Consider the following 57,516-nt stretch of genomic DNA (forward strand, 5'->3'; position numbering starts at 1 on the left):
CTCGTCGATACCCAGAGACGGCCCCAGCGTGCTTCGAAGCGGCATCGATATGACGAACTGCGCGCTCTCGCCGCGCTCGAGACCGGCACTGACCGTCTCGAAGTCACCCACGTTGTCGTATTGCTGCCGACCGGGCACGAGAGACGCACGAAGCTCCTCGGACCGGTCGATCGCTTCGGCGCTCTGCATGCGCACGGCCACCTCGTCGACGCGTCGATCACCGGTGTTGGTCACGGTGGCTCGGACTGTGACGAACGGTTCACTGGTGGTGGTGACCGTGCTCGGCGCAACGGTGTCGATCGCCAATGACAGGAATTCATCACCCTGAGACGTCTGCGGAAGCTCGGACTCGGCGGACTCCGAATCGGTCTCGCCCGCGGTGTCTTCCTGCGCGGTGTTTTCCTGCGAACTGAGATCCTGGGCCGATGCCATACCAGGGGCGAACGCCACCAGGAGTGCGGTCGATGCGACTGCGGTGATCGTGGAGAGCCGCACTCTCACTCCCGGCCGTCAGGCGATTCGGGATCCGATTCGCTCGCGCCGCTGGCGTTCTTCCCAGCCTCGCTCATGTCCTCGATCAACTGACCTGCGATGGCAGCAAGCTTGCGCTCGTCGGCATAGGCCAACCGCGACGGGAGTTCGCTGAGCGGAACCCAGGCCACCTCGGTGACCTCGACGTCCTCGTCGGACAGCTCGCCGCCGAGGAAACGAAGAAGATAGTGGTGAACGGTCTTGTGTACTCGCCGACCCTCGGTGACGAACCAGTAGTCGATGCTGCCCAACGATGCGAGCACCGTGCCGCGGATGCCCGTTTCCTCGGCGACCTCACGCATAGCCGTCTGCTCGGCCGTTTCACCCTGCTCGATGTGACCCTTCGGCAGCGACCACAGGAGTCGGCCGCGACGGTCCGTGCGCCCGATCAGTGCAGCGCACCGCATCGCCGGTGGGCCGTCGAGACCGTCGACGACCAGGCCTCCAGCGGAGGTCTCGCGGACGGTGCGCAGCCGTGGCTTATCGCCGTCGACACGTGCATTCCGCCGCCGCGGATTGCGGCGGCTCCTGTTTGCACGTTCGCCAGCAGACACCCGATCCATACTAGATGGAAAGACCGTGCGTTCCCCGCATCTAGATCGTGGGTCATTCCGCAGGCTCCACTCCCGGCATCTGGATCGTGGGTCATTCCGCAGGCTCCACTCCCGGCATCTGGATCGTGGGTCATTCCGGAGACGGGCATCGGCGTTCGATCTTGCCCTCCCACTAGGCTCTATCGACGTGGCCGACAAGATTTCAGCAGCTGGACAGTCCGAGAAGTCGGAAGAACGACGGGCGAGACTGTTGGCGGCTGCTGCGGTCACCCTCAACGAACTCTCTCCCATCTTGACGCCGTTGGCCGGCCGGTTCGCGGCCGCAGGTCACGAGCTCTACCTCGTCGGCGGCAGCGTGCGCGACGCCGTGCTGGGTCGACTGGGGACGGACTTGGATTTCACCACCGACGCGCGGCCCGAGATCGTTCAGCAGTTGCTGTCGGGTTGGGCCGACAATCAGTGGGACACCGGAATCGCGTTCGGCACGATCAGCGCGGCCAAGGGCGATCAGGTCATCGAGATCACCACTTTTCGTACCGACTCGTACGACCAGGTCTCGCGCAATCCCGAGGTTCTGTACGGCACCTCGCTCGAAGAAGATCTGATTCGCCGTGACTTCACGGTCAATGCCATGGCTGTTCGCCTCGGCGCAGACGGAGCGCAGGAGTTCGTCGACCCGCTCGGCGGCATGGATGCACTCCTCGAGGGGCTGCTGGACACGCCCTCGGCGCCGGAAAAATCCTTCGGAGACGATCCGCTGAGGATGTTGCGCGCCGCTCGCTTCGTCTCCCAGCTTGGTTTCTCGCTGATCCCGCGGGTTTACACGGCGATCACCGAGATGGCGGGTCAGATCGAGCGGATCACCGCCGAGCGCGTGCAGGTGGAACTCGATAAGCTGATTCTCGGCGATTTCCCGGTCGAGGGGATCGACGTCATGTGCGAGACCGGTCTTGCCGGCTACGTGCTGCCCGAGGTGCCGGCGATGAAGCTCGAGATCGACGAGCACCATCAGCACAAGGACGTGTACTGGCATTCGCTGACCGTGCTCGTGCAGGCGATCGATCTCGAGGACGGCGATCCAGATCTCGTATTACGTTGGGCTGCACTGCTTCACGACATCGGTAAACCCGATACCCGAAAGCACGAGCCCGGCGGTGGCGTCAGCTTCCACCATCATGAGGTGGTCGGGGCGAAGATGGTCCGCAAGCGTTTGCGTGCGTTGAAGTACTCCAAGCGGATGGTCGACGACATTTCGCACCTGGTCTTCTTGCACCTGCGCTTCCACGGATACGGCAAGGGGCAGTGGACCGATTCGGCGGTGCGCCGCTATGTCACCGACGCAGGCGAGCTGCTGCCCAAGTTGCACAAACTCGTTCGAGCCGACAGCACCACGCGCAACAAGCGTCGCGCCGCCGCACTGCAAGCCACGTACGACGACCTCGAACAGCGGATAGCCGTGCTGGCCGAACAGGAGGATCTCGCCCGGGTGCGGCCCGATCTCGACGGCAACGCGATCATGGAGTTGCTCGGGATCGAGGCCGGTCCCGATGTCGGCAAGGCGTGGAAGTTCCTCAAGGAGCTCCGCCTCGATCGCGGTCCCCTCCCCCGCGAGGAAGCGGAAAAGGCGCTCCTCGAATGGTGGTCGGGCGCTCCGCGCACGTGAGCGGAAATACATAGCCCGACACGTATTTCCGCTCACATGCGCGAAGCGCCCAGGAGGCCGAGGACGTAGACGAAGCCACCGGCATAGACCACGGCATGCGCGGAGGTTTCGTCGGCCAGGTTGGCTGTCGTCGGCCCGATCACGAAGGCGGCCACAGCGAGGGCGGCGACGAAGAAGATGTTGAACACGGTGTCCTGGAGGGCGAACACGCGGCCGCGGTGGTCGTCGTCGATCTCCGTCTGCATCGAGGCGTCGCCGGTGAGTTTGATGGTTTGACCGGCGATTCCCAGCAGAAACGCACCGATGAGCAGGCTGTTCTGTGTCAGGGTCGCGACGAAGGTCACTTGCACGATTGCGGCGCCGATCAACCCCACCACGATGGTGCGTATGCGGCCCAGCCTCGGCAGCACGAACGGCGTCAGGAGTGCAGCAACGAGCATTCCTGCGGCGGTCGCGCCAACGGCGATGCCGAATCCTGCGAGCCCGCCGGACGGTGAACTGGAAGTGGTCTCCCGCAGAATCAGCACCATGACGAGGGTGTCGATACCGAATGCGATGCGGTGGGCACCGATGCCGGTCATCGCGGCGGTCACGGTGGGCGAGTTCCATACGGCTACGGCGCCCGATCTCAGTCCCGTCGCGATGACGATGAGTGTTTTCGTTGCCTGTCGGTCCTCGGCCAAGGTGGCGGGTCCGAGGGAGTGTCGGCGGAAACCGGCTGCAGCGATGGCGCCGACGATCGAGCCGGACGCCGATGCGGCGACGGCGATTCCCGATCCGAGGTCGCCGGCGCCGACGTAGCCGATGATTGCCACGGCTGCCCCCGCTCCCGCGGCGGCGAATCCGGAGCCGATGGTCGCGAGCAGCGAGTTCATGGGAACGAGCCAAGCGGTTCGAACGACGTGGGGCAGTGAAGCCGAGACACCTGCGAGTACGAATCTGCTCAATCCGACGGTGGTCAGTGCCAGCAGCAGCAGCGGCGTTTCTCCCCCGCCCGAGAGAAGCACCGCAGCGGTGACGCCGATCAGTAGCAGGCGGATCACGTTCGCCCACAGAATCACGGCGCGTCGGTCCCACCGGTCGAGCATGGCGCCTGCAAACGGCCCGATCACCGAGTACGGCACGAGCAGCACGGCGAATCCGGCTGCGATGGCGGCTGGGCTCGACTCCCGTTCTGGATTGAACAGGATCGCGCCGCTCAGGGCGGCCTGAAAGAGGCCGTCCCCGAACTGGCCGGCGAATCGTACGGTGGTGAGCCTGCCTGCCCCCGGGGAATTGCGTAGCCGGGTCCGGAAGGTCTCGTCGCTCACTTACGGCACTGTAGCCGCGGCCAGTCAGGGGGTCTGCGTCAGCTCCGCGGCCTTCCACCATGCGATGGTCGCTGCGGCGCCCTCGGTGAGGGGAGTCGGCGTCGACCCTAGTATTTCTTGGCTGCGAGCGCTGTCGAGGACGAACGGGTACTGGAACTGGTACAGGGTGTCACCGAGTTCTTTGAGTTGACCGGGGAAGAGTGCGAGCGTTCGCATCAACCAGGCGGGAACCGTTCCCACCTTGGGCATTTCCACGCCGGCAGCGCTGGCGAACAGTTGGATCATCTCGCGTTGTGAGACGGCCGGCGCTGTGGGTGCGTGGAGCAGGGTATTCCAGAGCGCTGGTGTGCCCGCGGCCGTGATCATGGCGGCGGCGAGATCGGGAACGTAGGTGAACGAGTGTGGGATGTCGGCGTTCGCGATCACTCGAATAGGCTTGCGAGCGAGTACGTTCGCCACTACGCGCTCGCCCATGTGCGAGGTCTTCACGCGGGGGCCGTAGAAGTCCGAAGCAGCCACGCTCACCGTGGGATTGACATGCGCGTCACGGGCGGCGAGCAGTTCGGTGCGCACGCCGAGTTTCCGGTGGGTCGCGGTTCGGGGAGAGTCCTCGCGGATGGGACCGGGGACGCGCCCGTAGGAATAGAGGCTTTCGGGGAACGCGACGACGGCGCCGTTCGCGGCGTCGAGTACGTGCTGTTCCATCGTGGGAAGCTCTGCGCGCCAGGCCTTGTCGGTGTATGCAACATGGGTGCAGTTGAAGATCGCAGCAGCGTCGTCGAATGCGGCATGGAGACCACCGGCAGAGATGTCGACGCGTCGCCGTTCGATTGCGGGGTGGTCGGGTCCGGCTCCCGAGCGGGTCAGGATACGCACCGAATGCCCCCGTGCAACAAGTTGTTCGGCGACCGACCAGCCGACCGGTCCGGCTCCGATGACTACGTGTGTCTGGTTCATGGCTTCTCCTCGACGGAAAGTGTGAGCACTGCTCTCTGTAGTTCGAGTGTGCGCCGTTGCGGGCAAGAAAACAAGAGCGATGCTCTCGAAATTGGTCGGCAGAACCTATAGCCAATACGCAATGTAGTACATATGCTACAAACCATCAGGCACCCACAACAGTAGGGAACTCGATGAAAACTGCAGGGGATGTCGTCATCGACGTCGACGGATTACGGATGCGATACGGAACCACGGACGTCCTGACGGGCGTCACCTTTCGCGCACACCAGGGCGAAGTGCTGGTCATGCTGGGCCCGAACGGTGCGGGAAAATCGACCACCCTCGAGATCCTCGAAGGATTCCGCATGCGATCCGCGGGACAGGTCCACGTCCTCGGCATCGACCCAGCAGACGGCGATGAGGCCTGGAGAGCGCGGATAGGCGTCGTGCTGCAGTCGTGGCGAGACCACGGGAAGTGGAAAGTCCGAGAGCTATTGGACTACCTCGGTTCCTTCTACGCTCCCTACGGTACCCAGGCGAGTCCGCGCCCCTGGGTGATAACCGATCTTCTCGACGTGGTCGGCCTGACCGACCAAGCGGACACGAAAATCAAGTCCCTCTCCGGCGGGCAGCGGCGCCGAATGGATGTTGCCATCGGCATCGTCGGCCGGCCCGAGCTGCTGTTCCTGGACGAACCCACCGCGGGCTTCGACCCCGATGCGCGTCGCGAATTCCACGATCTGGTCCATCGACTGGCCGATCTCGAAGGCACCACCATCATGGTCACCACCCACGACCTGGACGAGGCCGAGAAACTGGCCGACCGCACGATCATCCTGGCCGGGGGACGTATCATCGCCGACGGCTCGCCGGAGCAACTCGCGCGCATGATGCCTACGGACTCCGAGGTCCGATGGAGTGTCGACGGCCAGCGGTCGGTACACAGCACCACCGCGTCCGTTGAGTTCGTGCACGATCTGTACGTCCAGTACGGCAATCGGGTCACCGAGCTCGAGGTTCGGCGCTCGTCCCTCGAAGACACCTACATGAGGCTCGTTCATCAAGCCGGGTCCGCGGATTCGGATATCACCACACTCGAGGAGGTTCGGCGATGAACCCGACAACTGTCGCGGTACGAGCCGGCATCCGCCGGACCGGAATCGAAGTGCGGCAACAGTTCACCGACATCCAGGGGCTTCTCAACCTGTTTCTGTTCCCGCCCTGGTCATGGTTGCGCTGTTCTTCATGCGTAACGGCACATTCGAGTCCAGTGGCTTCGTGCTGGCCTCCTTGGCCCTGCCCGGTGTGTTGGGCACCATCATCTTCTTCAACGGGCTTTACGGCATCGGCGAAAGCCTCGTCCTGGACTGCGAGGACGGAACATTGTTGCGGGCCAAAGCGACTCCGAACGGAATGATCGGCTATTTCATCGGCAGGATCGGTGCCAGTGCCGCAGCCGTTGCCGTTCAGGTGCTGGCCATTCTCGTCACCGGCTGGTTCATCGTCGGAGGAGTTGCCCTCGACAGCTTCTCTGCATGGTCAACCCTGCTCTGGGTACTTGTTCTCGGTCTCCTCTCGGCGCTGTCCATCGGGGCCGTTCTGGGTGCAACCGTCGGGACCGCCCGTGGCCTGTTCTTCGTCACCATGCCGCTCATGGGGGTCATCGCGATATCTGGAATCTTCTACCCGATCACCGCCCTACCAGGTTGGTTGCAGGGCATCGCGCAAGTGCTCCCCTGCTACTGGCTCGGCCTGGGACTGCGCTCCGCGCTGCTACCCGCCGACGCTGTGGCCATCGAAATCGGCCAGTCCTGGCGACACATGGAGACCCTCGGCGTCCTCGGTGCGTGGGCTGTCGCCGGGCTGGTGCTGGCACCGATAGTGTTGCGACGCATGGCCCGGAATGAGTCCGGTAGCAAGATGGACGAACGACGAGACAAGGCTTTGCAGCGTGCCTACTGAAGTGATCTACAACCGCATCGCGATGCTCCGCGCCGAGCGCGGGATCTCGAGGCGAGAACTCGCAGAGGCGCTCGGGGTGCATTACCAAACCGTCGGCTACCTCGAGCGGGGTGAGTACAGCCCCAGCCTGCACCTCGCGCTGCGGATCGCCGCGTACTTCGAGGTATCCGTCGAAGTGATCTTCTCCACGGACCCCTTCGCTCGACTGGGGTCCAAGGACTCCACGGCCTGAGATCATCGGCGACGTTTAGTGTGGCACTCATGGCGACCACTCCGCGTGAACGTGCCCGGGCGCAGACGCTGGCCGATATCACCCGTATCGGCCGGGATCATCTCGCTGCCGACGGCGCCGCCGCGCTGTCGCTGCGCGCCGTCGCACGCGACCTCGGCGTCGTATCCTCGGCCGTCTACCGATACGTCAAGAGTCGGGACGAGCTGCTGACCCTTCTCGTGGTCGACGCTTACAACGAACTGGGTGATGCCGTTGACGCTGCAGTCGAGGACGCGGACGGGACCGTCGAGAAGTTCCGTGCTCTCGGCCGGACCGTCCGCGCCTGGGGTCTGCGGGAACCTGCGCGGTATGCACTGCTGTTCGGTAGCCCGGTCCCCGGCTACCACGCACCGGCAGAGCAGACGACCGGACCGGGCACACGGGTGATCGTCACCCTCGTCTCCCTCTTCGACGCGGCATATCGTGCGGGCAGCCTCATCGAACGTGCCGCAGATGTCCCGTTGTCCGGGTTGCAGTCCGACTTCGCCGAGGTTCGCCGGGGCCTGGGCACCGACATTCCCGACGAGACCATCGCTCGCGGGGTACTGGTGTGGGTCTCGTTGTTCGGCGCGGTGAGCTTCGATGTCTTCGATCAGTACGGGCGCACCACTTTCGGCGACAGGGACCAATTGTTCGAGTATCAGCTGGCACGCCTGGTCGAAATCGCCGGTTTTTGCTAGCGCGAAAAACTCGTCCGATTCCTTGCGCCACAACTGCACGTGCTCGGTGCCACAATGAAACGATGGCTGCGCATGCGGAGGAACCGGAAGACCAGACGGCATGGGTCGAGCAGGCGGTGCGTCCAGGAAGCCTGCTGGTCTCGTCGGTGGAACTCGTCGAGCCGACATTTCGACGCACCGTCATCTACATCATCGAGCACAACGACGGCGGCAGCCTCGGTGTGGTGATCAACCGGGCGAGCGAGACTGCGGTCCAGAATGTTCTGCCACAGTGGGCGGACCTCGCCGCGCGTCCCCGGGCCCTTTTCGTCGGAGGCCCCGTCAAACGGGATTCGGCGCTGTGCCTCGCCACGGTGCGTACCGGGATCGACATCGAAGGAGTCCCGGGTGTCCGCCGCGTCGACGGACGCGTTGTGATGGTCGATCTCGACTCGAACCCGGCCGATATTGCCCCCTTGGTCGAAGGCGTGCGCATTTTCGCCGGGTACTCGGGCTGGACTTTCGGGCAGCTGGAAGGTGAACTCGAACGCAACGACTGGATGGTTCTCTCCGCGCTCGCCTCGGACGTCATCGGCCCGCCGAAAATCGACCTGTGGGCGCACGTGCTGAGGCGCCAACCCATGCCTCTGGCCATGCTTGCCTCGCACCCGATCGACGTCGAACGGAATTAGGTTCCGTACAGGGGATCAGTGCGCGAAGTGGGTCGCCGTCGAGTGTCTGGTCCCGTCCGCGTCGAGTTGCTCGACCACCTCGCTGATGGACATGCAGAGCAATCGCCCGAGATCGGCGCTGAAGCCCTCACGCACCACGATGCGGAGAACCGCGACGTCGGTCGCATTCTCGGGCATCGTGTACGCCGGCACCTGCCAGCCGCGCGCGCGGAGCTCGTGCGAGATGTCGAAGACGGTGTAGCTGCGCTCCCCGGACAGCGTGAACGAGACCACCGGTATCGCGCTGCCGTCGGTGATCACCTCGAACGCGGGATGCTCGGCGAGGTGTGCGCTTACGCGAACAGCTGTGTTTCGCAGGGCTTCCATGATGTTGGTGTACCCAGAACGGCCGAGGCGCAGAAAGTTGTAGTACTGGCCGATGACTTGGTTGCCCGGCCTCGAGAAGTTGAGGGTGAACGTTGGCATGTCCCCGCCGAGGTAGTTCACGCGGAAGACGAGTTCCTCGGGTAGGTCTTCCTTGGTGCGCCAGATCGCGAAACCGATTCCCGGATAGGTCAATCCGTACTTGTGGCCGCTGGCATTGATGGATTTGACGCGAGGCAGGCGAAAGTCCCAATCGAGCTGCGGATGGAGGAACGGTACGACGAAACCGCCGCTGGCCGCGTCGACGTGTACCGGTACATCCGGCCCGCCCCCGGCAGCCAGGGCATCGAGTACACCGCAGATCTCGGCGACCGGTTCGAGCTCCCCGGTGAATGTGGTGCCGAGGATGGCCACCACCGCGATGGTGTTCTCGTCGACGGCCTCGCGTACCTGCTCGGTGGTGATGACGTAACGACCCTTTTCCATCGGAAGGTACTTGGGTTCGACATCGAAATAGCGGCAGAACTTTTCCCACACCACCTGAACATTGCTGCCGAGAACCAGATTGGGCCGGGTGGTGTCGGCATCACCCCGCCGCGCACGCCAGCGCCATTTCAACGCCAAACCGGCCAGCATGACGGCCTCGCTCGACCTGATCGTCGACACACCGGTTGCGCTGGACGGGTGCTCGGCGTCCAGACCGGGCGCGTGAAAGAGATCGGCGACCATGTTCACGCACCGCTCCTCGATCGATGCCGTCGCCGGGTATTCGTCCTTGTCGATCATGTTCTTGTCGAACGTCTCGGCCATCAGTTTCTCGGCCTGTGGATCCATCCACGTCGTGACGAACGTCGCGAGGTTGAGGCGGGAGGAGCCGTCGAGCATGAGTTCGTCGTGGATGAATCGGTATGCGGCCTCGGGATCGAGTTGTTCCTCCGGCAAACGCAGAGCGGGCACTGGATTCGTCGCGAATCGGCCTGTGTAGGCCGCAGCGATCACGCCGTGGGGATGCTCGATTCGGGCCATGTGTCCTCCATACGGATCGCAGATACGGTCCCGACGCTAGTGAGGGTGAGCCGAGAACGCCTCACCCTTTGCAGGCGAAACTCGCGCCCCAGACCGGCGGCTGTTGACTTCGCAGACGGCGAAGCCGCGGTCACAGATCGGTGGTTGCCGTCCGGTTGCCGCCGCTGTACTTGGCGCGGTACATCATCGAATCCGCTGCTCGGGTGGCGCGGGTGAGGACATCCGAGCTCGACTGCCAGCGATCGACCGCACTGGAGACGATCGACGCACCCACACTGACCGTGATGGGGATGTGGTCTTCGCGACGATGCAAAGTGCGGCCGATTCGGCCGATCAAGTCGTGAACCTGCCCTGCGGGACTGGAGAAGACGACGACGTACTCCTCGCCGCCGGTTCGCGCAACCACACCGATGTCCGCAAACAGCGTTCGCAGCCGAGTTGCGACTGTTGCGATGACCCAGTCTCCGCTGTCGTGACCGAAGTAGTCGTTGACGGCCTTGAAGCGATCGATGTCGATCACCACGACGACGAACACCTCACTCGTCTGCCTGCTTCGCAGCCACAGGTCCTCCGCAGCGTCCCAGAGTCCCCGCCGATTGAGCAGACCGGTCAGCGGATCGACGAGGGATCGGCGAGCATCCTGCCCGATCGCCGTCCAAGCGATATGTGCGAAAAGCGGAACGGAGGTGTTGATAGCAAGAATGACCAATCCTGCGGCGAGAGTGGACGGAACGTCGTCGTCGCCATAGCGGGCCGCCCGCGCAATCGCGATGGTGATGAACACGGAACACCATACGAGGTGGGCCAGCAGCCACCGCGGCGACAGAAAGTAGGTGAACAACGCGCCTGTGACGACGAAGAGCGCGCACCCGTAGAGGGTCGCGTCGGGGTCGTGGAGCACAAGCACCGAGGTGAGGCCGAGATCCCCGAAGAGAGCAAAGGCGATGAAGTCGCGCCGAACCGGCAACGGTCCGAAGAACCACCGGAGGGCGACAGCCAGTTGCGCCAGTAGCACCAGTCCGACCCATGCCTGCGCAATCAGGCTGGAGGGGCCCTGTGAACTGAACAGCATGAGGATCGATGCCATCGCGAACAGAAGGGTTGCGGCGCCGAAAACGAATCGAAGCGGAGCCTGCAGTCCACGCGTCGAGCGATGCGCGACGATCCACTCGTAATCGAAGGGTTGGTGGTACCACTCTTCCAGAAGCGTTCTCGTCGAGAAACTGTTGGTCCGCCGATGGTTGGCCGCACGGGGCGCCCCGGGACCGCGACTCATCGACGCTCGCTTTTCGTTCGTTACAGCCTCCAGCCACTACCCGATCCAGTGCAGAGCTTAACCACTCGAACCGGCACCCGGTCTGTCAACGCTGTGATGCCAGCGTGTTCAGAGCTCCCGCGATTCGATCCGCGTTCGGCGTCGTCACCGTCAGCCTCTCACCATTGGCGAAGGTCACAAATACGGCAGGACCCTTGGCCGTGGCCACGGCGTAGTTGCCTCGCCCCTTCACGCGTAGTCCCCAGCCACCGAAATCGCCGAACGGATCGACCTCGCGCACCGACGCGCCGGTGATCTCGTCGAGTGAATAGTCGAACGCAGCCATGCCGAGACTGCTGATGTGCAGGCCCGAGCGGTCGACGACCAGCTCGTAGCGCATCAGCGACACCGGAAGCACGGCCAAGGGCAGGAAGATCGCGATCGGCCACCAGGACTGCGAGAGCCAACACGTGAGCGCCGCCCCGGCGCCGAGTATCGCGAAGAGCACCACCAGTGCGACGCGTCCGGCGCCGAGCGACTCGATGATCGGCAGTTCCTCGTCGGCGCGGGGCAGCGCCTCCGGCGGAGGAGCATCCGCGGGCACACGTTCTCGGTAGTCACGCAACAGCGAGGCGCCGAGCAGTCCGACAGAGAAACCTACTGCGGTTCCGACGCCCAGAGCCCATCCGGGCACTTCGACACTGCCGACGTCGGTGGCATCGAGTTGTCGGGCGAGGATCGCCAACTGCAGCACGGTGATCAGCCCGACCACCGTCAGGCCGATCATCAGCATCGTCCGGCGCATCAGCAGAAGTGCATGCGCAAGAGCCGCGACCGCACTACAACCGCCACCGACGATCACTGTGACGATGGCCAGTGTCCAGGCGCTGGTGGTGGGACTGGTGAAACCGTCTGGCTGCGTTCCGGACCAATGGGTTGCGATCTGGTCAGGCAGTCGTGCGCTCCAGAGCCTGGCCACGATCACACCGAGGGCGGCAGCAAGAACAGGAACGACGACGCCAAAGATGACGCCCGCCGGGTCGAAGGTCTTCGTTTTCATGACCGAACTCAGCTCGGCTGACAAGCGTCCTTGAGACTGCAGGAAATGCAGGAGTGACCGCAGCCGCCGACGTCCTCTGCAGGAGTGGCAGCGGCGACGCGGGCACCGATCGATCCCCCGGCGCCTGCGGTGACCAGCGCGGCGATCGCGGAGGCGATAACCGCCACGACTGCGGCGGCACCCGTCAGCGCGACGCCGGCGGCGCCCCCGACGAGCAGGAGCACTGCAGCGGCGGCCGTGGTGGGGCCCGCGACCTTGTTGGCGGTGACGAAGGTGGCATCGTCGCGCATCGAGTCGGCGGTGCGGACGCCCGCCCAGCGGTTGCGGGGCAACCGGCCGACCAGACTCAGGGCAGCGACGACGCCCACCACAAGTGCGAGGACGAACATCAGTATCGACACGACGATCACGGTAGGTAAGGATACGGCTCACCGAGGTCCTCGTACCAAGCGCCCCAGCTCACCCCCTTAAGCTGGTCCGCGTGACCGATCCAGCCAAAGCGCCCTCCGAGTCCGTCCCCGAGCACCGCTACACCGCGGACGTTGCCGGTCGAATCGAGCAGCGGTGGCAAGATCTCTGGGAAGAGCAGGGCACGTTCGACGCCCCCAACCCGGTCGGCCCCCTCGCGGGCGAGGTCCCGAAGGACAAGCTCTTCGTCCAGGACATGTTCCCGTATCCGTCGGGCAGCGGCCTGCACGTGGGACATCCCCTCGGTTACATCGCCACCGACGTGTTCGCGCGTTTTCACCGCATGCACGGACGCAACGTCTTGCATGCGCTCGGCTATGACGCCTTCGGCCTGCCGGCCGAGCAGTACGCCGTCCAAACCGGCACGCATCCGCGCAGCACGACCGAGGCGAACATCGCGAACATGCGGCGCCAGCTGCGTCGGCTCGGCCTCGGCCACGACCGTCGTCGATCACTGGCGACGACGGATGTGGATTTCTATCATTGGACACAGTGGATCTTTCTGCAGATCTTCAACTCCTGGTACGACGTCGATCAGGCCAAGGCGCGCCCGATCGTCGAGCTGGAAGCGGCGTTCGCCTCGGGAGAGCGCGCGCTGGAGGACGGACGTGACTGGGCATCGTTGACGGCGTCCGAGCGGGCCGGCGTGTTGGACTCCTACCGTCTTGTCTACGAGTCCAACTCGATGGTCAACTGGTGCCCTGGTCTGGGTACCGTGCTCGCCAACGAGGAAGTGACGGCGGACGGCCGCAGTGATCGTGGCAACTTCCCGGTGTTCCGAAAGAACCTGAGGCAGTGGATGATGCGTATCACCGCCTACTCGGACCGCCTGATCGACGACCTCGAGTACCTGGATTGGCCGGAGAAGGTCAAGACCATGCAGCGAAACTGGATCGGACGTTCGCGCGGCGCGCAGGTCTCCTTCTCCGGAATCGAGGTGTTCACCACTCGGCCGGACACGCTGTTCGGTGCCACCTACGTGGTGCTTGCTCCCGAGCACGAATTGGTCGACGGGCTGGTCGCTGCCGAATGGCCGGCAGAGGTGCCCTCGTCGTGGACCGGTGGGGCCGCGAGTCCGGGTGAGGCCATCGCTGCCTACCGGGCGTCGATCTCCGCCAAGTCCGATCTCGAGCGTCAGGAGAACAAGGAGAAGACCGGCGTCTTCACCGGTTCGTACGCCGAGAACCCGGTCAACGGCGAGCAGGTGCCGGTGTTCATCGCCGACTACGTGCTCACCGGCTACGGCACCGGCGCCATCATGGCCGTCCCCGGTCACGATCAACGTGACTGGGAGTTCGCGAGCAAGTTCGAGCTGCCGATCCGTGAGGTCATCTCCGGTGGCGATATCACCGAGGCCGCTTTCGTCGGCGAGGGCTCGTTGGTGAACTCGGGCTTCTTGGACGGCATGCCCGTCGACGAGGCCAAGGCAGCGGTCACGGCGCGTCTCGAAGAAGAAGGCAAGGGCAAGGGGACTATTCAGTACAAGTTGCGCGACTGGCTGTTCGCGCGGCAGCGATACTGGGGCGAGCCCTTCCCCATCGTCTACGACGCAGACGGCAACGCGCATGCACTGCCGGATTCGGCTCTGCCCGTCGAGCTTCCGGAGGTCGAAGACTATGCTCCGGTCTCCTTCGATCCCGAGGACGCGAGCTCCGAGCCGTCACCGCCGCTGGCCAAGGCGTCGGACTGGGTGAATGTCGAACTCGATCTCGGTGACGGCCTGCAGACCTACCGCCGCGACACCAATGTGATGCCGCAGTGGGCCGGCAGTTCGTGGTATCAGCTGCGCTACGTCGACCCGACCAACACCGAGACCTTTGTCGACCCGGAGAACGAAAAGTACTGGGTCGGACCGCGTCCGGAGATCCACGGACCGAACGATCCGGGTGGGGTGGACCTGTACGTCGGCGGGCAGGAGCACGCTGTGCTGCACCTGATGTATGCGCGGTTCTGGCACAAGGTTCTCTTCGATCTGGGCCACGTCAGTTCGAGTGAGCCGTACCGCCGGTTGTACAACCAGGGCTACATCCAGGCGTACGCGTTCACCGATGCGCGCGGTGTCTACGTCCCGGCCGAGGTAGTCGAAGAACGCGACGGCAGCTGGTTCTACCAGGGCGAGCCCGTCAACCGCGAGTACGGGAAGATGGGCAAGAGCCTGAAGAACTCCGTCTCCCCCGACGAGATCTTCGCCGAGTACGGCGCCGACACCCTGCGTGTGTACGAGATGTCGATGGGGCCGCTGGACACTTCCCGGCCGTGGGCCACCAAGGACGTCGTCGGCGCTCAGCGTTTCCTGCAGCGCGTATGGCGTCTGGTGCTCGACGAGGAGACCGGCGAGATCCGCGTCACCGACGCCAAGCCTACCGAGGAGACGCTGCGCGTACTCAACCGCGCCATCGACGGAGTGGAAGCGGATTACATTGCGCTGCGCGACAATACGGCCGGAGCCAAGCTCATCGAGCTGACCAACCACCTCACCAAGGAATACCCGGACGGTGCCCCACGCGGCGTCGTCGAGCCGCTCGTGCTGATGCTCGCCCCGATGGCGCCGCACCTGTGCGAGGAACTGTGGAGCCGGCTCGGCCACGACCGTTCGCTCGCGCACGGACCGTTCCCACGAGTGGACGCCAAATGGCTCGTCGCCGACACCGTCGACTACCCCATCCAGGTCAACGGCAAGGTTCGCAGCCGAATCACGGTGCCCGCCGATTCTTCGGTAGGTGAGGTCGAGAAGACTGCGCTCGCCGACGAGAAGATCACAGCCCTGCTCGACGGCAAAGCACCCACCAAGGTCATCGTCATCCCGGGCCGGATGGTCAACATCGTTCTGAAGTAGTCCTCCCCTTTCACCGAGATCGAGGTTGTGTACGGATTCGAGCGTGTTTCCGTACGCAACCTCGATCTCGACGTCGAGCACCACCCGTAGAGGGTGAGACTGGACTGAAGTCGCCGTTTCTGTCGGTCTGCTGCGCTTAGATATCACCCATGTCGCTGATCGTTCGAGTCCTCGCCGCGATTGCCCTCGTTCTCGGCTCGGTCACCCTCGTTGCGCCCATCGCGCAGGCCCAGGGTCCCGGTTCGCCGATCCCCGCCGACGATCCGTTCTACAGCTGGGACGGTTCGCTCGACGCCGCGCCGGGAACGGTCCTCCGAAGTAGGCCGATGGTGTTCTCGACGCCGACGCTGACTACACCCATCACCGGTGAGCAGGTGCTGTATCGCACCACCGACCAGCAGGGCAACGGAGCCGTCACCGCCGCCGCGGTACTCAGGCCGCTCATCCCGGGGCCGCCGAAGATCGTCTCCTACCACATGGCCTACGACGCCCTCGGTTCTCAGTGCGACCCGTCGTACACCCTCAGCGGCGGTTCGACCAACAGAATCGCAGGTGCAGAGCAAGCCGTCATCGCCGGTTATCTCGCGGCCGGCTACACCGTCGTCGCACCGGATTACGAGGGCGAGGAGATGGAATGGACCATCGGGCGGCAGTCTGGCTATGCCGCCCTCGACGGTGTCCGCGCTACTCAGGAGTTTCTGCAGTTGCCGTCGAACACCCCCGTCGGCTTGATCGGCTACTCGGGTGGCTCGGTACCGACACAGTGGGGGGCCGAGGTCGCGCCGTACTACGCGCCGGAACTCAACATCGTCGGTGCAGCTGCCGGTGGCCTTCCCGTCGACCTCGCACACAATCTCCCGTACATCAGTGGAAGCGACAACTGGTCCGGGGTGATCCCTGCGCTCATCGTCGCCTACCAACGGGCCTACGGACTCGACACTGCGTCATTCCTGTCCGAGTACGGGGCAGAGTTGATCCAAGAGGTTGCGAACCAGTGCATCGCCGAGTTCGCTGCCGATTACCCCGGCTTGACCGATGCCGACATGGTGCGAGCCCCGTACAACTCGCTGCTCGATGTTCCCGAGGTGGTCGAGGCCATCAACGACAACATCATGGGCAGCACCGGAACCCCGAGCACCCCCATGTTTCTGGCCGTCGGGCATTCCGATCCGATCGGCGACACCGTCATGATCACCGCCGACGTGGAAGGACTTGCCCACGAATACTGCGGCCGCGGCGTCGATGTGCAGTACTCGCAGTACAACGGGTTGACCCACGGCGACGCCTTCGCGCCCTTCGAGGCCCAGGGCTTGCAGTTCCTCACCGAGCGCTTCGCGGGACTGCCGACGCGCAGCAACTGCGGGGTGATCGGTGTGGGCAACTCCCTCGCCCCGATGCCTGTGCCCTGAGCCTGCCGCCCTGCCGCCTGGTGATGTACATGTTCGGAGACAACTGACGGCTAGATGGCGCCCAAATCCGCAGACAACCAGTACTTCGGCGCGAGGTAGAACACGACGTTCTCTTCGAGCTGGTTGCTCGCGAACTCCAGGTATCCGTCGACCTTCTTGGGCGCGAGGTAGCGTGCGGTCATCTCTCGAAGCTGTTCGAGTGTTCCTTGCTCTTCCCTCAGAACGGGTCCGTCGACGGAGACGTATCGCACTGTGGGCTCGACGCGCTCGACCATGAGACTGAAAGTGCCTGCAGCGCGGATCAGCTCGGCCTTCTTGGACGTCTTTCCGGTCAGCACCCACGCCTCACCGCCAGGGGTGTACTGGTACCAGATAGGGACGGTCAGCGGGCCTCGCTCGGCGCCGGCGAACACCGACAGTGCTGCGATGTGCGGCTCGGAAAGAAACTCTTCACGCTCGGATTTCGACAGTGGCATGTACCGAGGATATGTCCGCTTCTACAGCTCGTCGAAGGGTTTCGCATATCGAAAGCTGCCGTTCACCGGACCGTTGGTGAGCTGCAGCCGGGTGGGCTACCGGGGAATCGGCTTGAGCACGATCTCCGTCGGGTGCGCGTCGGCCGGGGTGTCGATGGCATTGCGGACCGCAAGCGCGACGGTGTCGGCTCGAAGGAACTGTCCACCGTCGTACTCCTTACCCTCGTGCTCGACGATCGCCTTCTGCATGTCGGTGTCGATCCGGCCCGGATGCACCGAGGTCACCCGCAAGGACGGCTCCTCCTGACGCAACGCGTCACCGAACGCCCGCAACGCGAACTTCGACGCCGCATACGCACCCCAGCCCGGATTGACGCGCAACCCGGCACCCGAATTGATCAGGACGACATGGCCATTGGCCTTCCGCAGTGCAGGCAACACAGCCTGCGTCAACGCAACCACAGCAAGAACATTGCTCTCGTACTGCGCCCGCCAGTCCTCGATCGAAGACTCTTCGACGGTGCCCAAGGCTGCCACGCCCGCGTTGTGGACGAGGACATCCAGCGAGTCGAACGATGCTGCTGCGCGCACAACCGAGGCATGGTCAGTCAAGTCCACCGGCCACGCCGTCGCTCCCGGGAGTTCGGCGGCAATGGAACCGAGCGATTCCGCCGAGCGCCCGCCGAGATAGACCCGATGATCGGACGCTAGTTTCCGTGCGATCGCTGCGCCGAGGCCGCGGCTGGCACCCGTCACCAGAGCCGTTGAAGTCATACTGCCAACTTAGCGAATGGTCATTCCGGCGGCGATCGCCATCTGCCTCGTCGTGTTGCCGCCGTCGAGGGACTCCCGGATGATGTCGGCGTGACCTGCATGCTGGGCCATCTCGCGGAGAATGTGCAGCAGCGTGAACCGCACCGACTGGTACGTGCGAACAGGTGCCCACGGTGCCGTCGGGAGTGGGACCTGGGCGTCGAGGTCCAAGTCAGCGAGAGCGGCCTCGGTGGCCTGCGCGACGCGGGAGTACTCCTCACGTAGTCCCGCGACGGTATCGCCGGCGGCCATCACGTACTCGGTGCCCATCCGAGATACGTCGAACTCGGCGGTCTCGTCCATTTCGGCGATGACCTTCATCCACGAACGCTCATTGTTGATCACATGGTTGAGCAGCCCGCCGAGGGTGAGTTCGCTGACAGTGGTTCGCAACCTCGCCTGCTCGTCGGTGATGCCGTCGACGGTATAGAGATAGTTGGTCCGTTGGTCGGCGAACATGCGCGCGATGTCGGCCTTCTCACCGGTGAGTGTCATGGAAATCTCCTTCGCTGTTGGTGAAAATGACGATAGAAGGCTTTGCGGACAGCTTCGGTCCTCGATAGGAATGCTCACTCATCGGGCGAGATCGGCGCCGGGGTCGCAAACTAGGAGGATGGGAGACCGGGGATTCACTTCGACACAGCTGGCCGCGAGAGCTGCCTATCTCCTGCGCGGCAACGATCTGGGGACGATGACCAGCGCCGCACCGCGTCTGTACCCGCATATGTGGAGCTGGGATGCAGCGTTCGTCTCCGTCGGGCTCGCTCCGCTGAGCGTCGAACGCGCGGTGGTGGAGCTCGACACACTGCTGTCCGCACAGTGGAAGAACGGGATGATTCCGCACATCGTTTTCGCCAACGGAGTGGACGGGTACTTTCCCGGCCCGGCCCGATGGGAGACGAGCGAACTCGCGGCGCATGCGCCACTCGGTCCGCAGACATCGGGCATCACCCAGCCTCCGGTACATGCGATCGCGGTCCAGCGGATCCTCGACCATTCACGCCGACACGGCCGCACGACGAGAGCCGTCGCCGAGGAGTTTCTCGACCGCCGATGGGAGAACCTCGTCCGGTGGCATCGCTGGCTTGCCGAGGCGCGTGACGTCGGCGACAACGGCCGCATCACCCTCTTCCACGGCTGGGAGTCGGGCATGGACAACTCCCCACGATGGGACGCGGCATACAAAGCTGTCGTGGCCGGGGTGATGCCGTCGTACGTTCGTAAGGACGACGCCGTCATCACCGACCCGTCGCAGCGCCCGAGCAACAGCGAGTACGACCGCTACATCTGGCTCGTCGAAGAGATGAAGCAGTCCGGGTACGACGACGTGCTCCTCGCGGAGAGGATGAGTTTCGCCGTCGAAGACGTGTTCGTCAGCGCGATCTTCGCAATGGCGTGTGACGTGCTCGCGACGATCGGCGAGGAGCATTCGAAGCCCAACTCGGACGTCCGCGAACTACGTGGCTGGGCAGACAAGTTTCGCCAGGGCGTCATCGCGACGACGGACGAGCGCTCCGGCGGTGCCCGCGACTTCGACCTGCGCGCTCAACGATGGATCACCACCGACACGATCGCGATGTTCGCGCCACTGTTGTGCGGCGGTCTCCCTCGTGAGCAGGAACGCAACCTCATTCGCACCTTCGAGGGCACCAGGTTCTGCGGCCACCCCGACCTGCGCTTCGCGGTGCCGCCGTCGACGTCGCCCGTCTCACGGGACTTCCGGCCTCGCGAATACTGGCGCGGCCCGGTGTGGCCCGTCATAACGTGGCTGTTCTCGTGGGCGTTCTCGCGGCGGGGCTGGGCCGAGCGGTCCCTGAATCTGCGCGAGGAAGGACTACGTCAAGCGAGCGACGGGAGTTTCGCGGAATACTACGAACCGTTCACCGGTCAACCGCTGGGCAGCATGCAGCAATCGTGGACGGCGGCTGCGGTTCTCGACTGGTTGGGCTGACGCCTACTCGCTGCGGTGCGCTCCGATGTATCGGGCAGCGAGCGGGCCGACAGCCCGCAGCGCCGCCGCCGACGTCATCTCCCAGTGGGTATACGGGACCGAGTAGTGCGAGAGCTCGCCGCGCAGATACGGGTGCCACGTCGACAGTCCGAGCCGTTCCTCGTGGTCGGCCGTCACGAAGAGCACATCGCCGTCGTAGACACCCGGGTGGTGACGGTTGGCGAGTTCGTGGGTGTGCCGCGCGGCCGAGACGAGTCGCTCGGCTTCCTGGGGGTCCACGACGCCTGACTCAGTGATGAGTGTGGCTAGCTGGTCACCGATCGGGGGCTGGACGGCGTGACTGTCCAACATCACGAGAGACGCGAGCTGTTTGCCCTGCGCGCGTAGCCGCACAGCCATGGCGTGTGCGATGGTGCCGCCGAGCGACCACCCGAGAAGGTGATACGGCCCGTCGGGGACGAGTGCCTCGATCTCGTCGATGTAGCTCTGCGCCAACTTGTCCAGAGTGTCGGGCAATTCGTTCGGTGAGGGAGTTTGAATGCCGTACAGGGGGTTGGCGGTGAATTCCTCGAAACCGAGGTAGCACCAGGACAATCCGATAACCGGGTGGATGCAGAACACCGGGGCGTCGGCGCCTTCGGTTCGGATGGGGAAGACGATGTCGAACGCTGATCTGGAGCCGAAGCCAGAATCGACCTGCGGGTCCGGCCTGCGCGGTGCGGTGAGCACAGAACCATCAGGCTCGAAGTAGCTGTCCGTGATGCCGATGTCGGTCATGTCTGTGCCTCCGAAGTGCTGTGGTGACGAGCCGAAGCCCGCACCGGGAAGATGCGGACGGTGCCCCGAGATCTCGTCCGCCCTGTGCTGGAAGCCCCCGCCACCAGGCCTGTATCAGGCGAGGTTACACAGTCGTTATCTATGGTCGAGCGGATCGAGCGCACGACCGGGGCGCATGTAGACAGGTCACAGAGGTGATCGCCAAGTTTCGATGACACCTAACAACGGCGAAGGCGCACGCAACCGCAGAACAACGGTTACGTGCGCCCTCTAGTGGAACGGCGCTATCGCGCGGTCAGCGTCAGACCTTCCAGACCGCAACCATCGACGGGCGCGGCTGGGAGTCGCCTCCGTCGGGCCAGTGTGAAGCCGGATTGTCAGCAGAGGCATCGTCCGACTCACCCGGGTGCTGAACTGCAACGATGACGCGCTCATCCTGGATGATCGGGCCACACGTCTCGGCGCCTGCCGGAACGGTCAGGAACTGACGCGTTTCTCCGCGGCGCTCACCGTCCAGGACGACAGCAAACAAGCCGTCGTTGGAGTCGAGGGCGTTGCCGTCCGTGGAAATCCACAGGTTGCCCTTGGAGTCGAAAGCCAGGTTGTCCGGGCACGAGATCGGGCTGACCTGGGTCTTGTCGAAGCCGCCGAAGTAGGTGTCAGCGGCTTCCGGGTCACCCGCGACGATGAGCAGGTTCCACACGAACTCGGTACCGGCGTGATCGTCTTCGAGCTCGAGGACCTGGCCGTTCTTGTTCTGCACGCGTGGGTTCGCCTCGTCGACGGACGCGTAGTCGTCGACTCCGCGGTTCTTGTTGTTGGTCAGTGCCACGTACACCTTGCCGGTCACCGGGTTCGGCTCGAAGTCCTCGGGGCGGTCCATCTTCGTGGCGCCGACCTTGTCGCCTGCCTGCCGGGTGAAGACAGCGACCTCTTCGGCGGACATGCCGTCGACGAGGGATTCTGCATTGCCGTCATTATTGGTGCGGAGCAACGGAATCCACTCACCCTTGCCCGAGAACTTGCCGGACGGCGGCAGGGTTCCGGTGCCGTCGATGGCATCGGGCGAGTCGCCTGTGAGGACTGCGACATAGAGGGTGCCCGCGTCGAGAATGGTCATGTTCTCACGCATAGCAGCCTGGCCGTTGCCGGGCATCATCTTTCGGCTGGAGACGAACTTGTACATGTAATCGAAGCGCTCGTCGTCACCACTGTAGGCGACGACCGTGCCGTCGTCGGTGACATAGATGGTCGCGGCCTCGTGCTTGAAGCGACCCATGGCCGAGTGCTTGACCGGGGTGGAGTTGGGATCCCACGGATCGATCTCGACGATGTATCCGAAGCGGTTGGCCTCGTTGGGTTCCTGAGCGAGATCGAATCGAGGGTCGAACTGCTCCCACTTGCGGTCGCTTGCTGCGCCTTCGAGGCCGTAGCGCGCGAGCCGCTCGGCGGCAGCAGGTTCGGTGACCGACTCGGCATTGCCGAAGTACTGGTTGAAGTTCTCCTCGCCCGAGAGCACTGTGCCCCAGGGCGTCAGTCCGCCGGAACAGTTGTTCAGCGTGCCGAGGACCTTGGTACCGGTGGGGTCGGCACCGGTCTTGAGGAAATCACTGCCCGCGGCGGGACCGGTGACGAGGAACTCCGAGGTCGCGGTGAGGCGACGGTTGTACTGGCTGAACGCCGGTGTCAGTGCGCCGGAGCCGTTCTCGCCGTTGACCTGCAGGATGGACAGGCCGTGTGCGGCAAGCGCGATGTCGAACTGCTCACGCGTCGGGTTCTCTTCGTCGTATCCCTTGAACAGGTTCGGCTCGGTGGTGTACTCGTGGCTGACGACGAGCAGGTACGCGTTCGGGGTGCCCTCGATCGGGAGCAGGCCGGCGAAGTCGTTGTTGTACCCGAACTGCATGGCCTGTGCGGCAGCGGTCTGGTTGTCGAAGTCGAACTCGGGGGCACCCTCGAGCACCGGGTCGCCCCAGCGGATGACGACGCCCTGCTCGTAGCCCTCCGGGATCACGACTGCATCCTCGGTGTTGGGCGCCACAGCGGTGAAATCGACACCGTCGACGGGTGGGGTGGATGGTGTCGAGCCGTTCGACGACGTCCCGTCGGTGGCGGCGGCGTCGTCCTCGGTGCCGCATGCTGCGAGCAGGCCGCCGGCGCCGACCGCGACGACAGCCATCGCGCCGCCGCGCAGTACCCCGCGCCGACTCATCGCCGTCTTGACGATGTCGCCGAAGTACTCGCCCTTGGATGTATTGGGGGCGTCGTGGAAACACGCGTCGCCGCACTTGTACTTGCATGTCAGGTTCGACCGCGCCGAGCTACCGTCGTGGGTCGTCAGAATCGGGAGAAGCTTCATGAGACGGCAGCGTTCCAGTGGAAAGCGAAACGAAGGAGTCGCCCAGGTGAAGTCGGGAATAACGAGGGTGCCCTAAGGCGGCTCCGCCGCATGTGCGTGGAAATACATAGCAGGCTATGTATTTCCACGCACATGCGCCGAAGGCGCCTACAACACCTGGGACAGGAACTGCTGGAGCCGGTCGGTGTGCGGGTCGTCGAAAAGTTGGTCCGGAGTGCCGGTTTCGACGGCGCTGCCGTGGTCCATGAACAGCACCTTGTTGGACACCGAACGAGCGAAGCCCATCTCGTGAGTGACCACCACCATCGTCATACCGCCCGATGCCAGATCCGCCATCAGGGCCAGCACACCCTTGACCAGCTCCGGATCCAGCGCGGATGTCGCCTCGTCGAAGAACATGATGTCGGGCTTCATGGCGAGTGCACGAGCGATGGCGACACGCTGCTGCTGTCCACCGGACAGATTGCCCGGACGAGAATCCGCCTTGGCGGAAAGGCCCACCAATTCCAGCTGTTCCATTGCCGCGGCTCGCGCTGCCTCCTTCGTCAAACCCTTGAGTTTCTGCGGGGCCAGCGCCACGTTGTCGGCCACTGTCTTGTGCGGGAACAGATTGAAATGCTGGAACACCATGCCGATACGCTGCCGAAGTTCGTCCGGGTTGTCGCGCAACACCGATTTTCCGCCGAGAAGGATGTCGCCCTCGTCGGGTTCGTGCAGTCTGTTCAGTGCGCGCAGCAGCGTCGACTTGCCGGAACCCGACGGCCCGATGACGGTGGTGGTTCTACCCGCGTCGACGTGAATGTTCACCCCGCGCAGCACCTTGTTGGTGCCGAAGGCGAGATGAATGTCGGTGCCGGTCAATGAGACAGCCATGTGCTCACCTCTCCACCACGATGATCTTCTCGACCGGGTCGAGCGTGCCGGATGTGTCGGCTTTGCCCGATCGCAGACGGGAATCGATGAAGTTCACCAGGTGCGTCAGGGGGATCGTCAGGAACAGGTAGAACACCCCGGCGGCCAGCAGGGGTGAGAGATTGCCGGTCTGCGCGGCGGTGTCCTGCCCCACCCGGAACAGCTCGCGTTGCGAGGCCAGCAACCCGAGGAAGTAGATCAGCGAACTGTCCTTGATCAGCGAGATGAACTGATTGACGATGGCCGGCAGGACGCGTCGAATCCCCTGCGGCACAACCACCAGCGCCATCGACCGCCGATAGCTGAACCCCAGCGCGCGGGACGCCTCGAGCTGGCCGGAGTCGACGCTCTGGATGCCGGAGCGGAAGATCTCGCCGAAGTACGCCGCCGCCATCAGCGACAGAGCAGCGATACCGAGTGGGAATGGGCTTCGGCTGCCGGTCAATTGGGTCAGCGTCGGCCCGAAGCCGAGCCCGATGAGGAGAATGACGACGGCTGCGGGAAGCCCGCGAAAGACGTCGGTGTACATCCGGGCCGGCCACCGGAGCCAGCGGGAACGGGACATTCCCGCCACCGCTAGCCCGAGTCCGATGATCGTGCCGATCACCCCGGACGAGAGGGCGAGGATCAGAGTGTTCGGCAGTCCGACGGTGATCAGCGCGGGGACGGTGTCCCAGATGAGCTGCCAGTCGAAGAACGTGTCGTACAGGTTGGAGAGCGTATCCATCGACTAGGACGCCGGGAGAACGGAGGCCTTGCTACCCGGCTTCCAGTCCGAGGGCACCTCGCGCTCCGGGTACCACTCCTGCTCGAGGGTGTTCCATGTGCCGTCGTTGACGACCGCGTCGAGTCCGGAGTTCAAGGCGTCGATCAACGGCTGGTTGTCCTTGTTCACCGCGTAGGCAGTGAAGTTGGTGGTGTTGACGGTCGTTTCCAGGATGGCGACACCGTCCTCTGCCTTGACCTGGCCGGAGGCCTGCTGCGACGGCGCGACCCACGCGTCGATCTGGCCGGACCTGACGTTGGCGTAGGCGGTGTTGTAGTCCGGGAATCGGACCGGCTCGATGCCGATGGTGTTGGTGACGTAATCGTCCTGCACAGTGCCCTGGACGACGCCGATGCGCTGCTGGCCGTCCAGCTCGGCGATGGTCCGGATGGCGTAGTCGTTCTTCGCCACGAGCGCCATTTCCCCGAAGTCGTAGCCGTTGGTGAATCCGACGGTCTGGCGGCGCGCGTCGGTGGTGGAGATGGACGAGGATCCGACGTCGTAGACCGTGTTGTTCACCGAAGCGAGCAGGCCCGAGAACTCGGTCGCGGCGAACTCGACCTCGAGGCCGAGTTTGTCCCCGATCGCCCTGAGCAGTTCGTTGTCGAAGCCGGTGAAGTTGCCGGCTTCGTCGATGAAGATGTTCGGCGGGGCGTCGGACAGTGTGCCCACGTACAGGGTGCCGGGTTGGGTCAATCCGATGTTCGCGGTGTCGATCTCGTCGAGCGGAGTGACGTCATCGGTGGTGTGCCTGTCCAGCGATACCTGATCCGAGCCGGCGAGTGCGTTCTCGCCGGTGCCGCCCGAGCTGCCGTCGCTCGAGCACGCTACTGCGCCGAGCGTGAGTGCGAGCGTCGCTGCAATTGCTGCGGTGGCGCGGCCTCGTAAACGACGTGTGTTCAACTCTGGACTCCTCGGTGCTGGCATCGGTGATTCGGTATGGTCACGAACGAACGAAACTATCGCGCCGCTGGAGGCGGCACGAGCGCTACGCCGCCCGGCGGGTCAACCACCGAGAGTGCTCGAACATTCCCGCACCGAGGAGCTTCGATCCCGAAAGTTCTCACCTGTGGTCGTTGCGCCACGTCAGCGCAGCTTTGAGTTCCGTGAGGTCGTAGTCGGGGCCGCCTGTCCCCACGGTGAACAGTCTCACCCCGGCGTCGACGAAGGACTGGGCCTTGTCCGCGCCCGGCCATGGCACCGAACGGGTGATGCCCGAAACATCACGTCCGACGGTTTCGCCGTGTTCGGCGAGGATGCCCGATTTGCGCTCGAAAGTCTCCAGGTCAGCGAAGCTGTGCCAGATATGTGCGTACTTCGCGACCATCTTCAGTGTCTTTTTCTCCCCACCGCCGCCGATCAGGATCGGAATCTCGCGTGTCGGCGCGGGATTGGCGACGTCGAGACGGTGCCTGATCCGAGCGAGGTTGTCGTCGAGCAGCTTCAGGCGCGAGCCCGCGGTGCCGAACTCGTAACCGAAGTTGTCGTAGTCCTTTTGGTTCCACCCACCACCGATGCCCAGGATCAGTCGGCCACCGCTCATATGGTCGACCGTGCGTGCCATATCCGCGAGCAGGTCGGGATTACGATAGCCACCGCCGGTGACGAGGGCCCCGATCTCGACCTCGGACGTCTGTTCGGCCCAGGCGCCGAGCATCGTCCAGCACTCGAAGTGCGCCCCGTCGAGGTCGCCGTAGAGCGGATAGAAGTGGTCCCAGTTGAAGACGATGTCGACACCCGCATCCTCCGAGCGCAACACCGCATCTCGGATGAGGCCGTAGTCGGGGGCATGCTGGGGCTGCAGTTGTACGCCGATTTTTACAGTCATACCTCTATTGTGCGCATAATCCGATCTCGACGCCCGTCTCCAATAATGTGGCCCGCAGTAGGAACCCCGCCTCGTTGCCGACGATCTCGGTGACCAGGGTTGCGAAGCGGTCGACGAATGCACCGCCGTGTGCGGGAGCCTCGGAGTCCTCCGGTTCGAAGTGGTGGGCGAGTTCGTGGAGTACGACGAGCTCGCGTAGTGCCCATGCTTTGTTTCTGCGGTGCAGCGGGACGGCGATGGTGCGGGTGTCTCTCTCGTAGTGCGAGGCCCCGGATCCGGACCGCTCGCGCACCTGCACCGTCCCGGCGTCGGGCCACCGCGCGCGGACCCAGTCGAGCGCGAGAATCGAGTCGAGGTAGTGCTGAACCGAATCGAGTGAGGCGAACTTCCGCTCGATCGGAAGCGTCAGTGTGGAGCCGTAGATGTCGACGGTTCGCAGGTCACGCTCGTCTGCTCGATCGAAGATGGTCCGCACCAAGGTCTCGGCCGCGTACACCTTCGACCGTTGCGAATCCCTGTTCTTCACCGTCTCGACACTAATGCCGAATTTGTGTCTGCTCCGAGGCGCCTCTACAGTTAAAGCGACAACGATTGTCGAAGTCACTGCCAACAGGCGCCCGTATTCTCGCGTAGGAGACCCCCTTGCTCGTCGTCGATGGCGTGAATATCGACGCCGGCCGTACCCGCATCGTCGAGAACATCTCCTTCCGAATTGCCGCCGGCCAGCGAGTCGGCCTCCTCGGCGCGTCCGGGTCGGGCAAGTCGCTCACCGCCTCGGCGATCATCGGACACCTTCCCCCGGGCATCACCTCGAGTGGTCACATCACGGTCGATGGCCACGACGTCGCGGGCCTGCCGACGCCGCGTCGTCCCCTCAGCGCACGCCCGGCGATGGTCTTCCAGGACTCGGCAACCGCGCTGAACCCGATGGTCACCGTCGGCGCGCAACTCAGCGCGCCCGCTCGAAGAACGAAATCCGACGCCACCGCGATTCTCGAGCAGGTCGGCTTCCGTGAACCCGAGCGGATCCTCGCCGCCTACCCCCTGGAACTCTCAGGTGGTCAACGTCAGCGGGCGTGCATCGCGTTGGCCCTCGCCTGCCGCAGCCCGCTGCTCGTCGCCGACGAGCCGACCACCGCCCTCGACGTGGTCACGCAGGTACGGGTGCTCGACGCCTTGAAGGCCGTCGACTCCGCGCAATTGTTCATCACGCACGACGTGGCCGTCGCGGCCCAGCTGTGCGACCGGTTGATCGTCATGGAACGCGGACATATCGTCGAAGAGGGTGCGACGACCGACATCATCGACAATCCCCGGAGCCCCCTGACAGAGAGTCTCATCGCACGGGCGCGGGCGATGGACCCGCTGTCCGCGCTGACCGCAGGCCGCGCCCGATGAGCCTTCTCGCATCCGGACTCACGCGTCGATTCCGCCAGGGCAGCAAGACCACCACCGCGCTCGACGGAGTCGACCTCGAGGTCCCGCCCGGCGCGCGGGTCGCGCTGGTGGGCGAATCGGGATCAGGCAAGACAACGCTACTGAAAATGCTTCTCGCGCTGAACCATCCGGACTCCGGAACCGTGACGCTGGACGGCACGGTCGTTGTGCCCGGCAACGCCCGCTCGCTGCGGTGGTTTCGCCGACGGGTGCAGTACATCCCGCAGGACCCGGCCACCTCACTCGACCCTCGGCGAAGCGTCGTCGATCTCGTCGCGACGCCGTTGCGCCTTCTCGGCGCCGAGGGCGACCACGCGGCACTCGCTCGGCGCGCACTGGCTGCAGTTGGATTGGACGAGAGATATCTGCAGCGACGGCCCTCGGAACTGTCCGGCGGCCAGAACCAGCGGGTCGCCATCGCACGCGCCGTTGCTTGTGAACCGGACTATCTGCTGGCCGACGAGCCGGTGAGCGGACTGGACCTCGACCTGCGCGACCAGGTACTCACCGTGCTCGACGACCTGTCCACACGAACCTCGACCGCGTTGCTGGTGGTCTCCCACGATCTGTCGGTGGTGGCTCGGTTGTGCAGCGACATCTCGGTGATGTGCGACGGCCGGATCGTCGAGACCGGGACCACCGCGTCCGTCCTCACCGCTCCCGTCCATCAGCACACCCGAGCATTGCTCGACGCGGTGCCCAGGCTTCATTCCGCTTGACCGGTCACGAACCAGCACAGGAGAAAATGCATGTCCAGCAGCAAGTTTCGCGCAGCACGACTTGGAGCGGTCGGTGCAGTGGGTGTTCTCGCGCTCACCAGTTGCTTCTCCACACCGGCGTCCGAGGACAGCGAGGATCGAGTGCGGATCGCTCATCTCCAGCCGCCGCGCTCGGGCCTCGACCAGTTCAGCGACGACGCCTTCAAGCTCTCACGCTGGTCGACGGCGGAAACGTTGGTCACCCTCGATGACCTCGGTGACGCACTACCGGGGCTCGCGACCGGGTGGGACCGCGTCGACGAGTTCACGTGGAGCTTCGACATCCGTCCCGATGTGCGCTTCCACAACGGGGCACTGCTCGACGCCGATGCTGTCGTGACGGCACTGACGGCGGCGACCGAGGCTGCACCCAAGCCGCGCATCCTCGACGGCGTCGAGATGACGGTAGAAGCGGTGGACGAGGAGACCGTGACGGTCACAACCGAATTGGTCGACCCGCTGGTGCCCCAGCGACTGTCGAGTCCACAGTTGGCCATCCTCGCCCCGGTCGCCTACGAGGGCGAGGGTCCGGTCGATGCGATCGGCACCGGCACCGGGCCGTTCGTGCTCACCAGCGTCGACGGCACCTCGAGCGCCTCGCTCGACCGCAATGACGACTACTGGGGCGAGAGTGCCAAGATCGCCGGCATCGACGCCGACTTCGTGCCCGACGGCACCGCCCGCGGGGCGTCGCTACGCAACGACACCGCCGATGTCGTAGAGGCCATTCCGGTCTCGCAGGCATCGCTCGTCGACTCCGAGCTGGTGCACGAGGTACCGATGCCGCGGACCAACACCCTGTATCTCAATACCGCGAACGGCGTCTTCAGCGACCCATCCATGCGCGCCGCGGCCCGCGAGTCCGTCGACAAGGATCGACTCGTCGAGCAGGTGTACGAGGGCCGCGCCGACGCCGCGAACGGTCTCCTCGGACCTGCACTTCCCTGGGCCGCCGATCGCCCCGAGCGCACCGAAACCCCGGCCGGCGACGCGACCGGCAAACGAATCACCCTCGCCACCTTCACCGATCGCGCCGAACTGCCCGAGGTTGCCGTGCTGCTGCAGCAGGAGCTCGAGGCCCAGGGCTTCATCGTCGAGCAGGTCGTCCGCGAGTACCAGTTCATCGAATCCGACGCGCTGGAGGGACGTTTCGACGCCTTCATCCTCTCGCGCGCCACGGTCCTCGATTCCGGTGACCCGGTGGCGTACATGTACTCCGACTTCGCCTGCGAGGGATCGTTCAACATCTCCCAGTTCTGCGACGCCGAGGTGGACGCGGCGTTGGCGGCGGCATCGGCAACCGAACCCGGCGACGCCCGTCGCGCAGCAATCCTCGAGGCCGAGAGGCTGATTCTGGAGAAGGACGCCGCGGTCCCGATGCTGCACGAGCGCGTCATCCAAGGCGAGTCCGCCGGTATCACCGATGTGGCCCGCGACCCTCGCGAGCGCATTCTCATCACCAACCAGACCACGTTCGAGTAGACCGTGCGAGGAGGACCATCGATCGTCACGGTGTCGCGCGTCGTCACTGTCGCAGGTGTGGTGGCGCTGCTCGGGATGCTCCCGTGGCTCTCCGATCGTGATCCCGCACTGAGCATTCTGCGAGCGCGGTCGGCCGAGCAGGAGCCCACCGACGAAGCTCTCGACTCGATCCGTCGGGAGTTGGGCCTCGACGCCGGGCCGGTCCGCATGTTCTGGGACTGGCTCACAGGTCTCGTGCAGGGCGATCCGGGGGTGTCGTGGAACTCGGGCACGCCGGTGCTGCCGGGTGCGCTCGACGCCCTGGGGGTATCGCTGACCCTGATGGGGTTCGTTCTGATCGTCGCCCTCATCGTCGCGACCCTGGTGGTCCTGCCGTCCCTGCGCGCGGGACTGCGCGGTACGCCGCGCCGAACGAGCGGCGCCGCCGCGGCTGCGCTGACCTCGCTCCCGGACTTCCTGCTGGCCTCGGCACTCGTCGTTTTCGGAGCCGTGTGGCTGTCGTTCCCGGCGTACGGGTGGAACGGGCTCGAGTATGCGGTGCTTCCGGCGCTCGCGCTGGGCCTACCAGCCGGAGGCCTGCTGGACCGGCTCCTCGCCGACGCCATCGCCGTCACGTTCACCGAGGGCTGGGTGACGACGTGGACGGTGGCCGGCTTCTCCAAACGGCGCATCGCCGTCGCAGTCGTGCGTCGAGCATTGCCCGGTCTCGCTACCCAGATCGGGCTCATCATGGTCGCGTTGACCGGCGGCGCGGTGGCTGTGGAAAAGGTGTTCGCCATTCCAGGCTTGGGCCGAAAGACGCTGGGCGACGCCCAGTCTCAGGACCTTCCTGCGCTGCAGATCGACGTGCTCTTGCTGCTCGTGATCAGCGCGCTGCTCGGCATCACCGCCGAGATGCTCCGGCGTCTGATGCTCGGCAGTGCGTTACGCGACCGGGCGATGCCGATCCCGTCCGGGGTCTTCGCGCCGTCCCCGCGTCGATGGATCGCACCGATAGTCTCGGCGACGGTACTTCTCGTCATCGTTCTTGCAGGCGTGACTCGCGACCCGTTCGTCACCAGCCGGGACAAGTTCGCGGCGCCGTCTCTCGAGTTTCCGTTCGGCACCGACGCGTCCGGACGGGACCTGCTGGCGCGAGTGTCCGACGGCGCCGTCTCGACGATCGGGTTGTCGCTGGCGGTAACGTTGGCCGCGTTCGTCATCGGCGTGTTGTTCGGGTTGATTCCACGCGCATCACGCGGGTTGATCGAGGTCACCAATGCCGCTCCCCCCATCGTCGCGGGCATCATCATCGCCGCGATCTGGGGGCCCAGCGCCGGGGGTGCCGCCGTTGCCGTTCTGATCGTGACGTGGGCTCCGCTGGCCGCACACACCGCCGCGTTGGTAGAAGAAACCAGAGCGCGTCCGTACATCGCGATTCTGCCGACCCTCGGCGCCAGTGAAACGCGAATCCTGTTCGGGTCCATCGTTCCCAGCGTCGTCCCGGTGGTCCTGCGCCATGCGCTGCTTCGCCTGCCCGGTGTCGCGCTCGCGCTGGCTGCACTCGGCTTTCTCGGACTCGGACCCCAGCCGCCGTCACCGGACTGGGGGTTGATCCTGGCCGACGGCGTCGCCAACGTCGAACGAGCGCCGTGGGTGGTGTTGGCACCGTTGGCCTCACTGATCGCACTGGCCGTGCTGGCGGTGTCCCTGTCCAGTGCCACCTCGGGGCGCAGCCGTCGCACCGACAGCAATCCGGCCAGCGAGGCAGCGGTAGGCTCCCCTGCGGCATGAGTACGGGTGTGAAGCAAGCGCGGTGGCGGTGGTCGTTCATCGACGATCTACAGCGGGCGACTCCGACGATCAGGCTGTTGGTTCTGACGCAGCTGACGTTCAACGTCGGCTTCTTCATGGTGCTGCCGTACCTGTCGGTGCACCTGACCTCCGACCTGGGACTGGGGGCCGCTCTCGTCGGAGTCGTGCTGGGAGTGCGAACCTTCTCGCAGCAGGGACTGTTCTTCATCGGTGGCACACTGGCCGACAGGTGGGGCATCAAACCCGTCGTCCTCGTCGGCTGTGTGTTGCGCGTGCTGGGATTCGTGGGTCTGGCATTCTTCGACTCGCTCACCGGGGTACTGGTGGCGACGGTCCTCGTCGGCTTTGCGGCGGCATTGTTCTCTCCTGCAGTGGAATCGGCCGTAGCCATCGAGGCAGGTAAGAGCGAGTCCGACGGTGGCCCCCGCCGGGTCGAGACCTTCGCGTTGCTGTCGGTGTGCAGTCAGATCGGATCGTTCACCGGACCGCTCGTCGGTTCGCTGTTGCTGCTGGTCGACTTTCGCCTCGCCTGCCTCGTCGCGGCGGCGATTTTTCTCGTCATTGTTGCTGCCCATGTGAAGTGGTTGCCGAACGAACCGGGTGAGCACCGCGACGATCCGTGGCTCTCGGGCTGGACGGACGTTGTGCGCAACAAGCTGTTCGTGCTCTTCGCGGTCGCGATGAGCGCGCAACTGGTGGCATACAACCAGTTGTATCTGCTGCTGCCACTCGAGGTGGAACGGGCCGGGGGTTCGCAAACCGTTCTGGGCTGGTTCTTCGCCATCTCCGCGGTATTCGTGGTGACGGCACAGCTGCCAATCACCCGGGCCACGGCGCGTCGGTCACCACGCGTCGTTATCCCCGTCGGATTCGCAGTCATGGCGGTGTCATTCGTCGTTGTCGCTGCGACATCACCACTGCAGCTGGAGGGTTTTGTCGGCCTCGTCCCGGCTGCGATGTTCGTTCTCCTGCTGGCTCTCGGTCAGATGCTCGCCATGCCGCAGGCGCGTGAGTTGGTGCCGCGCTTGGCCGGCGAACGCAGGCTCGGCTCCTACTACGGTTTCATGGCCTCCGTCGGCGGCATCGGGGTGCTGATCGGATCGGTGGCGCTCGGTGCAGTGATCGATGCTGCACCCGACGACGGTCCTGGCTCGGCGATCCCCTGGCTCGTGGCCGCGACGTTCCCCATCGCCAGCGTTCTCGGTCTGCGCATCGTGCTCGGAAAATTGGACTGAACCTCGGCTGGCAGCAGGTTGACCGATTCAGCTCGTGCCGATTCGCTCCCAATTCGCCGAATGTGTGTCACAGTCCCTATCGACATTGTGCGTCGGGGGAGCGCGTTCGTTTTCGTGTGCTGTGATCTCCTCACGCACCCGTGCAGCAAGCAAGTGGAGAGACAAACAATGGCGTCTTTGATCTCTAAGGTGGCGGTGCTCGCGACAGCGGCATCGTTGCTGACGCTCACCGCGTGTTCCGGCGACAGCGGTTCCAGCGACTCGGCCTCGGCCAACACCGATGGCCGCGGGCCCATCACGTACGTGGAAGGTAAAGACACCACCGAGACCGGGGTGGTTCGGCAGATCATCGACGAGTGGAACGCTGCCAACCCCGACGAGGAAGTCACCTTCAAGGAGCAGTCGAACGACGCCGATCAGGCGCACGACGACCTGGTTCAGCACCTGCAGGCGGAGCAGTCCGACTACGACGTCATGGCGCTCGACGTGATCTGGACGGCCGAGTTCGCAGCCAAGGGCTGGCTCGTCCCGCTCGAGGGTGAGTTCGCGATGGACAACGCGGGCATCCTGCCCTCGACGGTCGAGAGCGCCACCTACAACGGAACCCAGTATGCGGCGCCGAAGAACACCAACGGCGGCCTGCTGTTCTACCGGACCGATCTGGTGCCCGAGGCACCCACCACGTGGGACGAGCTCACCGCCAGCTGCGAGATCGCGACAGCTAACAACATCGATTGCTACGCAGGCCAGTTCGCGGCCTACGAGGGTCTGACCGCGAACGTATCCGAGATCATCAACGCGCACGGCGGATCGTTCGTCGCCGAGGACGGCACCACACCCACCGTCGACAGCCCCGAGGCCAGGGCAGGTCTGCAGGCACTGGTGACGGCCTTCGAGACCGGTGTCATCCCGGAACAGGACACCACCTTCAAAGAGCCCGAGAGCCAGCAGGCGTTCGAGGACGGCAACGTCCTGTACCTGCGCAACTGGCCCTACGTCTACGGCACCGCCTCGCAGGAGGGATCGGCTGTCGCCGGTAACTACGGCGTCGCACCACTGCCCGGCGTCGACGGTGTCGGCACCTCGACACTCGGCGGTTACAACGCCGCCATCAGTACGTTCTCGGAGAACAAGGCGACTGCCGCCGACTTCCTGCGCTTCATGCAGGGCGAGCAGGCGCAGCGCATCATCGCCGAGGGCGCTCTGCCTCCCGTGCTCGAGTCGCTCTACGACGATCCCGCTCTCATCGCCGAGATGCCTTATCTGCCGGCCCTGAAGGAGTCCATCGCGAACGCGGTCCCGCGTCCCGTCACACCGTTCTACCCGGCTGTGTCGAAGGCGATCCAGGACAACACCTTCGCTGCAATCAAGGGTGAGAAGCCCGTGGACCAGGCCATCGTGGACATCCAGGCCGGTATCGAGTCGGCCGGCGCCAACTAGCGATTCGCTTTCGGGCCAATCAGGAGAATTCATGGCTCTACCTACTGGTGAAACCGGTGGGGCTGTAGCAACGACCGCGGCCGGGGGATCTTCCCCCGGCCGCGGTCGGCATGCACGCACCGCATCGAAGCCACGCTTCGGACTCTCGTCGGGCAGGGCGTGGTTGCTGATCGCGCCGACGCTGGTGATTCTGGCGGTCGTCATCGCCTACCCGGTCATCCGCGCCGTCATCATGTCCTTCCAGAAGGACGCGGGTCTCGACCCGGCGACGGGGATGTTCGTCCAAGGCGGCAGCGCGGGATTCTCCAACTACACCCACTGGATACTGCAGCAGTGCACGTCGGCGTCGGGGACCTTGGTTCCCTGTCCCCCCGGCACTCTCGGATCGCAGTTCTGGGAAGCCGTCGGCAATACTGCGTTCTTCACGGTCGTCACAGTGTCCATCGAGGTGGTCATCGGCTTCGCCATGGCCGTCATCATGGGAAAGACTTTCGCCGGCCGAGCGTTGTTGCGGGCCGCGATTCTCATTCCCTGGGCCATCCCGACGGCGGTCACCGCCAAGTTGTGGTACTTCATCTTCGCCTATGACGGCATCGCCAACAAGATGCTCGGAACGAACATCCTGTGGACGGGCGATGCCTGGCCCGCACGTTTCGCAGTCATCATCGCCGACGTCTGGAAGACGACACCGTTCATGGCGCTGCTGATACTCGCTGGGCTGCAGATGATTCCCGCCGACGTCTACGAGGCCGCGCGCGTCGACGGCGCATCGGCCTGGCAGCGGTTCACCAAAATCACACTGCCGCTGGTCAAACCCGCGCTCATGGTAGCGATTCTCTTCCGCACCATGGATGCGCTCCGGATGTACGATCTGCCGGCCATTCTCACCGAGGGCAATCCGGCTACGCGGACCATCTCCATCCTGGTGGTCGAACAGATTCGGCAAGGATTCAACAGCGCAGCATCGCTGTCCACCATCTCCTTCATCATGATCTTCATCGTCGCGTTCATTCTGGTGAAGTTCCTCGGTGCCAATGCGGTGGCGACGCAAGAGGATCAGCGCAAAGGAACCCTCCGATGAAAACTGCGCGGATCTACCTCGGAGTCCTGATCATCCTGATCTGGGGTCTCGCGCCGTTCTACTGGATGACGGTGACGGCTTTCCGTGACCCCCGATATACCTTCGACACGACACCGTGGCCGACGCACGTGACGTGGGAGAACTTCGCGAACGCGCTGTCCACGTCCAACGGCAACAACTTCGTCCGAGCAGTGTTCAACAGCTTGATCATCGGTGGCGTCACCACGTTCATCGGATTGGTCATCGGCATCTTCTGTGCCTATGCATTGTCCCGCATCGACTTCCGGTTCAAGTACGTTGTCGTCGGTATCGTTCTCGGGGCGTCGATGTTTCCGGTGGTCGCGCTCGTGACGCCACTGTTCCAGTTCTTCACGAACATCGGCTGGATCGGTAGCTATCAGGCGATGATCATCCCGAACATTTCGTTCGTGCTCCCCTTGACCATCTACACACTGACGGCATTCTTCGCCGAACTGCCGTGGGAGCTCGAGGAAGCAGCGCGTATCGACGGCGCCGGAAGATTCCAGGCATTCCGGCTCGTGATGCTGCCGCTTGCGGCACCGGCGTTGTTCACCACCGCTATTCTGGCGTTCATCGCGGCTGTGAACGAGTACCTCCTGGCGAGCCAGCTCTCCAGTGACAGAACCGAACCGGTGACGGTGGCCATCGCGCGATTCTCGGGCAACGATCCACATGTCGTTCCGTACGCAGCGATCATGGCGGCAGGCACGATCGTCGCGATTCCGCTGGTGATCATGGTGCTGCTGTTCCAGCGTCGCATCATTTCCGGGTTGACCGCGGGCGGTGTCAAATCGTGACCGCGCAGGATCATCTTCAGATGCTGGCCGGGATACTCGGTGTTTTCGCGGTGCTGGCGTTCATCGCTGCCGTAGCTGGAATCATCGGCGGAGATCCGCCGGTGTGGCCGTCCCTCGTGCTACTCGGGTTGCTGGCGGCGCTCGGGTTCGTGATGCGAAAGCTCCGGTGAGAGGGACGCTTCACGAACCGAGTTGCTTGTTCGCCGAGCCGATCTGCCCTCGACTGTCGCTTGCCGTGCCCACCCCTAGGCGAGCCGCTCGTCCCGCCCGATCACCTGCCTTGCGCGCACCCTCGGAGTAACCCGCGTTCGCGCTCTGCCCGCGCCATGTTCCGCGGGCCGTCGACTCTGTGCGGTAGAACTCGCGCAGCTCGATCTCTTTCTCGCGCAGCACCAATGCCGTGCCCTTCTCCCGGTTCTCGGAGATCGCTTTGGTCTCGGTCTCCTTCTTGACCTCCCCCAAGCGGGTGCCGATTCGGAAGGCGAACGCGCTGTGGAAATTGAGCCGCGCGGTGACGGCAGCCACGGGCACTTCTTCCCGGAATCGGTAGCGGCGACGGCCGACCACTCTGGTCACTGTGCGCACGGCTGTCTCGGATCGGTACGTCCCGGACTTGATGTACCTGTCCGAGGCCCGAACCATTTGGATCAGCAACGACGAGTAGAGCGCCTCGGTGGTGTCGATGTCGGAGTCGAAGCCGTAGGCGAATACCTGCGTCGACGACCTGGCGACGTCGCATTGAACATCGTTGGCGTGGGCGATGGCGACGAACAACTGCACGAACGTCTTCAGGCCCCTCTTGCCCGCTTCACCGATCCGGATGACCCGTTGTACCGGAGTTGCCCGCTTCTCACGGGAGGCACTGTGCGAGCGCGCCACTGCCAGGTCGATCGAGGTGGCCGTCGCCAGGCGCTGCGCCGCCTCCATGAACGCTTCGGCCTCGTGCGGGTTATCGGTGGACTCGGCCTGGCGCAGCAGCCCGCCGATCCGGGTGAGCATTTTGTCCGAGGTCACGCCCACGACGCTACAACGCGGCACCGACAACAGACTCACCGCTTATCGGGCAAGCCGTCACTCGGCTCGGATCGCGCCCTCGATCTCGGACTCGCTGATGGATCGGGTGCAGAAGAACCAGTCCTGGCATTCGACGTCGGTGTCTGTGTTTTGCATCCGGTCGGCTGCGGTGCCGCACGAGCCCGCGGGGGGAACGATCACGGGATCTCCCGGCCGCCAATCTGCGGGTGTTGCCACGTCGAAGGCGTCCGCGGTTTGCAGGGCCTTCACCAGACGCAGGAGTTCGTCGAAATTGCGACCTGTGCTCAGCGGGTAGTAGATGACCGCCCGAACGACACCGCTGGGGTCGATGACGAAGACCGCGCGGACGGCCTTCGAGGAGCTTTCACCCGGCATGATCATTCCGTACAGCCTGGCAATCTCCATGGTGATGTCCTCGACCAGCGGGAATGTGACCTCGACCTCGGACATTCCGTTGAAGCTGATCTTGTCCTTGATGGTGCGCAGCCATGCGATGTGGCTGTAGAGACCATCGATCGAGAGCCCGACCAGTTCGGTGTTGTACTGCTTGAACTGATCCGACATCGAAGCGAACGTGATGAACTCGCTGGTGCATACGGGGGTGAAATCTGCTGGATGAGAGAAGAAAATGACCCATTTGCCGCGATAGTCAGCGGGAAAGTCGATCGGACCCTGAGTGGTCACGGCGGTGAATTCCGGTGCAGGATCACCGATTCGCGGCATTCCGAACGCGCTCTGGGCTGTCGAATCTGGGGTCGTCATGTCAACCTCGCCTTGCTGTATCGATGTCATGGAATTTCCCGCGTGACCCAGACCGAGGCCATGGCCTCGACCGTAGGCTCGCCACTTCATATGCGCTGGGGTACAAGGTCCTCTGATACTCAGCCCAACGGCCCTGGGTTGGCTGGGAGATTCTCGTGCTGAACCTGTGGTGCTCGAAATCACTTGGAATCTGATACCCCCGGGGGTATGCTGAAGGCGTCGAATACCGAATGGGAACGTTGCATGTCGACGTCTGATCGCCCATCTTTACGTCCGCAATCGAAAGGTGACCGAAATGTGTTATCCAGCCCCATGTCCTCGCTGCCGAAAGACCACGTGGGATGGATGCGGCCAGCACGCTGACGCAGTCATGCGCACGGTAGCTCCCTCGGATCGTTGCACGTGCGCCGATGAGTCGTCACGCGCCGCAGTCCCTACGCGCCTTTGAGCCGAGCCAGGGTAACGAAGATCGGCTCCTCGCCGTCGAGCTCGAGCTGCTTGCGGCGTAGGTAAGCCGCCAACAATCCCCAGACCAGGTCGGTGAGCTGGTCGACATAATCCTCGGCGCCGAGTTCGTCGTCGTCGAGCCACAGATCGGTCGCGGCGAGAACGGCCCCCACCGCTGCTCTACAGGCGTACTCGATACCCGTGGTATCGGCGTCGACGGACTCGAGGATCGACCGCGCGACGGCCGAGAAGCGGGTGGCGATGTCGCGGCCGATATCGAGTGGCGGGGCGATCGTCGGATCCTCGGGAGCCGAGCGTGACTGTGCGAGAAATCTGAAGACGTTCGGATGGCGGGCGACCACCTCGGCGTAACCCGTGATCGCGTGGCGCAGCGCCGGCACGGGTGCGTCGAGAAGAAAATTGAAGTCCGATACGGCGAGTTGGTACACCTCGTCGGCCATGCGCTGCGCGACTGCGCCGTACAGGTCCGCCTTGTCCGCGAACTGTCGGTACAGCCGCGGCTTCGTGGCGCCTGCTTCGCGAGCGATGTCGTTCATGCTCGGGTTCGGGCCACCGCTGTCGATGACGCGGAAGGCCGCGTCGACGAATTCCTCGCGAGCGTGGGTTCTGCGCGCTGCAGGATCTCGACCGGTGGGCATCCCTGCAGTGTAGAGGTCCTTGCGGGTCCGCACGCTACCGAAGGTTTCGGGCCGCGTGTGTTGACAGAGGGCCGCGAATCGATGAGTCTTGAACCAGTGCGTACCGACGGTAACGCTATGCGTACCGTCGGTAACAACGACTGGAGTGATGATGACCATCGAAGGAACAGCCGCCACGGCCACGCGGTTCACCGTGCGCGTCGACGGCGCCGAGCTGGCGGTCTACGACCACGGCCAGCCGGACCCCACCGGCCCGGACGCGCCCACGCTCGTGCTCGTGCATGGATGGCCCGACACCCACCGTCTCTGGGATCCGGTGGTTCCGCTCCTTGCCGACCGCTTTCGGGTGGTCGCGTACGACACGCGCGGTCACGGTGCCTCCACCGACCAGGGAACGGTCGCCGAGATGCGGCTCGAGCAACTTGCCGACGACTTCATGGCGGTTGCCGACGCCGTGGCGGGACCGAATCCGGTGCACGTGCTCGGGCACGACTGGGGCTCGGTTCAGGTGTGGGAGGCGGTCTGCGAACCCGGTGCCCATGAGCGGATCGCATCGTTCACCTCGATCTCCGGACCCAGTCTCGATCACATGGGCATGTGGATGCGCAACGCCGCGCTCACGCCGAAACGCCTGTGGCCGCTTGCTACCCAGCTCGCCTCGGGTGCCTACACGCTGTTCTTCATGGCGGGGATCCTGCCGCGGGTGTTCTTTCGTATCTTCGGTCGTCGCTGGATCTGGCTGCTTTCGCTGCGGATTGTCGAGCGGATTCCGCGGTCGGAAGCCCACCTGGCCGACACCTTACGACGGGACATGACCCGCGGTCTGCGCATCTATCGAGCCAACGTGCTGCAGCGGGTGTTTCGGCCCGCCGAGCGCTACACCCGCGTCCCGATACAGCTTCTCGTCACCACCCGCGACCCGGCCATCAGACCGGCCTCGTTTGCCGATATCGACAGGTGGGCGTCATCCGTCAGTCGCACCGACGTGCGATCCGGACACTGGCTGCCGATGCGAAAGCCTGCGCTCGTCGCCGCTGCGACCACGCAGTTCATCGAAAGGATCGACCATGTACGAGCATGATCCCGGCGAGGTTTCCCTGCAGCCCCGCAACGTGCGCTTCGATTGGACACAGACGCCGCTGCACTGGATGCCGAGCGAACCAATCGCCTCGCACACCGTGAGCGCGCTGAATCTCCTGCTCCCGGAGGGCGAGCGGTGGTTCTGTGCGACGTACACCGAGGCGCTCCCGCTGATCGCCGACGCGAAACTCCGCGAGGATGTGCTCGGTTTCATCGGCCAGGAATCGATGCATGCCGAGACCCACAATGACGTCCTGTACGAGTACCTCGATGCACACGGCATCGATCCCCGGCCCTTCACGGCGCACGCCGAGTACCTGATGCGGAAGGTTCTCGGACCTCGTCCGGGCCTGTCGGTCCGGGCGCAGAAGCATCAACTCGTCGACCGCATCGCCCTGATCGGCGCCATCGAGCACATGACGGCATTTCTCGGCGACTACGCGCTCAACTCACGCTGGGACGAGTTCGGCGGCGATGCGAACATGATCGACCTCTACCGCTGGCACGGCGCCGAGGAAGTCGAGCACCGCAACGTCGCACACGATGTCGCGATGTACTTCGGCGTCGGCTATGTCCGTCGTAATCTGTCCATGCTCTTCGCGTTCGTCAGCTTCCTCGTGTTGATGCTGCGCGGGACCCGGTACATCGTGCGGCACGACCCGAGCTTGAAGGACCGCGGTTACATCGTGCTGTGGTTCCAGTGGCTTCGTGCCATGCGAAGAGGCTCGCTCCCGTCGTTGGCGCAGATGACCAAAGGCGTTGCACGGTATCTGAAACCGAACTACACACCCGACGGCGAAGGGAGTACCGCGCAAGCAGTTGCCTACCTCGCCGGTTCGCCCGCGGCAAGGACGCCGCTGCAATGAATATCGCTTTCCCCGTCCCCGACGAGGTGCCTCCTGATCTGTACGGGCGTCGCGAACGCGATCCGCTGCTTCGGGTTCTCGAACGACTGATGAACGCCCACATGCACCCCCTGCGGTACCGGCACCGAAAGGAGGTCGCCGGCGAAAGCGTCGACCGCAGCTTTCCGGTGGTCGTCGTCGACCGCGTCGTCGAAGCCCACGACGAGAACGTCATGGGCTTCGCGTTGGCCGCCCCCGACGGTGGTGAGCTCCCGCTGTGGCGAGCTGGCGCGCACATCGATGTAGAGACACCGTCGAGACTGTTGCGTCAGTACTCGCTGTGCGGGGATCCCGCAGACAGTCGGCGCTATCGCATTGCGGTGCGGCGTATTCCGGACGGTATCGGGTCTGTGGAGATGCATGACGAGGTGGTGCTCGGCACGCGGTTGACCATTCGTGGTCCGCGCAACGCCTTTGCCTTCGCGGTTCCGGGGCACGGGTCAACCGCAGACCACCTGCACTTCGTCGCGGGCGGCATCGGCATCACACCCATCCTGCCGATGGTGCGCCTCGCGCATCGTCTCGGCGTCGAGTGGACGATGGTCTACACCGGGCGCAGCAGAGATTCGCTACCGTTTCTCGGCGAGCTGCGCGAGTTCGGTGACAATGTGACGATCCGGACCGACGACGTCGACGGCACCCCCTCGGCGGCAGCGCTGTTGGAGGGAGCTCGGAGTACATCGGCGATCTACGCGTGCGGGCCGATGCCGATGATCGGCACGCTCGATCGAGGCGTTGCCCGCGGAACCGAGTTTCACTTCGAACGGTTCTCGGCGCCGCCCATCGTCGACGGTGTGCAATTCGAAGTCGAGCTAGCCCGAACGGGCGAGACGGTGACTGTGCCGGCGGACCGTTCGGCACTCGATGCAATTCGAACAGTCCGGCCCGATGTGGCCTACTCGTGCAGGCAGGGCTTCTGTGGCACATGTCGCGTGCCTGTTCTCGGTGGCACCGACGGGATGCTCGTGTGCACCGAACGCACGCAGGGCGAGCGGGTAGTACTCGACATCTAGCGCGCAGGAGTATCTAGCTGGCGAGGCTCCGTGCGTCAGTGCACACAAGTCGAGTCCACAGGGCCGAATGTGCTCGAGGCGATCGACCTGTGTGCACTGGCGCACGCTCACATCGTCAGGGCTCACAGCGTCGGGCCTTCACCCGCGTCCAGCCTGGCGACGGCACGCTTGGGAGCGGTGACTCGGTAGCTGCAGTCGATCAGTTCGGCGGCCTCGGCCCAGATGTCTTCTCCAGCTTTCGAGTTTTCGGTATCGGAGAGGTCGAACCCGACCCACCCGGCGGGTCCGAGGTAGGCGGGGTGGAAGTAGCGCGGCTCGGACTCGCAGGCACGTTGCTCCTCGGCGCTCTCACACTTGACGACGATCGACAGGTCGAAGTCGTCACCCCCTTTGACGCTACCGCCGAAGTAGACGAAGACATTGGCGGTGCGGAAAGTGGGCCTGCCGTGGGAGATCTTCTCGGTCGCGTCCGGATAGGCGAGTGCCATCGCTCGAACACGACTCAGGCACGGATGGTTCGAGGTGGGATCGACGGCCACTGGCACACGATAGCGCACGGGTCGACACAGCACCGTTCCACACAGCACGGGTCCACACACGCGAGTGGCACGGTCGAGCGTCCCGAAGGAAACTCGGCCGTGCCACTGGGAACAACCTATGTGAGCGGAAATACAGGACAGGACACGTATTTTCGCTCACATGCGACGGAGTCGCCTAGGCGTCGATGATGAACGCTTCGAGCTGGGTCCGGGCAACATCGTCGGCGAGCTGCTTCGGCGGGCTCTTCATCAGGTATGCCGAGGCAGGGATGACCGGTCCACCGATACCGCGGTCGAGGGCGATCTTCGCGGCACGAACCGCGTCGATGATGACGCCGGCCGAGTTGGGTGAGTCCCAAACCTCGAGCTTGTACTCGAGGCTCAGGGGCACGTCACCGAAGGCGCGGCCTTCGAGGCGAACGTAGGCCCACTTGCGGTCGTCGAGCCAGCCGACGTGATCGGACGGTCCGATGTGGACGTCCTTGGTGTTGAACTCGCGCTGCAGGTTCGAGGTCACGGCCTGGGTCTTGGAGATCTTCTTCGACTCGAGGCGGGTGCGCTCGAGCATGTTGAGGAAGTCCATGTTGCCGCCGACGTTGAGCTGCATGGTGCGGTCGAGCTGCACGCCGCGGTCCTCGAACAGCTTGGCCATGACGCGGTGCGTGATGGTCGCGCCGACCTGGCTCTTGATGTCGTCGCCGACGATGGGAACGCCTGCGTCGGTGAACTTCTTGGCCCAGACGGGGTCGCTGGCGATGAACACGGGCAGCGCGTTGACGAATGCGACACCTGCATCGATGGAGGCCTGCGCGTAGAACTTGTCGGCCTCTTCGGAGCCGACGGGCAGGTAGGACACCAGGACGTCGACCTTGGCGTCACGCAGTGCCTGTGCGACGTCGACCGATTCGCCGTCGGCCTCGGTGATGGTCTCGCGGTAGTACTTTCCGAGTCCGTCGAGGGTCGGTCCGCGCAGAACCTGCACGTCCTTCGGCGGCACGTCAGCGATCTTGATGGTGTTGTTCTCGCTGGCGAAGATCGCGTCGGACAGGTCGAAGCCGACCTTCTTGGCATCCACGTCGAACGCGGCGACGAACTCGACGTCGCGGACGTGGTACTTGCCGAACTTGACGTGCATGAGACCGGGGACGGTGACGTTCTCGTCCGCGTCCTTGTAGTACTCGACGCCCTGGACCAGGGAGGAGGCGCAGTTGCCTACACCCACAATGGCCACCCGGATGGCGTTGCTGTTGGCGCCTCTGCTGTTCTCACCCATGGTCGGGTTCTCCTTCTGTCTTCGAAATACGTGTCGGGTTGGGGATGGCGGACGGGCCCGCCTGCTCTGCCGCGATGACTTCGTTGAGCCAGCGAACTTCGCGTTCGCTCGATTCGAGGCCGAGCTGGTGCAACTGACGGGTGTAGCGGTCGAGGGTCCCGTTGGCCTTGGCTACTGCCTCGCGGAGCCCTTCCCGGCGCTCCTCGACCTGACGCCGCCTGCCTTCGAGGATGCGCATCCTGGCTTCTGCCGGGGTGCGACTGAAGAAGGCGAGATGGACGCCGAATCCATCGTCTGTGTAGTTCTGCGGTCCGGTATCCGCTACGAGTTCGGCGAAGCGTTTCCTGCCTTCCGGAGTGAGCTCGTACACGCGCCTGGCTCGACGCTTGACGAGCGTGTCCGGACCGGCGTCCTCGGCAATCAGCCCGTCCGCCTGTAGGCGACGCAGGGCTGGATACAACGAACCGTAGGAGAACGCTCTGAACGCTCCGAGCAGACCGGTCAGGCGCTTTCGGAGCTCGTACCCGTGCATCGGAGATTCGAGAAGCAGACCGAGGATTGCTAGCTCGAGCATGCGTACTCCTTTCCCCGGTGGACGACCCGCACAACTGATGCGATATCCGAGCATATACCCACAATGTATCGCGCCGATATATGTTCTGACATAGCTTTCCGCAATGCGAGAGCGGTTCGACGACGGTGCCCACCCCGCGTGTCGTCGGCCGCACGTACTCTGGTCAACGTGCGACTTCAGCGACAGGTGGTGGACTACGCCCTTCAGCGACGGTCGCTGCTTGCCGAGGTGTACTCGGGTAGGACGGGCGTCACTGCCGTGTGCGACGCCGACCCGTACCTACTTCGGGCTGCCAAGTTCCATGGCCGCGGCAGCGATGTCGTCTGTCCGATCTGCAGAAAAGAACAGCTCACCCTCGTCTCGTGGGTGTTCGGCGAGAAGCTCGGCCCGCTCGCCGGTTCCGCTCGCACCGCCGACGAGCTGGTCCGCCTGGCGGCCACGCAGGAAGAATTTTCGGTACACGTGGTCGAGGTGTGTCGTTCCTGCAGTTGGAATCACCTCGTTCAGTCCTACGTCTTGGGTGCCGTACCGGCCCCGAAGCAACCGCGCCGGTCGCGGTCGAGTTCACGCCAACCGAACCGTCGAACAGCGAGTGAGTGACACAATCGCTTCGCTGAGCGACCCGGTCGGCACGAGCACTTGCCTGCCGCAAACACTGGAGACCTGTACGTGAGTTCCCCATACGACAACGCCAACCCTGGTGGCAACCACGAGCCGGGCGGCAATCCCGGCGACCGCGACCCGTCGAGGCGCCCACCGGGCCCGCCTCCGGGACGTCGACCCGTCGGCCCCCCTCCCGGCATGCGACGCGACGCGCAAGGCCGACCGCTCGGCCCACCGCCGGGTGCCCGGCCAGGCCCACCGCCGGGTGCCCGGCCAGGCCCACCGCCGCCCATTCGACGAGATGCCCAGGGCCGCCCGATCCCTCCGCAGATGCCGCGCGACGCGCAGGGTCGCCCGCTCGGACCTCCTCCGACACCTCTGCCGGGTCGTCCGCCGCACGCGGGCGCGGGCGGAGCCGGCCGTCCACCGACCGGCCCACCGACGCGCCCACCTGTGGGTCCGCCGAACGAGAATTCCCCACGATCGTCGGGCAGTGAACCGCCCGAACCGCCCGAGAGAGGTACCGCCGCGAAAACGAAGAAGAAGTCCAGATGGCGCACAGTCCGGAGGACCGTGCTGGCACTGTTCGCGCTGGGCATGGTCGTCCCGCTTCTCGCGTTCATGGTCGCGTACGTCGTCGAGGACGTGCCGCGTCCCGGTGACATCAAGACCAATCAGGTGGCGAAGATCTATGCCGCCGACGGAACCAGTGAGATCGCCAGGGTCGTCCCACCCGAGGGCAACCGAACCGATGTGAACATCGACCAGATCCCGCTGCACGTTCGCAATGCGGTGCTTTCCGCGGAGGACCGCGACTTCTACTCGAACCCGGGTTTCTCGATCACCGGTTTCGCGCGCGCGGCGAGGGACAATGTGCTCGGCCGCGACAGCGCAGGTGGCGGATCGACCATCACGCAGCAGTACGTGAAGAACGCGCTCGTCGGCTCCGAGCGGACGCTGACGCGAAAGATGCGCGAGTTGGTCCTCTCCTCGAAGATGGCGCGTCAGTGGTCCAAGGACGACATCCTTGCCGCATACCTCAACACCATCTACTTCGGACGCGGCGCCTACGGCATCGCGGCAGCGTCGACGGCATACTTCGGCAAGCCCGTCGAAGCGCTGTCCATCGAAGAGGGCGCAGTACTGGCCTCGGTCATCCAGATGCCATCGAATCTGGATCCGGAGTTCAACCTCGAAGGCGCAGAGTCGCGCTGGAACTACGTGCTCGACGGCATGGTCTCGCAGGGCAATCTCGAGCAAGGTCAGCGCGCGGCGATGACATTCCCGCAGTGGGTGCCGAGCGCATCCGCGGCCGTCGGTAGTGCAGACAGCGGACCCAACGGTTTGATCAAGACACAGGTGTTGCGTGAGCTGTCCGCCGAGGGCGTCAGTGAGCAGGACCTCAACACCGAAGGCCTGCAGATCACCACCACGATCGATCCGGCGGCCCAGGCGGCTGCGATCGAGGCGGTGAACTCGAACATGGAGGGCGAGTCGCCAGAGCTCCGTACGGCGTCGGTGTCGATCGATCCCCGTACCGGTGCCGTCCGGTCGTATTACGGCGGCGCGGACGGCGCGGGCTTCGACTTCGCCCAGTCGGGTCTACAGACCGGCTCGTCGTTCAAGGTGTTCGGGCTTGCCGCCGCACTCGATCAGGGCATTCCACTGTCGAAGATGTACGACAGCTCGCCGCTGACCGTCGACGGTATCGAGATCGGCAACGTCGAGGGCGCGTCCTGCGGAACCTGCACCATCGCCGAGGCGCTCAAGCGTTCGCTGAACACGAGCTTCTACCGCATGCAGCTGTCGATGGACGACGGCCCGCAGGCCATCGCGGACATGGCGCACCGACTCGGTGTGGCCGAGGAGCTTCCGGGTGTCGGTCCTACGCTGACCGAGCCGAACGGGACCGGACCGAACAACGGAATCGTGCTCGGGCAGTACCAGTCCCGGGTCATCGACATGGCCTCGGCATACGCGACGCTCGCGGCCTCCGGTGTGTATCACGCACCGCACTTCGTGCAACGCGTCGTCACCGCCGACGGCACGGTGCTGCTCGATCGAGGCACCGAACCGGGCGAGCAGGTGGTCTCGGCCGCTGTCGCGGACAATGCCACCTCCGCCATGCGTCCCATCGCCGGATACTCCAACGGCCACAATCTCGCAGGTGGACGGCAATCCGCCGCGAAGACCGGTACCGCACAGCTGGGCGACACCGGGGACAACAAGGACGCCTGGATGGTCGGGTACACACCCTCGCTGTCGACGGCGGTATGGGTCGGCACCGAGCAGGGCTTACCGCTCGAGAACAGCTGGGGCGGACCGATCTACGGTTCCGGACTTCCTTCCGACATCTGGAAGGACACGATGGACGGGGCGTTGGAAGGCACCACCAACGAGTCGTTCCCGACGCCGGAGCCCATTGCCGGACAGGCTGGGGTACCGCAGTATTCGGCTCCAGCCCCTCCTGCCACGACGCCGCAGGAGACGCCGACGGAGCAGCCGCCGATCACGCTGCCCATACCCACCGAGATCTCCCCGCCCGTGGTCATCACTCCTCGACAGGTGGAGATTCTGCCCGGGGTGACGATTCCGCTGCCGGGCCTCGCACCTGCGCCTGCGACCCCGGAAGAGCCAGCGGTGCCCGGGGAACCCGCGCAGGGATCGGATCCGGCCGGGTAGCCTGACCGGGTGAACGACAGATCCGCCCAACCGGTCGGCCGCCGCATCGCGAGCCCGGCCACTCCGGCCCCGGATCTGTCGTCCGACGCCACGCGCGACAGGCCCGCGAACACCGATCCGATGGTGGCGGAGCTGGCCTCGGTCATCGGTGGACCCGCAGGAAAACACGCGTTGATCGGGCGGCAGCGCTTCATGACCCCCCTGCGCGTGCTGTTGCTGCTCGCGGTGGTGTTCCTGTGCTTCGGGTGGTTCGCGAAAGCGGGCTGTATCCAACAGGCACCGAACGGGCCCGACGGTGCCCTCGGATTGGACTGGAGCGGAAGCCGCCAGTACGTCGCGATGTGCTATTCCGACACCGTTCCCCTGTTCGGCGCGGAGCGACTCGACGAGGGCGCGTTCCCGTACAAGAAGTCCTGGGAGGAAACCGCGGCGGACGGCACCTCGCAGATCCGGTATATGGAGTATCCGGTGCTGTCCGGGCTGTACCAGTACGGATCGATGGTGGTCGCGAGATCGTGGACATCGGTGTCGTGGTTGCCGCAGGCGCTCGACGTGGCCGTCTACTTCAACGTCGTCGCACTCGGGTTGGCCATCGCATGGTTGGTGACGGTGTGGGCTACGGCGCTCTCGGCTGGGCGCCGTATCTTCGACGCCGCACTCGTCGCTGCCTCGCCCTTGGTTGTGGTGCATGCCTTCACCAACTTCGACGCTTTGGCGACCGCATTCGCCGCCGGCGGTCTGCTCGCGTGGGGTCGGAAGAAACCGGTTCTCGCCGGCGTTCTGCTGGGACTCGGTGGCGCCGCCAAGCTGTATCCGCTGCTGTTGCTGGGGCCGCTACTGGTGCTGTGCTGGCGTGCCGGGAAGATGCGCGAGTGGGGTGTCACCGCGTGTGCCGCGGTGGCGGCCTGGCTCGCCGTGAACCTTCCGATAGCCATCCTCTTTCCGAGCGGGTGGTACGAGTTCATGCGGCTCAACTCCACTCGCGGTGCCGATCCCGATTCGATCTACAACGTGGTGGCCTCCTTCACGGGGTGGGCCGGGTTCGACGGTGTGCAGTACGCGGGTGACACTCCGATCGTGCTCAATGCGGTCACGTTCGTGCTGTTCGGGCTCGTCTGTGCCGCAATCGCCTACATCGCCCTCAATGCGCCGACCCGACCGAGGCTCGCGCAGCTGGCCTTCCTTGTCGTGGCCGGCTTTCTGCTGACCAACAAGGTATGGAGCCCGCAGTATTCACTGTGGCTGGTTCCGCTCGCTGTGCTCGCGCTACCGCACCGGAGAATCCTGTTGGCGTGGATGGCGGTCGATGCCCTCGTGTGGTTTCCGCGTATGTACTACTACCTCGGTGTTGGGAACAAGGGTGTCCCCGAACAGTGGTTCACCGCGGCCGTCGTCGTTCGTGACATCGCGGTCATTGGTCTGTGCGCGCTGGTGGTGCGCCAGATCTACCGTCCGAGCGAGGATCTGGTTCGCGGCGGAGGTGTCGACGATCCGATCGGCGGTGTTCTCGATCGGGCGCCGGACGTCCGCAGAGGTGCGAAACCAGTGCGGCGCAAGACGGTCTCGGATAGCGCCTGAGTCAGGCCTGAACGAAGCGTCCGAGCTGCGGAACCGCTTCGCCCGCGTGCTTGGCGTTGATGCCCTCGCCGATGGCTTGAAGTTTCCAGTTCGCACCCTCGCGGTACACCTTGGCCATGACGAGGCCGGTGAACGGCATCCCGCCCTGCAGGGTGAATCGTGCGAGCTCGGTGTTGTTGGTGTCGTCGACGAGTCGGCAGAACGCATTGTCGATCTGCTCGAAAGTCTGTCCCCGATAGGAGGTCACCGTGAACACGATCGAGGTAACCTGCGGCGACACCCGCGTCAGGTCGACGCCCACGACCTCGTCGTCACCTTCGCCTTCACCGGTGAGGTTGTCACCCTCGTGCAGGATGGAACCGTCTTTGGCCTTGAGCTGCCCGTAGTAGACGACGTCGACGACGTTCTTGCCGGCCAGCATGATGGCCGATGCGTCGAGGTCGATGTTTCCGCTCTTGCTTCCGCCGCCGCCGAAGAAGCCCGTCTTTTTCGGTGCAGGTACCGGATCCCAACCGAGTCCCATGCGGATGACGGTCAGCGCGACGCCACCGTCCTTGCGGAGGGTGACCTTCTGCCCCTTCGTGAGGCTGACTGGACGAGCCTTCGTCAGGCTCACTTCCGGCGGGCCGGCAGGTGCGGACGGTGCAGGAGCGGGTGGCGCGGGTGCGGGTGGTACGGGTGCGGAGGCCGGCTGTGCGGCGGGGGCGTCGTCGACGGACACTCCGTGATCGGTGACGAGTGCCGCGAAACCACCCGCGTAACCCTGCCCGACGGCTCGTACTTTCCAGGCGCCGGAGCGCCGGTAGATTTCGACAGCGATGACGATCGATTCGGCGGTCAGGCCGTCGACGGAGTACTGGAAGAGCGAGTTGCCCTGCGCATCGGAGACATACGCGGTCGGTGGCGCGGAGCGTCCGAAGCTGCTCGACGCGTCCTCCAGGGTGATGACGGCGCGAATCTGCTCGATGTCGGCCGGAATCTGCGTCAGCGAGATCGCCAGCTGTGCGGGTTGACCGGCTCGACCGGGAACGAGTCGAACGCCAGGGCCGGTGGGCTGGTTGAAGAAGACGAAATCGGCATCGGAGCGAACCTTGCCGTCGGCCCCGACCAGGAGAGCGGACAGGTCGGCCGGGGCTGTGAGCTGCACCGAGACGACCACGTCGGTTGCGGTGATCGGACCGTTCTGACCCTTCACCAATTGTTGGGCAGACATGTACGTCCTTCGTATCGTGGGCGGAACCGACTTCGTGCCGCCCACCAATGTACTGGGTTCGTCAGCTCGACCGTCAGCTTGTGCGGCGGGGCGTTCGCATGGTGAGAAGCTCGCCGGGTGTGCACTCGAGGGCGCTGCACACCGCGGTGAGGGTGCTGAACCGGATGGCCTTCGCGCGATCGTTCTTGAGGACGGACAGGTTGACCACGCTGACTCCGGCCAGACGCGAGAGTTCGGCAAGGGTCATGCCGCGGTCTTCGAGAAGTTCACCGAGATTGCACGTCACGAGGTGCTCGACGGCATCGGCCATCACACGAGTCCGTCACTGTCTTGCTCGAGCCGTGCGCCCTGCTTGAGTGTGGCGAACACGAGCTGAAGGAAGACCGCGATGCCGAGGGCGACCCATACGCCTGCCGTCGAACCGTGCGCGTCGAAGGCGTCCAGGTCGAGAGCTCCGATGACCGAATTGGTACCGAGCCGATCGAAGACCATGGGCAGGACAGCGAAGGCGATGACGGCGACGCTGACCATGACGAGATTCACGTTCGCGCGCTGGGAGAACGGCCTTTCCTCGATGACGTCGACACAGAACCGGTACAGGAAGAACAGGCCGAACAGAAGCACAAGCGTCGTGGTGACGGAGACGGCGTACCCGCAGAAGGTGACGAACCCTTGTAGGTGCCCGAGATCCTGTCTGTCGACGGTCAGTTCGACGATGTTGCCGTCGGAGAAGCGGCCACCGAACAGTGGAATCGGTGGCAGCGTATCTCTCGCCTCGAGCACGACATCCACGGTGTTCGAGCGATGAAACGTCACCGCCTGCACGACGCCCCAGCCGGCGATCATCGCTGCCAGTAGAGCGGACGCCCAGGCGTTTCCGCGCACCGATCCGAGCCCGAGGTTCATGGCCACTCCATATCGATTGTCGTTATTAACGATCATCGATATGTTATCGAAATTCGATACGGTGTCAACGGTGGGTCACACCGCAGCAAGGGCCTCCCCGACCAACCCGGCGATCTCGGTCACCAGCTGGGGTGTCGACGCCGGCAGCACGCACAGCTTGGCGCCGTGTCGGATCAGGTATCGACCGTCGTCGGCGAAGTCCACCCAGTTGACGCCGGTGGTGGACTCCTCGAGTCTGTTGTCGGTGGCCGATCCGGTGCAGACCAGGATCTCACCCGCGCAAGTCGGCGCACGGCTGAAGAGTGCCTCGTAGCGGTCCTCGTCGGTTCTGCGGCCCGCCCGCCGAACCAACGGAGACTGTGTTTCTACGGACGCGCCGGCATAGTCGACGTCCATGCGCGGAGCAGTCCCCCCGTCGGCGGGTGGGAGCACCTTCAGCACCGCCGCAACGGCTCGAAACGGCTCCAGCAGGCTGAGTGTCACCGCACCCCCGGATCGGTCGGTGTCCGCGGGTTGCTGGGTTGCCACGACGGCGATCTCGTGTCCGCGGGCTGCATGTCCGCGAATCTTCTCGGTGGAGATGGGTGACGATGATCGATGACCGACGACTTCCACTCGAACATTCGGGGTGACGAGGGTGTGTATGGCGAGGCGCAGGTCGTCGTCCATCATCCGAGCGACCGATTCGGCCGCCTCGTGGCGCTGGCGATGGTAGTCCGCGGCCGAGTCTGCGGTGGGCTGAAACTGAATGGGGAACGGGAGTCGGTCGCGGCCTGCATGTTCCATCAGCATGCGAAATTCGAGGCCGCCGAGCGTCCACGAGCGCCCGTTCACTCGCCGAGCACCGGTGGGGCAACCAGCGGAAGTGTTCCGATGAGTTCGTCGCCGTTGACTGCGTCGATCAGGTACCCCGGCGTCGCGTGTACATCGTCATCGCCTCCGGGACCACCGCGTCCAGCTGCCGGGGCCATGCCCATCCCTGCCATGCCGGGGCTACCGGAGCGGCCGATTCCACCTGCGCCGGGGCTCCCGGCACCGCTTCCGGCGCCCGAACCACCGCCTGCGTAGCCGGGCGTGCCGGGCATCGACCCGGATCTGCCACCCAGCCCGCCGCTACCACTGCCGCTCCCCAAGCCACCCCCGCCTCCACCGAATCCGGATCCGCTTCTGCCAGTGGCGGATCGCGCGGGCGAACCGGCGCCCCCCACAACCGAACCGGCGCCGGGATTGCCGGCAGCCGAACCGCCGGCACCGTTCGGGCCGCCGGCCGACGCCGGTGAGGTACCGGTCTGACCGGGCGAGGCCGTTTCGGGCGCCCATCCGGCTGCCTGCGTCGAGGTGTTCTCCGGGGAGGCCGTGGGGTTCTGCGCCATCGCCGACAGCCCCTCGGCCCCCCGTGCGTCTGACGATTGCGCTTGGGAGTACGCCCCGCCCGCGGATGTCGGTGCGCCGTAGGGTCCGGCGGAAGCGCCCTGCGAGGCGCCGCCGCTGTATCCACTCGGCGAGGAGAAGGCCTCCGCGCCGCTGAAGGGGCTCACTGCCGGAGGGAGTACCGGCACCTCTATCGCGGCCTGACGGATCACCGGCGCGTAGTGCGTCTTCATCACCATCCGCGCGGCCTCCTCCGCCTCCTCGTGCATGTGCTGATTGCTCTTGATCAGCCCAAAGCTCAAGGTGCGTGTGACCCAGGAGTTTGCGTCGAGCAGCTTCTCGCCGATGCCGTACGGCACCGGCGGACCCAGTAGCCGTGCTGTGTTGACAACGGCGTCGTGAGATTGCATGACCTTGGCGGCAAGGTTTTCCGACGCGAGAACCAGCTCGACCGCGGAATGCGAGTATCGCAGTACGCCCTGCCCCGCTGCGTCCGCCGCGATCCCCTGCCAGTCGACGCCTATCGTGCCCGATAGCGCACTCGCGAATTCCGCTGCATCAGTAGCGGCGTTGTAACCGAGGTTGCGCCAGTTGTGGGCCGTCACGTCGATTGTGTCCGCTTTCAAGCTCGATGCCTTGTCCCAGATTTCCTCGTGTGACATGGCATCGAAGGGGTCGTCGGTAATCGACTTCGAACTGTATTGCGCTTCATAGCCGATTCGTTCGGCGAGACCATTTACGGCCATCTGCGACATCAAGTACATGGGAGCAGTCGGGATGCCTCGTGTCATCTCCAGCGAGTGAAATGTGCGCTCGATCTCACCGGGCACGTCGATTGCCTCGAGGGGCTCCGGACTCACGATGGACACCCAGCATCCGCAACATCTGCATGCAGCCTGCTGCCCATTCCACTACCCCCTGTGTGCGAGTCGACCCTTTCTCTTGTTTGACGCACCGGCAGTGGCTACGGTTCCACTCGATTTCCGACCTGCGCCTGCAACCACCGCAGAATCTCCTCTGCCGCCTGTCCGCCGGATGCGGCAGTGACCTCGAGACCCGGGAATCGAAAATTCTTGCTCTCGAGCTCGCCGTGCCGCGGCCGAATGGCCCGGTCCGCGGCGATGAGCATATCGGCGTCGAGAGCTCCGTCACCGGCGGCGAACGTGCGCACACCGGCATCGAGCATGCCGTCCTCGATGGCGCGAGCCCGTACCTCGGCCACGGCCCGGCTCTTGCTGACGACATCGGGCATCGTGTAGATCTTGCGGCCCTGCTGCGAGACGTTCCATCCCCGCGCTGCGCACCAACAGCTCCACTCGGTGAGGAAGCCGGCGGGGACCTCGGTGGGCTCGACCACGAGGTAGCAGAACAGATCGTCGGCGGTGCGACGCTTGAGCACCCAGTCACCGTCCGCGCGGGTGCTCAGCTCGCGTTGTATCCGATGCAGTTCGATACCGGTGAAGCCGGCCCGCCAGCTACCGTCGGGCACGCCGTCGACCAGGATGTTCCCGCCGTTGCTGGTGATCGCGTACCGCCACGGGGCTCCCGGCAGAGCGATTCTCTGAAACTGTTCGATGGTGCGGGTGGTGGTCGGCACCACCAGGGCCGCCGCGGCCAACGACCGCAGCGATTCGGCCGCGTCGATGCTCATGAACGACAGCGGCGCATCCTGATAGATCTCGACACAGGTGACCGCATCCTCGAACGCGGCACCGAGGGCGTTGCGCGAGTAGATCATCGTGCGGTCGAGATCGACCGACACGAGGGCACCGGTCATGTCACGTTCCTGATCAAGCCCATGCAGGAATACGCGAGGTCCGGAACTTCGACGACCGGCACGCCCCGAGCGGCCGCCAACATCCGAATGTGTTGGTGCTCGGGCGCATCGGCGTCGCGCACCAGCACCCGCCAGGGCACCCGCCGCAGCAGCACTCGGGTCGTTTCCCCGACACCGGGTTTGACGAAGTTCACCCCGGAGATCCCGAACTCCTGCCGCACCTTCTCCACCGATGCCCAGCCGCTCCAGCTCGGCGTCCGATCGGATCGGAGTATCTCGGCTGCGGAGTCCGAGGCCGCAGTGCGTACGTCGTCGAAGCGTGCGGACACGGTGTCGAGGAGGTGATTGGACACGTCGACAGGCGCCAGCTCGGCGTAGAACTTTGCGCCGTGGAACTCACCGTCGTGGATCAGGTTGCGGTTGAGTACAGTCCGAGACACCAAACCGGACACGGTGGAGTTGAGGCAGGCCGACGCGATCAGGAAGTCGTCGCGGGTGCCGTACGTGCGCGCGCAGTGCCCAGGATCGGCGAGCACAGCTATATCGTCGTTGAACTGGGCATCGTCGAACGCGGCCAGCGCCTCGGACAGTTCTCGGGCGATCGCGCCCTTGCCGGTCCATCCGTCGACGAAGACCACCGAACGCGAATCATGATGTTCGGCAATGTATCTGATGGCGACGGTGTCGATGCCGCGATCGCGGACGATGGAGACGGCGTAGTGCGGCAGTTCGAGGCCGTGCATGCGGTGAGCCCAGCGCCGCATGAGAATTCCCACGGGTGTTCCCGCGCGGGCCAGCGATGCCAGGACGATGTCGTGCCCTCGCTCGGCGAGCACGATCTCGGTGACGGTCCCGACCGCGAGGGCCAGTCGAGATGCGCTCTCTTGCAGAACTTTCTCGAACAACTCGCGGTAGGCCGCGTCCGGTTGGTACTCGACGGGAAGGGACTCGGCGTAGTGGGCGGTACCGGCCTGAATGTTCTTCTCGCGTTCTTCCACCTCGGCTTCGAGCGCAACTGCGGACAGATCCTTCAGAAGCCACGTCACCTCGTGCGGAGCATACGAACCGAACTCAGGGCCGGTGAGTGGTTGTGCACGCCGCGACGTCGCCAATGCTCGGGGGTCGGCCCCGCTCACGACCACGATGAGAACATCCGACCCGGATGCCGCAATCGTGTGTGCCGCACCACCGTCGGCGACGAGTCGATCGGTCGCGGCGGGTTCGTCCACGACGAGGACGATCAGTGCGTTCTCGGGACCGGCTGCGTTGTAGAGGTACCGAAACTCCGTGTCGTCGGCCTCCGGTGCGCGGAAGCGGAAGCCGCGCCGCAGCGGATACCCGGGCTCGTCCAGAACATACGCCGGTGAACGCGTGGTGGTTTGGTAGAGGGCCGGATGCCCGTTCTCTTGCAGCGCAGCGGCCAGACGCTGGGGCAGATACATCAGCTCTTCGTGCCCGAGGACGACGACCGCACGTGCGGGATCGATCGAGGCACCGACGACGGCTGCCGCGTCAGCGACTGCTGCCTCGAAGGCCACGGTGTCGGAGGCGAGGAAGCCGTGCCGGCCACCGTCGGGAACGGTTGCGGGCCAGGGTACATCGACCCGTGATATCGAGCCGGGCTCCGCCCCGATCGGGTTGTACCTGGGCTCGGGCAGCGCGATGACCGTCTCGACTAGGTCAGATGCAAGCTCGACGCTGCCCTGCGCGAGGCTCACGCTGTCGATGACGACGCCGAGTTCCTGCGCCACCGACTGCGTCTGCGCCTGATGCTCCGAGGTGCGCATGTCGACCAGTGACGCGATCACGTAGCGAGCCCGTGGGGTACGCGCGTGCAGTGACCTCAGGGCCTCCAAAGCAGTTCGGCCGGTCGATATTTCGTCGTCGACCAGTACGAGTGGGAGTGCTGCCGTCATGACATCGGTGGATGTGGGCAGGAGTCGGTGATCGGTGGCGTGCGAGTGTCCCTCCTGGAACTCGGCGTACACAACCGTGCCGGGGACCTCACGCCGTGTCGAGTGCAGGTAGCAGTGAGCACCGAGGTGAGCGGCGACACCGTGGCCCAATCCCGTCGCTGTCTCGGCGAACCCGAGCACGTCGACGTCGGAACCGCCCACAGCCGTCAGTACCAGGTCGGCGAGCCGGCCTGCTGCGTCGGCCACGAGGACGGGATC

At 64.7% G+C, this 57,516-nt stretch carries 53 protein-coding genes and 1 pseudogene (2 of these 54 only partly in view); 24 read left to right on the top strand and 30 right to left on the bottom strand.

All coding sequences use genetic code 11. The features are described from left to right. Nucleotides 1–495 carry the 5' portion of a DUF6049 family protein gene (locus tag KVY23_RS07080; protein ID WP_230555855.1) on the bottom strand. 1,869 nt of this gene lie to the left of the window's left edge, so only the first 495 of its 2,364 coding nucleotides appear in the window; the start codon lies at nt 493–495; the stop codon falls past the left edge of the window. Nucleotides 496–497: 2 nt separating this feature from the next. Then, nucleotides 498–1,085 (bottom strand): NUDIX hydrolase, encoded by a 588-nt coding sequence (locus KVY23_RS07085; RefSeq protein WP_230555856.1) that lies wholly within the window; start codon nt 1,083–1,085, stop codon nt 498–500. A gap of 187 nt (nt 1,086–1,272) precedes the next feature. On the opposite strand from KVY23_RS07085, the gene KVY23_RS07090 reads away from it, so the two are divergent. Next, nucleotides 1,273–2,748, top strand: a complete 1,476-nt coding sequence (locus tag KVY23_RS07090; protein WP_206508799.1) for a CCA tRNA nucleotidyltransferase — start codon at nt 1,273–1,275, stop codon at nt 2,746–2,748. Nucleotides 2,749–2,780: 32 nt separating this feature from the next. Here KVY23_RS07090 and KVY23_RS07095 read toward each other — a convergent pair whose 3' ends face one another. Further along, nucleotides 2,781–4,058: an MFS transporter gene (locus KVY23_RS07095; protein ID WP_230555857.1), complete on the bottom strand. Its 1,278-nt coding sequence runs from the start codon at nt 4,056–4,058 to the stop codon at nt 2,781–2,783. Between the two features lie 24 nt (nt 4,059–4,082). After that, the gene (locus KVY23_RS07100; RefSeq protein ID WP_230555858.1) at nt 4,083–5,015 is read right to left on the bottom strand and encodes an NAD-dependent epimerase/dehydratase family protein; all 933 of its coding nucleotides are present in this window, start codon (nt 5,013–5,015) and stop codon (nt 4,083–4,085) included. Between the two features lie 173 nt (nt 5,016–5,188). Here KVY23_RS07100 and KVY23_RS07105 point away from each other — a divergent pair, with 173 nt between their 5' ends. The 5 genes from KVY23_RS07105 (at nt 5,189) to KVY23_RS07125 (ending at nt 8,581) form a co-directional block, all read left to right on the top strand. Next, entirely contained in the window at nt 5,189–6,112 is a 924-nt protein-coding gene (locus tag KVY23_RS07105; protein WP_230555859.1) for an ABC transporter ATP-binding protein, read from the top strand. 130 nt (nt 6,113–6,242) lie between these two features. Then, nucleotides 6,243–6,959 carry an ABC transporter permease gene (locus KVY23_RS07110; protein WP_230555860.1) on the top strand — a complete coding sequence of 239 codons (717 nt, stop codon included), beginning with the start codon at nt 6,243–6,245 and terminating at the stop codon, nt 6,957–6,959. Beyond that, entirely contained in the window at nt 6,949–7,191 is a 243-nt protein-coding gene (locus KVY23_RS07115) for a helix-turn-helix transcriptional regulator (RefSeq protein ID WP_187346677.1), read from the top strand. The genes KVY23_RS07110 and KVY23_RS07115 overlap by 11 nt, the downstream gene beginning before the upstream one ends. 29 nt (nt 7,192–7,220) lie before the next feature. Then, nucleotides 7,221–7,910 (top strand): TetR/AcrR family transcriptional regulator, encoded by a 690-nt coding sequence (locus tag KVY23_RS07120; RefSeq protein WP_230555861.1) that lies wholly within the window; start codon nt 7,221–7,223, stop codon nt 7,908–7,910. Nucleotides 7,911–7,972: 62 nt separating this feature from the next. Then, on the top strand, nt 7,973–8,581 hold the full coding sequence (locus tag KVY23_RS07125; protein WP_230555862.1) for a YqgE/AlgH family protein: 609 nt from the start codon (nt 7,973–7,975) through the stop codon (nt 8,579–8,581). Nucleotides 8,582–8,596: 15 nt separating this feature from the next. On the opposite strand, the gene KVY23_RS07130 is transcribed toward KVY23_RS07125, so the two are convergent. From KVY23_RS07130 to KVY23_RS07145, 4 genes are all read right to left on the bottom strand, one after another. Further along, nucleotides 8,597–9,970, bottom strand: coding sequence for a glutamate decarboxylase (locus KVY23_RS07130; protein ID WP_230555863.1), 1,374 nt, complete (start codon nt 9,968–9,970; stop codon nt 8,597–8,599). Between the two features lie 130 nt (nt 9,971–10,100). Continuing rightward, nucleotides 10,101–11,246, bottom strand: coding sequence for a diguanylate cyclase (locus tag KVY23_RS07135; RefSeq protein WP_230555864.1), 1,146 nt, complete (start codon nt 11,244–11,246; stop codon nt 10,101–10,103). An 85-nt stretch (nt 11,247–11,331) separates the two neighbouring features. Then, nucleotides 11,332–12,285: a DUF1648 domain-containing protein gene (locus tag KVY23_RS07140; protein WP_230555865.1), complete on the bottom strand. Its 954-nt coding sequence runs from the start codon at nt 12,283–12,285 to the stop codon at nt 11,332–11,334. Between the two features lie 8 nt (nt 12,286–12,293). Continuing rightward, nucleotides 12,294–12,695 (bottom strand): SdpI family protein, encoded by a 402-nt coding sequence (locus KVY23_RS07145; protein WP_206508792.1) that lies wholly within the window; start codon nt 12,693–12,695, stop codon nt 12,294–12,296. Between the two features lie 71 nt (nt 12,696–12,766). On the opposite strand from KVY23_RS07145, the gene leuS reads away from it, so the two are divergent. Together leuS and KVY23_RS07155 are read left to right on the top strand one after the other, a co-directional pair. After that, nucleotides 12,767–15,589 (top strand): leucine--tRNA ligase, encoded by a 2,823-nt coding sequence (gene leuS, locus KVY23_RS07150; protein ID WP_230555866.1) that lies wholly within the window; start codon nt 12,767–12,769, stop codon nt 15,587–15,589. 149 nt (nt 15,590–15,738) lie between these two features. Further along, nucleotides 15,739–16,998, top strand: coding sequence for a lipase family protein (locus tag KVY23_RS07155; RefSeq protein ID WP_230555867.1), 1,260 nt, complete (start codon nt 15,739–15,741; stop codon nt 16,996–16,998). 50 nt (nt 16,999–17,048) lie between these two features. On the opposite strand, the gene KVY23_RS07160 is transcribed toward KVY23_RS07155, so the two are convergent. The 3 genes from KVY23_RS07160 to KVY23_RS07170 form a co-directional block, all read right to left on the bottom strand. Further along, nucleotides 17,049–17,474, bottom strand: coding sequence for a pyridoxamine 5'-phosphate oxidase family protein (locus KVY23_RS07160; protein WP_230555868.1), 426 nt, complete (start codon nt 17,472–17,474; stop codon nt 17,049–17,051). Nucleotides 17,475–17,570: 96 nt separating this feature from the next. Further along, nucleotides 17,571–18,248: an SDR family oxidoreductase gene (locus KVY23_RS07165; protein ID WP_230555869.1), complete on the bottom strand. Its 678-nt coding sequence runs from the start codon at nt 18,246–18,248 to the stop codon at nt 17,571–17,573. Between the two features lie 9 nt (nt 18,249–18,257). Continuing rightward, entirely contained in the window at nt 18,258–18,782 is a 525-nt protein-coding gene (locus tag KVY23_RS07170) for a DinB family protein (RefSeq protein ID WP_230555870.1), read from the bottom strand. 118 nt (nt 18,783–18,900) lie between these two features. Here KVY23_RS07170 and KVY23_RS07175 point away from each other — a divergent pair, with 118 nt between their 5' ends. After that, the gene (locus KVY23_RS07175) at nt 18,901–20,238 is read left to right on the top strand and encodes an amylo-alpha-1,6-glucosidase (protein WP_206508787.1); all 1,338 of its coding nucleotides are present in this window, start codon (nt 18,901–18,903) and stop codon (nt 20,236–20,238) included. Nucleotides 20,239–20,241: 3 nt separating this feature from the next. On the opposite strand, the gene KVY23_RS07180 is transcribed toward KVY23_RS07175, so the two are convergent. The 6 genes and pseudogenes from KVY23_RS07180 to KVY23_RS07205 form a co-directional block, all read right to left on the bottom strand. Next, nucleotides 20,242–21,015: a thioesterase domain-containing protein gene (locus KVY23_RS07180; protein ID WP_230555871.1), complete on the bottom strand. Its 774-nt coding sequence runs from the start codon at nt 21,013–21,015 to the stop codon at nt 20,242–20,244. Between the two features lie 301 nt (nt 21,016–21,316). After that, nucleotides 21,317–23,374, bottom strand: a complete 2,058-nt coding sequence (locus KVY23_RS07185) for a PhoX family phosphatase (RefSeq protein WP_230555872.1) — start codon at nt 23,372–23,374, stop codon at nt 21,317–21,319. Between the two features lie 147 nt (nt 23,375–23,521). Then, nucleotides 23,522–24,247, bottom strand: a complete 726-nt coding sequence (locus KVY23_RS07190) for an amino acid ABC transporter ATP-binding protein (RefSeq protein WP_230555873.1) — start codon at nt 24,245–24,247, stop codon at nt 23,522–23,524. Between the two features lie 4 nt (nt 24,248–24,251). Beyond that, nucleotides 24,252–25,979 (bottom strand): annotated as a pseudogene (locus KVY23_RS07195) (ABC transporter substrate-binding protein/permease). Nucleotides 25,980–26,115: 136 nt separating this feature from the next. Beyond that, nucleotides 26,116–26,880, bottom strand: coding sequence for an LLM class F420-dependent oxidoreductase (locus KVY23_RS07200; RefSeq protein WP_230555874.1), 765 nt, complete (start codon nt 26,878–26,880; stop codon nt 26,116–26,118). A gap of 4 nt (nt 26,881–26,884) precedes the next feature. Next, on the bottom strand, nt 26,885–27,406 hold the full coding sequence (locus KVY23_RS07205; RefSeq protein ID WP_230555875.1) for a TIGR04338 family metallohydrolase: 522 nt from the start codon (nt 27,404–27,406) through the stop codon (nt 26,885–26,887). Nucleotides 27,407–27,522: 116 nt separating this feature from the next. On the opposite strand from KVY23_RS07205, the gene KVY23_RS07210 reads away from it, so the two are divergent. The 9 genes from KVY23_RS07210 (at nt 27,523) to KVY23_RS07250 (ending at nt 37,095) form a co-directional block, all read left to right on the top strand. Then, nucleotides 27,523–28,278 carry an ABC transporter ATP-binding protein gene (locus tag KVY23_RS07210; protein ID WP_230555876.1) on the top strand — a complete coding sequence of 252 codons (756 nt, stop codon included), beginning with the start codon at nt 27,523–27,525 and terminating at the stop codon, nt 28,276–28,278. Next, nucleotides 28,275–29,036 carry an ABC transporter ATP-binding protein gene (locus tag KVY23_RS07215; protein ID WP_230555877.1) on the top strand — a complete coding sequence of 254 codons (762 nt, stop codon included), beginning with the start codon at nt 28,275–28,277 and terminating at the stop codon, nt 29,034–29,036. The genes KVY23_RS07210 and KVY23_RS07215 overlap by 4 nt, the downstream gene beginning before the upstream one ends. A gap of 30 nt (nt 29,037–29,066) precedes the next feature. Then, entirely contained in the window at nt 29,067–30,557 is a 1,491-nt protein-coding gene (locus KVY23_RS07220) for an ABC transporter substrate-binding protein (protein WP_230555878.1), read from the top strand. 3 nt (nt 30,558–30,560) lie between these two features. After that, the gene (locus tag KVY23_RS07225; protein ID WP_230555879.1) at nt 30,561–32,330 is read left to right on the top strand and encodes an ABC transporter permease subunit; all 1,770 of its coding nucleotides are present in this window, start codon (nt 30,561–30,563) and stop codon (nt 32,328–32,330) included. After that, complete coding sequence (locus KVY23_RS07230; RefSeq protein WP_230555880.1) at nt 32,327–33,586, top strand: MFS transporter; 1,260 nt, start codon at nt 32,327–32,329, stop codon at nt 33,584–33,586. Before KVY23_RS07225 ends, KVY23_RS07230 begins: the two co-directional genes overlap by 4 nt. 168 nt (nt 33,587–33,754) lie before the next feature. Continuing rightward, on the top strand, nt 33,755–35,026 hold the full coding sequence (locus KVY23_RS07235; protein WP_230555881.1) for an ABC transporter substrate-binding protein: 1,272 nt from the start codon (nt 33,755–33,757) through the stop codon (nt 35,024–35,026). A gap of 31 nt (nt 35,027–35,057) precedes the next feature. Then, nucleotides 35,058–36,107, top strand: a complete 1,050-nt coding sequence (locus tag KVY23_RS07240) for a carbohydrate ABC transporter permease (RefSeq protein WP_206508775.1) — start codon at nt 35,058–35,060, stop codon at nt 36,105–36,107. After that, nucleotides 36,104–36,925 (top strand): carbohydrate ABC transporter permease, encoded by an 822-nt coding sequence (locus KVY23_RS07245; RefSeq protein ID WP_206508774.1) that lies wholly within the window; start codon nt 36,104–36,106, stop codon nt 36,923–36,925. The genes KVY23_RS07240 and KVY23_RS07245 overlap by 4 nt, the downstream gene beginning before the upstream one ends. Then, on the top strand, nt 36,922–37,095 hold the full coding sequence (locus tag KVY23_RS07250) for a hypothetical protein (RefSeq protein ID WP_230555882.1): 174 nt from the start codon (nt 36,922–36,924) through the stop codon (nt 37,093–37,095). Before KVY23_RS07245 ends, KVY23_RS07250 begins: the two co-directional genes overlap by 4 nt. A gap of 10 nt (nt 37,096–37,105) precedes the next feature. On the opposite strand, the gene KVY23_RS07255 is transcribed toward KVY23_RS07250, so the two are convergent. The 3 genes from KVY23_RS07255 to KVY23_RS07265 all read right to left on the bottom strand — a co-directional run bounded on the left by KVY23_RS07255 (nt 37,106) and on the right by KVY23_RS07265 (nt 39,828). After that, a complete protein-coding gene (locus KVY23_RS07255) occupies nt 37,106–37,939 on the bottom strand; it encodes a DUF2786 domain-containing protein (RefSeq protein ID WP_230555883.1) in 834 nt (277 codons plus the stop codon). 57 nt (nt 37,940–37,996) lie between these two features. Further along, nucleotides 37,997–38,722 (bottom strand): peroxiredoxin, encoded by a 726-nt coding sequence (locus KVY23_RS07260; RefSeq protein WP_187346751.1) that lies wholly within the window; start codon nt 38,720–38,722, stop codon nt 37,997–37,999. Between the two features lie 434 nt (nt 38,723–39,156). Beyond that, the gene (locus tag KVY23_RS07265) at nt 39,157–39,828 is read right to left on the bottom strand and encodes a TetR/AcrR family transcriptional regulator (RefSeq protein WP_230555884.1); all 672 of its coding nucleotides are present in this window, start codon (nt 39,826–39,828) and stop codon (nt 39,157–39,159) included. Between the two features lie 151 nt (nt 39,829–39,979). Between KVY23_RS07265 and KVY23_RS07270 the strand changes: the two genes are divergently transcribed. Genes KVY23_RS07270 through KVY23_RS07280 form a run of 3 tightly spaced genes read left to right on the top strand, consistent with a single transcriptional unit; the run spans nt 39,980 to nt 42,826 of the window. After that, nucleotides 39,980–40,909, top strand: a complete 930-nt coding sequence (locus KVY23_RS07270) for an alpha/beta fold hydrolase (RefSeq protein ID WP_230555885.1) — start codon at nt 39,980–39,982, stop codon at nt 40,907–40,909. Then, nucleotides 40,896–41,774: a metal-dependent hydrolase gene (locus KVY23_RS07275; RefSeq protein ID WP_230555886.1), complete on the top strand. Its 879-nt coding sequence runs from the start codon at nt 40,896–40,898 to the stop codon at nt 41,772–41,774. The genes KVY23_RS07270 and KVY23_RS07275 overlap by 14 nt, the downstream gene beginning before the upstream one ends. Continuing rightward, a complete protein-coding gene (locus tag KVY23_RS07280; RefSeq protein ID WP_230555887.1) occupies nt 41,771–42,826 on the top strand; it encodes a PDR/VanB family oxidoreductase in 1,056 nt (351 codons plus the stop codon). The genes KVY23_RS07275 and KVY23_RS07280 overlap by 4 nt, the downstream gene beginning before the upstream one ends. Nucleotides 42,827–42,948: 122 nt before the next feature. Here KVY23_RS07280 and KVY23_RS07285 read toward each other — a convergent pair whose 3' ends face one another. From KVY23_RS07285 to KVY23_RS07295, 3 genes are all read right to left on the bottom strand, one after another. After that, nucleotides 42,949–43,365 carry an MmcQ/YjbR family DNA-binding protein gene (locus tag KVY23_RS07285; protein WP_308070522.1) on the bottom strand — a complete coding sequence of 139 codons (417 nt, stop codon included), beginning with the start codon at nt 43,363–43,365 and terminating at the stop codon, nt 42,949–42,951. Nucleotides 43,366–43,540: 175 nt separating this feature from the next. Continuing rightward, nucleotides 43,541–44,638, bottom strand: a complete 1,098-nt coding sequence (locus tag KVY23_RS07290; protein WP_206508769.1) for an inositol-3-phosphate synthase — start codon at nt 44,636–44,638, stop codon at nt 43,541–43,543. Continuing rightward, complete coding sequence (locus KVY23_RS07295) at nt 44,631–45,212, bottom strand: PadR family transcriptional regulator (RefSeq protein WP_230555888.1); 582 nt, start codon at nt 45,210–45,212, stop codon at nt 44,631–44,633. Before KVY23_RS07295 ends, KVY23_RS07290 begins: the two co-directional genes overlap by 8 nt. 168 nt (nt 45,213–45,380) lie before the next feature. Between KVY23_RS07295 and KVY23_RS07300 the strand changes: the two genes are divergently transcribed. From KVY23_RS07300 to KVY23_RS07310, 3 genes are all read left to right on the top strand, one after another. Next, nucleotides 45,381–45,812, top strand: a complete 432-nt coding sequence (locus KVY23_RS07300; protein ID WP_187346750.1) for a DUF5318 domain-containing protein — start codon at nt 45,381–45,383, stop codon at nt 45,810–45,812. A 201-nt stretch (nt 45,813–46,013) separates the two neighbouring features. After that, nucleotides 46,014–48,497 carry a transglycosylase domain-containing protein gene (locus KVY23_RS07305; RefSeq protein ID WP_230555911.1) on the top strand — a complete coding sequence of 828 codons (2,484 nt, stop codon included), beginning with the start codon at nt 46,014–46,016 and terminating at the stop codon, nt 48,495–48,497. A gap of 120 nt (nt 48,498–48,617) precedes the next feature. Next, nucleotides 48,618–50,075 carry a glycosyltransferase family 87 protein gene (locus KVY23_RS07310; RefSeq protein ID WP_230555912.1) on the top strand — a complete coding sequence of 486 codons (1,458 nt, stop codon included), beginning with the start codon at nt 48,618–48,620 and terminating at the stop codon, nt 50,073–50,075. Between the two features lies 1 nt (nt 50,076). Here the strand turns inward: KVY23_RS07310 and KVY23_RS07315 are convergent, their stop codons facing one another. The 7 genes from KVY23_RS07315 to KVY23_RS07345 form a co-directional block, all read right to left on the bottom strand. After that, complete coding sequence (locus KVY23_RS07315) at nt 50,077–51,288, bottom strand: TerD family protein (protein ID WP_230555889.1); 1,212 nt, start codon at nt 51,286–51,288, stop codon at nt 50,077–50,079. 73 nt (nt 51,289–51,361) lie between these two features. Beyond that, on the bottom strand, nt 51,362–51,598 hold the full coding sequence (locus KVY23_RS07320) for a helix-turn-helix transcriptional regulator (protein WP_206508762.1): 237 nt from the start codon (nt 51,596–51,598) through the stop codon (nt 51,362–51,364). Then, nucleotides 51,598–52,194 carry a hypothetical protein gene (locus KVY23_RS07325; protein ID WP_206508761.1) on the bottom strand — a complete coding sequence of 199 codons (597 nt, stop codon included), beginning with the start codon at nt 52,192–52,194 and terminating at the stop codon, nt 51,598–51,600. Before KVY23_RS07325 ends, KVY23_RS07320 begins: the two co-directional genes overlap by 1 nt. Nucleotides 52,195–52,269: 75 nt before the next feature. Beyond that, on the bottom strand, nt 52,270–53,028 hold the full coding sequence (locus KVY23_RS07330; RefSeq protein WP_230555890.1) for an ESX secretion-associated protein EspG: 759 nt from the start codon (nt 53,026–53,028) through the stop codon (nt 52,270–52,272). Continuing rightward, the gene (locus KVY23_RS07335; RefSeq protein ID WP_230555915.1) at nt 53,025–54,425 is read right to left on the bottom strand and encodes a hypothetical protein; all 1,401 of its coding nucleotides are present in this window, start codon (nt 54,423–54,425) and stop codon (nt 53,025–53,027) included. Before KVY23_RS07335 ends, KVY23_RS07330 begins: the two co-directional genes overlap by 4 nt. Nucleotides 54,426–54,529: 104 nt before the next feature. Continuing rightward, nucleotides 54,530–55,342: an HAD family hydrolase gene (locus tag KVY23_RS07340; RefSeq protein ID WP_206508758.1), complete on the bottom strand. Its 813-nt coding sequence runs from the start codon at nt 55,340–55,342 to the stop codon at nt 54,530–54,532. After that, nucleotides 55,339–57,516, bottom strand: the 3' portion of a protein-coding gene (locus KVY23_RS07345) for a phosphoribosyltransferase (protein WP_230555891.1). Its footprint extends 150 nt past the window's final position; 2,178 of the gene's 2,328 nt are visible here — the last part of the coding sequence; the start codon falls outside the window, past its right edge; the stop codon is at nt 55,339–55,341. The genes KVY23_RS07340 and KVY23_RS07345 overlap by 4 nt, the downstream gene beginning before the upstream one ends.

It is taken from the genome of Rhodococcus sp. I2R (genome assembly GCF_020889545.1).
Lineage (GTDB): Bacteria > Actinomycetota > Actinomycetes > Mycobacteriales > Mycobacteriaceae > Rhodococcoides.

Excerpts from the sequence above, each read along its gene's own strand:
- KVY23_RS07100 (WP_230555858.1), bottom strand. The coding sequence starts at position 5,015 with ATGAACCAGACACACGTAGTCATCGGAGCCGGACCGGTCGGCTGGTCG.
- KVY23_RS07105 (WP_230555859.1), top strand. The coding sequence starts at position 5,189 with ATGAAAACTGCAGGGGATGTCGTCATCGACGTCGACGGATTACGGATG.
- KVY23_RS07110 (WP_230555860.1), top strand. The coding sequence starts at position 6,243 with ATGCGTAACGGCACATTCGAGTCCAGTGGCTTCGTGCTGGCCTCCTTG.
- KVY23_RS07120 (WP_230555861.1), top strand. The coding sequence starts at position 7,221 with ATGGCGACCACTCCGCGTGAACGTGCCCGGGCGCAGACGCTGGCCGAT.
- KVY23_RS07125 (WP_230555862.1), top strand. The coding sequence starts at position 7,973 with ATGGCTGCGCATGCGGAGGAACCGGAAGACCAGACGGCATGGGTCGAG.
- KVY23_RS07130 (WP_230555863.1), bottom strand. The coding sequence starts at position 9,970 with ATGGCCCGAATCGAGCATCCCCACGGCGTGATCGCTGCGGCCTACACA.
- KVY23_RS07135 (WP_230555864.1), bottom strand. The coding sequence starts at position 11,246 with ATGAGTCGCGGTCCCGGGGCGCCCCGTGCGGCCAACCATCGGCGGACC.
- KVY23_RS07140 (WP_230555865.1), bottom strand. The coding sequence starts at position 12,285 with ATGAAAACGAAGACCTTCGACCCGGCGGGCGTCATCTTTGGCGTCGTC.
- KVY23_RS07155 (WP_230555867.1), top strand. The coding sequence starts at position 15,739 with ATGTCGCTGATCGTTCGAGTCCTCGCCGCGATTGCCCTCGTTCTCGGC.
- KVY23_RS07160 (WP_230555868.1), bottom strand. The coding sequence starts at position 17,474 with ATGCCACTGTCGAAATCCGAGCGTGAAGAGTTTCTTTCCGAGCCGCAC.
- KVY23_RS07165 (WP_230555869.1), bottom strand. The coding sequence starts at position 18,248 with ATGACTTCAACGGCTCTGGTGACGGGTGCCAGCCGCGGCCTCGGCGCA.
- KVY23_RS07170 (WP_230555870.1), bottom strand. The coding sequence starts at position 18,782 with ATGACACTCACCGGTGAGAAGGCCGACATCGCGCGCATGTTCGCCGAC.
- KVY23_RS07175 (WP_206508787.1), top strand. The coding sequence starts at position 18,901 with ATGGGAGACCGGGGATTCACTTCGACACAGCTGGCCGCGAGAGCTGCC.
- KVY23_RS07180 (WP_230555871.1), bottom strand. The coding sequence starts at position 21,015 with ATGACCGACATCGGCATCACGGACAGCTACTTCGAGCCTGATGGTTCT.
- KVY23_RS07185 (WP_230555872.1), bottom strand. The coding sequence starts at position 23,374 with ATGAAGCTTCTCCCGATTCTGACGACCCACGACGGTAGCTCGGCGCGG.
- KVY23_RS07190 (WP_230555873.1), bottom strand. The coding sequence starts at position 24,247 with ATGGCTGTCTCATTGACCGGCACCGACATTCATCTCGCCTTCGGCACC.
- KVY23_RS07200 (WP_230555874.1), bottom strand. The coding sequence starts at position 26,880 with ATGACTGTAAAAATCGGCGTACAACTGCAGCCCCAGCATGCCCCCGAC.
- KVY23_RS07215 (WP_230555877.1), top strand. The coding sequence starts at position 28,275 with ATGAGCCTTCTCGCATCCGGACTCACGCGTCGATTCCGCCAGGGCAGC.
- KVY23_RS07220 (WP_230555878.1), top strand. The coding sequence starts at position 29,067 with ATGTCCAGCAGCAAGTTTCGCGCAGCACGACTTGGAGCGGTCGGTGCA.
- KVY23_RS07230 (WP_230555880.1), top strand. The coding sequence starts at position 32,327 with ATGAGTACGGGTGTGAAGCAAGCGCGGTGGCGGTGGTCGTTCATCGAC.
- KVY23_RS07235 (WP_230555881.1), top strand. The coding sequence starts at position 33,755 with ATGGCGTCTTTGATCTCTAAGGTGGCGGTGCTCGCGACAGCGGCATCG.
- KVY23_RS07240 (WP_206508775.1), top strand. The coding sequence starts at position 35,058 with ATGGCTCTACCTACTGGTGAAACCGGTGGGGCTGTAGCAACGACCGCG.
- KVY23_RS07245 (WP_206508774.1), top strand. The coding sequence starts at position 36,104 with ATGAAAACTGCGCGGATCTACCTCGGAGTCCTGATCATCCTGATCTGG.
- KVY23_RS07260 (WP_187346751.1), bottom strand. The coding sequence starts at position 38,722 with ATGACGACCCCAGATTCGACAGCCCAGAGCGCGTTCGGAATGCCGCGA.
- KVY23_RS07265 (WP_230555884.1), bottom strand. The coding sequence starts at position 39,828 with ATGCCCACCGGTCGAGATCCTGCAGCGCGCAGAACCCACGCTCGCGAG.
- KVY23_RS07270 (WP_230555885.1), top strand. The coding sequence starts at position 39,980 with ATGACCATCGAAGGAACAGCCGCCACGGCCACGCGGTTCACCGTGCGC.
- KVY23_RS07275 (WP_230555886.1), top strand. The coding sequence starts at position 40,896 with ATGTACGAGCATGATCCCGGCGAGGTTTCCCTGCAGCCCCGCAACGTG.
- KVY23_RS07280 (WP_230555887.1), top strand. The coding sequence starts at position 41,771 with ATGAATATCGCTTTCCCCGTCCCCGACGAGGTGCCTCCTGATCTGTAC.
- KVY23_RS07290 (WP_206508769.1), bottom strand. The coding sequence starts at position 44,638 with ATGGGTGAGAACAGCAGAGGCGCCAACAGCAACGCCATCCGGGTGGCC.
- KVY23_RS07295 (WP_230555888.1), bottom strand. The coding sequence starts at position 45,212 with ATGCTCGAGCTAGCAATCCTCGGTCTGCTTCTCGAATCTCCGATGCAC.
- KVY23_RS07305 (WP_230555911.1), top strand. The coding sequence starts at position 46,014 with ATGCGACGCGACGCGCAAGGCCGACCGCTCGGCCCACCGCCGGGTGCC.
- KVY23_RS07310 (WP_230555912.1), top strand. The coding sequence starts at position 48,618 with ATGGTGGCGGAGCTGGCCTCGGTCATCGGTGGACCCGCAGGAAAACAC.
- KVY23_RS07315 (WP_230555889.1), bottom strand. The coding sequence starts at position 51,288 with ATGTCTGCCCAACAATTGGTGAAGGGTCAGAACGGTCCGATCACCGCA.
- KVY23_RS07320 (WP_206508762.1), bottom strand. The coding sequence starts at position 51,598 with ATGGCCGATGCCGTCGAGCACCTCGTGACGTGCAATCTCGGTGAACTT.
- KVY23_RS07325 (WP_206508761.1), bottom strand. The coding sequence starts at position 52,194 with ATGAACCTCGGGCTCGGATCGGTGCGCGGAAACGCCTGGGCGTCCGCT.
- KVY23_RS07340 (WP_206508758.1), bottom strand. The coding sequence starts at position 55,342 with ATGACCGGTGCCCTCGTGTCGGTCGATCTCGACCGCACGATGATCTAC.